The organism is Cyclobacterium plantarum (genome assembly GCF_011290685.1).
Taxonomy (GTDB): Bacteria; Bacteroidota; Bacteroidia; order Cytophagales; family Cyclobacteriaceae; genus Cyclobacterium; species Cyclobacterium plantarum.
Genome location: NZ_JAANYN010000012.1, coordinates 45,999 through 103,669 on the forward strand (window position 1 = coordinate 45,999; position 57,671 = coordinate 103,669).

General features: G+C 45.3%; 38 protein-coding genes and 1 riboswitch (1 of these 39 only partly in view). Of the genes, 15 read left to right on the forward strand and 23 right to left on the reverse strand.

What is annotated here, in order from left to right:
• Positions 1 to 821: 821 nt before the first annotated feature.
• The 11 genes from G9Q97_RS21285 to G9Q97_RS21335 all read right to left on the reverse strand — a co-directional run bounded on the left by G9Q97_RS21285 (position 822) and on the right by G9Q97_RS21335 (position 17,510).
• Positions 822 to 1,556, reverse strand: a complete 735-nt coding sequence (locus G9Q97_RS21285) for a tetratricopeptide repeat protein (protein WP_166150665.1) — start codon at positions 1,554 to 1,556, stop codon at positions 822 to 824.
• Positions 1,553 to 2,977, reverse strand: coding sequence for a CCA tRNA nucleotidyltransferase (locus G9Q97_RS21290; RefSeq protein ID WP_166150667.1), 1,425 nt, complete (start codon positions 2,975 to 2,977; stop codon positions 1,553 to 1,555). Before G9Q97_RS21290 ends, G9Q97_RS21285 begins: the two co-directional genes overlap by 4 nt.
• Positions 2,974 to 3,441, reverse strand: a complete 468-nt coding sequence (locus tag G9Q97_RS21295) for a hypothetical protein (protein WP_166150669.1) — start codon at positions 3,439 to 3,441, stop codon at positions 2,974 to 2,976. The genes G9Q97_RS21290 and G9Q97_RS21295 overlap by 4 nt, the downstream gene beginning before the upstream one ends.
• A gap of 30 nt (positions 3,442 to 3,471) precedes the next feature.
• Positions 3,472 to 4,425: a methylenetetrahydrofolate reductase [NAD(P)H] gene (gene metF / locus G9Q97_RS21300; protein WP_166150670.1), complete on the reverse strand. Its 954-nt coding sequence runs from the start codon at positions 4,423 to 4,425 to the stop codon at positions 3,472 to 3,474.
• 30 nt (positions 4,426 to 4,455) lie between these two features.
• The gene (gene metH / locus G9Q97_RS21305; RefSeq protein ID WP_166150772.1) at positions 4,456 to 7,170 is read right to left on the reverse strand and encodes a methionine synthase; all 2,715 of its coding nucleotides are present in this window, start codon (positions 7,168 to 7,170) and stop codon (positions 4,456 to 4,458) included.
• Between the two features lie 4 nt (positions 7,171 to 7,174).
• Entirely contained in the window at positions 7,175 to 8,218 is a 1,044-nt protein-coding gene (locus tag G9Q97_RS21310) for a homocysteine S-methyltransferase family protein (RefSeq protein ID WP_166150672.1), read from the reverse strand.
• Positions 8,219 to 8,295: 77 nt separating this feature from the next.
• Positions 8,296 to 8,397, reverse strand: a riboswitch (SAM riboswitch).
• A gap of 104 nt (positions 8,398 to 8,501) precedes the next feature.
• Complete coding sequence (locus G9Q97_RS21315) at positions 8,502 to 9,794, reverse strand: hypothetical protein (RefSeq protein ID WP_246255815.1); 1,293 nt, start codon at positions 9,792 to 9,794, stop codon at positions 8,502 to 8,504.
• Positions 9,795 to 11,235: 1,441 nt separating this feature from the next.
• Positions 11,236 to 15,189, reverse strand: coding sequence for a PAS domain S-box protein (locus G9Q97_RS21320; protein WP_166150676.1), 3,954 nt, complete (start codon positions 15,187 to 15,189; stop codon positions 11,236 to 11,238).
• 180 nt (positions 15,190 to 15,369) lie between these two features.
• Positions 15,370 to 15,612, reverse strand: coding sequence for a (2Fe-2S) ferredoxin domain-containing protein (locus G9Q97_RS21325; protein ID WP_166150678.1), 243 nt, complete (start codon positions 15,610 to 15,612; stop codon positions 15,370 to 15,372).
• A 12-nt stretch (positions 15,613 to 15,624) separates the two neighbouring features.
• Positions 15,625 to 16,824 carry a DUF819 family protein gene (locus G9Q97_RS21330; protein ID WP_166150774.1) on the reverse strand — a complete coding sequence of 400 codons (1,200 nt, stop codon included), beginning with the start codon at positions 16,822 to 16,824 and terminating at the stop codon, positions 15,625 to 15,627.
• Positions 16,825 to 16,874: 50 nt separating this feature from the next.
• Positions 16,875 to 17,510: an NUDIX hydrolase gene (locus G9Q97_RS21335; RefSeq protein WP_166150680.1), complete on the reverse strand. Its 636-nt coding sequence runs from the start codon at positions 17,508 to 17,510 to the stop codon at positions 16,875 to 16,877.
• 221 nt (positions 17,511 to 17,731) lie between these two features.
• On the opposite strand from G9Q97_RS21335, the gene aceK reads away from it, so the two are divergent.
• On the forward strand, positions 17,732 to 19,459 hold the full coding sequence (aceK, locus tag G9Q97_RS21340; protein ID WP_166150682.1) for a bifunctional isocitrate dehydrogenase kinase/phosphatase: 1,728 nt from the start codon (positions 17,732 to 17,734) through the stop codon (positions 19,457 to 19,459).
• Positions 19,460 to 19,833: 374 nt separating this feature from the next.
• Here the strand turns inward: aceK and G9Q97_RS21345 are convergent, their stop codons facing one another.
• Entirely contained in the window at positions 19,834 to 20,346 is a 513-nt protein-coding gene (locus G9Q97_RS21345) for a gamma carbonic anhydrase family protein (RefSeq protein WP_166150684.1), read from the reverse strand.
• 153 nt (positions 20,347 to 20,499) lie between these two features.
• Here G9Q97_RS21345 and G9Q97_RS21350 point away from each other — a divergent pair, with 153 nt between their 5' ends.
• From G9Q97_RS21350 to G9Q97_RS21370, 5 genes are all read left to right on the forward strand, one after another.
• Positions 20,500 to 21,222: a YceI family protein gene (locus G9Q97_RS21350; RefSeq protein ID WP_166150686.1), complete on the forward strand. Its 723-nt coding sequence runs from the start codon at positions 20,500 to 20,502 to the stop codon at positions 21,220 to 21,222.
• Between the two features lie 79 nt (positions 21,223 to 21,301).
• Positions 21,302 to 22,594, forward strand: a complete 1,293-nt coding sequence (locus G9Q97_RS21355) for an anthranilate synthase component I family protein (protein WP_166150688.1) — start codon at positions 21,302 to 21,304, stop codon at positions 22,592 to 22,594.
• Positions 22,582 to 23,931, forward strand: coding sequence for an NADP-specific glutamate dehydrogenase (gdhA, locus tag G9Q97_RS21360; RefSeq protein WP_166150690.1), 1,350 nt, complete (start codon positions 22,582 to 22,584; stop codon positions 23,929 to 23,931). Before G9Q97_RS21355 ends, gdhA begins: the two co-directional genes overlap by 13 nt.
• 8 nt (positions 23,932 to 23,939) lie before the next feature.
• On the forward strand, positions 23,940 to 25,007 hold the full coding sequence (gene dinB / locus G9Q97_RS21365) for a DNA polymerase IV (RefSeq protein WP_166150700.1): 1,068 nt from the start codon (positions 23,940 to 23,942) through the stop codon (positions 25,005 to 25,007).
• Positions 25,008 to 25,255: 248 nt separating this feature from the next.
• Entirely contained in the window at positions 25,256 to 25,480 is a 225-nt protein-coding gene (locus G9Q97_RS21370; RefSeq protein WP_222852054.1) for a hypothetical protein, read from the forward strand.
• A 3-nt stretch (positions 25,481 to 25,483) separates the two neighbouring features.
• Here G9Q97_RS21370 and tamL read toward each other — a convergent pair whose 3' ends face one another.
• Both tamL and G9Q97_RS25325 read right to left on the reverse strand, forming a co-directional pair.
• On the reverse strand, positions 25,484 to 27,748 hold the full coding sequence (gene tamL / locus G9Q97_RS21375; protein WP_166150713.1) for a translocation and assembly module lipoprotein TamL: 2,265 nt from the start codon (positions 27,746 to 27,748) through the stop codon (positions 25,484 to 25,486).
• 52 nt (positions 27,749 to 27,800) lie between these two features.
• Complete coding sequence (locus tag G9Q97_RS25325) at positions 27,801 to 32,885, reverse strand: translocation/assembly module TamB domain-containing protein (protein ID WP_166150715.1); 5,085 nt, start codon at positions 32,883 to 32,885, stop codon at positions 27,801 to 27,803.
• 331 nt (positions 32,886 to 33,216) lie between these two features.
• Here G9Q97_RS25325 and miaB point away from each other — a divergent pair, with 331 nt between their 5' ends.
• The 6 genes from miaB to G9Q97_RS21410 all read left to right on the forward strand — a co-directional run bounded on the left by miaB (position 33,217) and on the right by G9Q97_RS21410 (position 38,921).
• The gene (gene miaB, locus G9Q97_RS21385; protein WP_166150717.1) at positions 33,217 to 34,680 is read left to right on the forward strand and encodes a tRNA (N6-isopentenyl adenosine(37)-C2)-methylthiotransferase MiaB; all 1,464 of its coding nucleotides are present in this window, start codon (positions 33,217 to 33,219) and stop codon (positions 34,678 to 34,680) included.
• Positions 34,681 to 34,696: 16 nt separating this feature from the next.
• A complete protein-coding gene (locus tag G9Q97_RS21390) occupies positions 34,697 to 36,004 on the forward strand; it encodes a sigma-54 interaction domain-containing protein (protein WP_166150719.1) in 1,308 nt (435 codons plus the stop codon).
• Positions 35,991 to 36,527 (forward strand): LptE family protein, encoded by a 537-nt coding sequence (locus G9Q97_RS21395; RefSeq protein WP_166150721.1) that lies wholly within the window; start codon positions 35,991 to 35,993, stop codon positions 36,525 to 36,527. Before G9Q97_RS21390 ends, G9Q97_RS21395 begins: the two co-directional genes overlap by 14 nt.
• Before the next feature lie 15 nt (positions 36,528 to 36,542).
• Positions 36,543 to 37,397 carry a hypothetical protein gene (locus tag G9Q97_RS21400; protein WP_166150723.1) on the forward strand — a complete coding sequence of 285 codons (855 nt, stop codon included), beginning with the start codon at positions 36,543 to 36,545 and terminating at the stop codon, positions 37,395 to 37,397.
• Positions 37,398 to 37,409: 12 nt separating this feature from the next.
• Positions 37,410 to 37,778: a preprotein translocase subunit SecG gene (gene secG / locus G9Q97_RS21405; protein WP_166150725.1), complete on the forward strand. Its 369-nt coding sequence runs from the start codon at positions 37,410 to 37,412 to the stop codon at positions 37,776 to 37,778.
• A 159-nt stretch (positions 37,779 to 37,937) separates the two neighbouring features.
• Positions 37,938 to 38,921 carry a sterol desaturase family protein gene (locus G9Q97_RS21410; RefSeq protein WP_166150727.1) on the forward strand — a complete coding sequence of 328 codons (984 nt, stop codon included), beginning with the start codon at positions 37,938 to 37,940 and terminating at the stop codon, positions 38,919 to 38,921.
• A gap of 51 nt (positions 38,922 to 38,972) precedes the next feature.
• Here G9Q97_RS21410 and G9Q97_RS21415 read toward each other — a convergent pair whose 3' ends face one another.
• Positions 38,973 to 39,683: a hypothetical protein gene (locus tag G9Q97_RS21415; protein ID WP_166150729.1), complete on the reverse strand. Its 711-nt coding sequence runs from the start codon at positions 39,681 to 39,683 to the stop codon at positions 38,973 to 38,975.
• 229 nt (positions 39,684 to 39,912) lie between these two features.
• Here G9Q97_RS21415 and G9Q97_RS21420 point away from each other — a divergent pair, with 229 nt between their 5' ends.
• The 3 genes from G9Q97_RS21420 (at position 39,913) to G9Q97_RS21430 (ending at position 42,571) form a co-directional block, all read left to right on the forward strand.
• Positions 39,913 to 40,191 carry a co-chaperone GroES gene (locus G9Q97_RS21420; protein ID WP_166150731.1) on the forward strand — a complete coding sequence of 93 codons (279 nt, stop codon included), beginning with the start codon at positions 39,913 to 39,915 and terminating at the stop codon, positions 40,189 to 40,191.
• A 48-nt stretch (positions 40,192 to 40,239) separates the two neighbouring features.
• Complete coding sequence (groL, locus tag G9Q97_RS21425) at positions 40,240 to 41,868, forward strand: chaperonin GroEL (protein WP_166150733.1); 1,629 nt, start codon at positions 40,240 to 40,242, stop codon at positions 41,866 to 41,868.
• A gap of 328 nt (positions 41,869 to 42,196) precedes the next feature.
• Positions 42,197 to 42,571 carry a response regulator gene (locus G9Q97_RS21430; protein WP_166150735.1) on the forward strand — a complete coding sequence of 125 codons (375 nt, stop codon included), beginning with the start codon at positions 42,197 to 42,199 and terminating at the stop codon, positions 42,569 to 42,571.
• A 950-nt stretch (positions 42,572 to 43,521) separates the two neighbouring features.
• On the opposite strand, the gene G9Q97_RS21435 is transcribed toward G9Q97_RS21430, so the two are convergent.
• The 8 genes from G9Q97_RS21435 to G9Q97_RS21470 all read right to left on the reverse strand — a co-directional run.
• Positions 43,522 to 45,756 (reverse strand): beta-galactosidase trimerization domain-containing protein, encoded by a 2,235-nt coding sequence (locus G9Q97_RS21435; RefSeq protein ID WP_166150737.1) that lies wholly within the window; start codon positions 45,754 to 45,756, stop codon positions 43,522 to 43,524.
• On the reverse strand, positions 45,734 to 47,680 hold the full coding sequence (locus G9Q97_RS21440) for a hypothetical protein (protein ID WP_166150739.1): 1,947 nt from the start codon (positions 47,678 to 47,680) through the stop codon (positions 45,734 to 45,736). Before G9Q97_RS21440 ends, G9Q97_RS21435 begins: the two co-directional genes overlap by 23 nt.
• The gene (locus G9Q97_RS21445) at positions 47,670 to 49,817 is read right to left on the reverse strand and encodes a hypothetical protein (RefSeq protein WP_166150741.1); all 2,148 of its coding nucleotides are present in this window, start codon (positions 49,815 to 49,817) and stop codon (positions 47,670 to 47,672) included. Before G9Q97_RS21445 ends, G9Q97_RS21440 begins: the two co-directional genes overlap by 11 nt.
• A 4-nt stretch (positions 49,818 to 49,821) precedes the next feature.
• Positions 49,822 to 51,366 carry a RagB/SusD family nutrient uptake outer membrane protein gene (locus G9Q97_RS21450; RefSeq protein WP_166150743.1) on the reverse strand — a complete coding sequence of 515 codons (1,545 nt, stop codon included), beginning with the start codon at positions 51,364 to 51,366 and terminating at the stop codon, positions 49,822 to 49,824.
• 18 nt (positions 51,367 to 51,384) lie between these two features.
• A complete protein-coding gene (locus G9Q97_RS21455; RefSeq protein WP_166150746.1) occupies positions 51,385 to 54,852 on the reverse strand; it encodes a SusC/RagA family TonB-linked outer membrane protein in 3,468 nt (1,155 codons plus the stop codon).
• A 176-nt stretch (positions 54,853 to 55,028) separates the two neighbouring features.
• Entirely contained in the window at positions 55,029 to 56,054 is a 1,026-nt protein-coding gene (locus G9Q97_RS21460) for a FecR family protein (protein ID WP_166150748.1), read from the reverse strand.
• 130 nt (positions 56,055 to 56,184) lie between these two features.
• Positions 56,185 to 56,778 carry an RNA polymerase sigma factor gene (locus G9Q97_RS21465; RefSeq protein ID WP_166150750.1) on the reverse strand — a complete coding sequence of 198 codons (594 nt, stop codon included), beginning with the start codon at positions 56,776 to 56,778 and terminating at the stop codon, positions 56,185 to 56,187.
• A gap of 132 nt (positions 56,779 to 56,910) precedes the next feature.
• Positions 56,911 to 57,671, reverse strand: the 3' portion of a protein-coding gene (locus G9Q97_RS21470) for a diacylglycerol/lipid kinase family protein (protein ID WP_166150752.1). 124 nt of this gene lie beyond the right edge of the window; the window shows 761 of its 885 coding nt (coding positions 125-885); its start codon lies beyond the right edge, outside the window; its stop codon occupies positions 56,911 to 56,913.

Here is a 57,671-nt window from a genome sequence, read left to right on the forward strand (position 1 = left end):
TCAGGATTACAAATCCTGGTTATCTGGGTTCGACATGGCAAATATCGAACAGCGGAGCTCCGCGGAATTTGTAATCCCGTGGACAGATTAAGGGGGATTTGTAATCCCCGGACCAGTGCGGATCTGTGGTGAATTATTTTGTTTTTATCTGATACCTTCAGTTAAAAGCTCCGCTAGGAGCGGCCTATCTAGTAACCATGGGGTTCAGCCCATGGTTTTAGGCCAATCTCCGGGGCAAAGTGCCGTAGGTACGGAACATTTGTACGGCCCCGTCACTTATCGGCCGTCCCTACGGGACTTTGGGGCAATCGCCGGCTTATGGTCCGTGGGCTTAAAACCCACGGTTATTATATGGGTCGTGCCTACGGCACTGGGGTTGGCGGTGGCTTTGATGTCCACGTAATCAGGATTGCAAATCCTGTTTATCTGGGTTCGACATTACAAATGTCGAACAGCTGAGCTCCGCGGAATTTGTAATCCCCGAACGTAAACGAACATCATCCGGCATTGCAAATGCCTCGTGTACGTAATTGATTGGATATAAGGGATGTAGTTAGAAACTACACCCAGAAAGAGTTATATCCGACCAAAAAAATCTTTGCTGATCTATGGTAAATTTACCCTACAATTAACCGATTAACCAAATAAACAATTAAACCTTTTAACCCTTAACAACCACGATTCAACCCAAAATAGGGCCTGATTCCAAACAGCAACTTTGACTCCCCCAGCCCGATCAGAGCCATATTAACCCTTAACTTCTCCAAATTCCTCTGTGCTAATCTGTGTCAATCTGTGGTGAAAACTATTGTTCTACCAATTTACAAATCCGCCAGATTCTCCTTCGCCAGTTCAAATTCAGGATTGAGGGCGAGTGCTTCTTCGAAGGCAGTCCTGGCCTCAGCGGAACTTCCCTGGTCTTTGTAGATAAGACCCTTCAGGTTTTGCGCCGCGGCCACCATACTTACTTCCTGCATGGTATTGTCCTCCTTGGGGAAGTTTAGGTTTTGCTCGGCAGCCTTTTTGTCCTTGATCAACATGTTGACCGAGTTCAGGGCTTCTTCATATTTTTTTAAACTGTACTGCAGGTAGCTTGTTTTGTACAGGCTGAACAGGTCTCCGGACAATAGGTGCAGGGATTCAAAATGCGGCAATGCGCGCTCCAAAGCACCCAGTTGTTCCAGGGAAAAGGCAGCCACTTCCAGGCCTACCAGGCTTTTGTCGTTTCTTTCCAAAATGTCCAGGGCCACCAGGGCGGAAGAGCCATACTGCTCCATTTCAAAATACAGGGAAGCCAGGGTTTCGGGATAGGAAAGGTTGTTGGGATTTCTTTCCATCAGTTCATACAGCTTAATTTTGGCCACAGAGGCGTCGTTATAACGCATGGCCAGCGCATAAATCCGGTTGTCCGAATTGTTTCTGGCCTTATTGCTATCTGCAGGAACTGTAGCCGGAACTTCCCCTTGTGTATTGCTGCTATCCTGGGCCATTACAGCAGGCTGCACAATCGCGCACAGCAATAAAATCAATACAGCGTATTTCATCATCTTGTTCATTCGTTTGTTTTTTTCTCTATTCCTTTTTTTGCAGCCAATTCATACATCAACTGCAAAGCTTCATTTTTATTGTTTTGTATCTGACCATCCAGGATGGCTTCCTTGATTTCTTCTTTCAGGTCCCCCACCACACGGGAGGGTTTGAGGCCAAATATAGCCATGATTTCATCACCAGACACAGGTGGCTGAAAGTTTCTTACCTGGTCTTTGGCCTCCACTTCCTGCAATTTCTTTTCTACTTTATCGAAATTCGCCAAAAAACGTTTGACTTTATTGTTGTTTTTTGAGGTCACATCTGCCCGGCAAAGCTGCATGAGGTCTTCCACATCATCCCCTGCCTCAAAAAGCAGCCTCCTCAATGCGGCATCTGTCACCTTATCATTGACCAGGGCAATGGGCCTGAGGTGCAATTTTACTAATTTCTGCACATATTTCATCCTTTCATCCATGGGCAATTTCAATCTTCTGAAAATTCCGGGTGTCATCCTTGCCCCCTTGTCCTCATGTCCGTGAAAGGTCCAGCCCACTTTTTGGTTGAAACGCTTGGTGGCGGGCTTGGCAATGTCATGCATGATGGCCGCCCAACGCAACCAGAGGTCTTCCGTTCGGGCCGACAGGTTGTCCAGCACCTGCAAGGTATGGTAAAAATTGTCTTTGTGGGATTTGTCCCCTACCGAATCCACTCCCTGCAGGGCTACCATTTCCGGAAAAAACTCAGCCAGCAGGCCGCTGACAAAAAGCAATTTGAATCCATAAGAGGGCTTATCGGTCAGGATGATCTTATTCAACTCGTCGATGATCCTCTCCCCTGAAATAATGGAAAGGCGGGAGGCATTGTTGATGATCCCGTCAAAGGTATCCGGGGCAATATCAAATTTCAGCTGGGCCGCAAAACGAATGGCGCGCAGCATGCGCAAAGGATCGTCGGAAAAGGTAAGGTTGGGATCTGTGGGAGTGCGGATGATTTTCCTTTTCAGGTCCTTCACCCCCTCAAAGGGATCCAGCAATTCTCCGTAATTGGCTTTGTTCACGGCAATGCCCAGGGTGTTGATGGTGAAATCCCGGCGTTCCTGGTCTTCCTGCAAGCTGCCTGCCTCCACCTTGGGTTTTCTGGAATCGGTTTGGTAGGATTCCTTCCTGGCACCGACAAATTCCACCTCCCAGTCGTCCACTTTGATCATGGCGGTACCGAAATTTTTGAAAACAGCCACCTTGGGGCGCCCTTCCAGGCTTTGTGAAACTGCCTTTGCCAGCCGTATCCCATCGCCAATGCATACAAAATCAATGTCCTTGCTGGGCCGTTCCAATAAAACATCCCTTACATATCCCCCCACCAGGTAGGTTTCCATGCCCAATTGGTCTGCTACTTCCCCTACCTGCTGAAAAATAGGTACTTTATCTAAAGAACTTTTCAGATTCATGCGTTTATTATTTTCACCTTCCCATCGGCATGCAGCTCCATGGCTTTTGACCCTTTGGCTTGCAGTGGAAATGGCTGTTCCCCGGAATGGGGTGCTTCTTCGGTATTTTCTACCCATTGCAAAACTACCGTTTCCCGGAGTTCAAACAATAGCCTGTGCCAGAATGGTGATTTGATCAGTGCAAATTTAATTAATCCTGTGGAATTCATTCCATCCTTTGGGCCATTTGCCGGGGGACTGTGAAAAATCACCTTGTCGGGGGAAAATTCCACGATATCCAGTGCCACTTCAGAAAAACTACCCACCAGCGCCTGCAGTTGGTACAATTCATGGATCAGAAAAATGCCGCTAGCCCCTGTTGGGTACCTGCCCGGAGAAAGCCATTCAAAAACCTGTCCCCGGGAGTCTTCAAGGGTGATTTTCCCTGTTTGCCTGAATTGGGATTTTACTGCCCGGTAGTCCACTTAGTGCTATTTATTTCCAACATGTCAATTTCAAAAAACTTCTTTGGCTACCCGGTAGGTCGCATCTGCCCGGCTCATGGTGTAATAGTGCAGGGTAGGCACCCCATAGGCAACCAATTCCTTGCTCTGCTGTATGGCCCAGGCTATCCCTACCTCCTTCACATCGGCATTGCTTTTGCATTTTTCAAGGGCGGTAAGCAAGTCATCGGGCAGGTCCAGGAAAAAGATCCTGGGCAGGTTTACGATCTGTGAAAGCGTAGTAATGGGTTTCAATCCCGGGATGATGGGAATATCGAGGCCCATTTCCCGGACTTTTTCCACAAAGGCAAAATACTTGCGGTTGTCAAAAAACATCTGGGTGACCACATAGGTGGCACCGGCATCCACTTTGGCCTTTAATTTTTTCAGGTCATAGTTCATGCTGGGTGCTTCAAAATGCTTTTCGGGATACCCTGCCACGCCCACACAAAAATCCGTTTGAAAGCCAACCTCGGTTTCATCATGCAGGTAGCGCCCTTTGTTCATGCCTATGATTTGTTCCACCAGGCCAGAGGCATACCGGTGGCCATCATTATGAGGTACAAAATTGGCATCGGTCTTGGGTGCATCTCCGCGGAGGGCCAACACATTTTCCACTCCTATAAAATAAAGGTCTATCAGGGCATTTTCGGTCTCCTCCCTGGAAAATCCGCCGCAGAGCAAATGGGGCACTGCATCCACCTTAAAGCGGTTCATGATGGCCGCACAGATCCCCACGGTTCCGGGTCTTTTTCGGGTGCTTACCTTTTCCAGCAGGCCGTTGGCATGTTTTTTATAGACGTATTCTTCCCGGTGATAGGTCACGTCAATGAATGGAGGTTTGAATTCCATCAGGGGTGCTATTCCTTCCAGCAGGTTGCTCAGGCTCTGCCCCTTAAGTGGGGGTAGGATTTCGAAAGAAAAAAGCGTTTTATCCGCATTCTGTATGTATTCCGTAACTTTCATTTCAATGAATTAAAGGGCAGGGTAGCTGCCCTAACTGTTATAGGTCAATTGAGGTGCATAGGAAAGATTGGGCGAAAGCCAGCGTTCTGCCTGGGCTTTGGAAACACCTTTGCGGCGGGCGTAATCCTCCACCTGGTCTTCACCGATTTTTCCCAGACCAAAATACTTGCTTTCCGGATGCCCGAAATAATAGCCGCTTACCGATGAGGTGGGATACATGGCAAAGCTGTCTGTGAGGCTCATGCCCGTGTTTTTTTCCACTTCAAGCAGATCAAATAGGGTACGCTTTTCAGAATGCTCGGGGCAGGCCGGGTATCCCGGGGCAGGCCGGATTCCTTCATAGGATTCCCGGATCAGGCCGTCATTGTCCAGGGATTCATCGGCAGCATAGGCCCAAAATTCTTTTCTCACCCGTTCGTGCAGGTATTCTGCAGCGGCTTCAGCCAGGCGGTCGGCCATGGCCTTGAGCATGATATCGTTGTAGTCGTCCCCATCTTTCTGAAAAGCTTTCAGTTTTTCCTCTATCCCCAAACCTGTGGTAACGGCAAATCCACCAAAATAATCCCTGGCTTTGGGATGAATGTAATCCACCAGGCTCCTGTTGGGTACTCCTTTTCCCTTGCGCCCCTGCTGCCGCAGGAAATGAAAAACGTATTGTTTGTCTTTGGTGAATTCCGGATCAATGATCAAATCGTCTCCCGAGCGGTGGACCGGAAACAAGCCCAGTACCGCCTTGGCCTGTAGCCATTGCTCATTGATGATCCGGTCCAGCATGTTGTTGGCGTCGTTGTAAAGCTTCAGTGCTTCCTTCCCCACTACCGGGTCTTTCAGGATCTTGGGAAATTTGCCTGCCAGCATCCAGGTGGTGAAAAAGGGTGTCCAGTCGATGTACTTTCGGATCAGGCCCAGATCCAGCTTGTCCAGTACCTGAATGCCGGTCTTTTTGGGCTGTACGGGTTGGTATCCCGTCCAGTCAATATCGACAGGATTGAGCTTGGCTTCCTTGTAGGTCACCAGCTGTTTTACCTGTTGTTTGGCTTCATGTTCGTCCCTCAGCTTGCTGTACAGGGCTTTCATGTCGGTTCTGTATTTGTCCCTGGTTTCCTTATTGATGGCTTCTCCCGCTACGGGTACGGATTTGGAGGCATCCGCCACATGTACCACTGTACCGCTATACACAGGGTCGATCTTGACTGCCGTATGGATCCTTGAAGTGGTGGCCCCGCCAATCAGAAGAGGGATTTTCAAGCCCCTTCTCTCCATTTCAGACGCCACATTGACCATCTCATCCAGGGAAGGGGTGATCAGGCCGCTCAGACCGATAATGTCTACCTTGTTGGCCAGGGCTTCCTCAATGATTTTTTCGGTCTCCACCATGACCCCCAGGTCTATGATTTTGTAGCTGTTGCAGGCCAGCACCACGCCCACGATATTTTTACCGATATCATGCACATCCCCCTTGACGGTAGCGAGCAGGATCCGGTTGATGTTGTCTTCTCCCGCACCCTCAGCGTCGGCGTTCTCCTCCGGCAAAGGCATAAAAGGTTCCAGGTAGGCCACGGCTTTTTTCATCACCCGGGCACTTTTGACCACCTGGGGCAAAAACATTTTGCCTTCCCCAAAGAGGTCACCTACTACATTCATTCCGTCCATCAGGGGTCCTTCGATGACCTTCAGGGGATCTTCCAGGTGCAACCTGGCCTCCTCTGTGTCATCCACAATATGGTCCAGGATACCTTTGACCAGGGCATGCTGGATACGCTTTTCTACGGGCTGGCTGCGCCATGCTTCGTCCGTTTTGCTTTTCTTGCCGGCAGATTTTACCGTTTCGGCAAAGTCCAGCAGGCGCTCGGTAGCATCCTCACGGCGGTTCCAGATTACATCCTCCACATGCTGCAGCAGGTCTTTGGGAATATCGTCATAGACTTCCAGCATGGAGGGGTTGACAATCCCCATGTCCATGCCGTTTTTGATAGCATGGTATAAAAAAACGGCATGCATGGCCTCCCGGACGGGGTTGTTGCCTCTGAAAGAAAAGGAAACATTACTTACTCCTCCGCTGACTTTGGCACCGGGAAGGTTGTTTTTGATCCATTTGGTGGCCCTGAAATAATCTATGGCATTGGCCCTGTGCTCGTCCATGCCCGTGGCCACGGGAAATATATTGGGATCAAAGATGATGTCCTGGGGATTGAATTTTACCTTTTGGGTAAGTACATCATAGCTTCTTTTGCAGATCTGTATGCGCCTTTCATAGGTATCTGCCTGACCTTTTTCGTCAAAGGCCATGACTACCACGGCAGCGCCAAATTTTTTGATGGTTTTGGCCTGGGCAATAAACTCTTCCTCCCCGTTTTTCAGGCTGATGGAATTCACGATCCCCTTGCCCTGAATACATTTCAGGCCTGCCAGGATGATCTTCCATTTGGAACTGTCGATCATCACGGGAATTCGGCTGATTTCAGGTTCGGAAGCGATAAGGTTCAGGAACCTGACCATGGCGGCCTCCCCGTCGAGCATGGCTTCATCCATGCATACATCGAGGATCTGGGCACCCCCACGAACCTGATCCAGGGCTACCTCTATGGCTTCATCATAGTTTCCGTTCAATATCAACCGGGCAAACTTTTTGGATCCGGTGACATTGGTCCTTTCTCCAATGTTGACAAAATTGATGGCCGCATTGAAAACCAAAGGCTCCAGGCCTGAGAGTTGCAATGTAGGCACCTTGTTGGTATAAGTCATGGATTTATTTTTCAAGGGTTTTGACATTCAGTTGTCTGGGACTGTATTTGGAGGCCGTATTGGAAATGGCGGCAATGTGCTCCGGAGTGGTACCACAGCAGCCTCCCAGGATGTTTACCCAGCCTTCTTTCAGAAATTCTTCCAGCTGTTCATTCATTTCTCCGGGTCCCTGATCGTATTTTCCAAATTCATTTGGCAGGCCGGCGTTGGGGTAAACGCTAACATAGAAGGGGGCATTTTCGGCCAGTACTTTCAGGTAAGGTCTGAGTTCCCTGGCACCAAGGGCGCAATTCAAGCCCACACTCAACAGGGGCACATGGGCGATGGAAATCAAAAAGGCTTCGGTGGTCTGTCCCGACAAGGTCCTTCCGGAGGCATCGGTAATGGTACCGGAAATCATGATGGGAATTCCTCCCTCATGGGGGTCCAGCGGCAATCCCCGCTTTTCAAAGACATCCTGAATGGCATAAAGGGCCGCTTTGGCATTCAGGGTATCAAAGACGGTCTCCACCAGGAGAATGTCCACGCCCCCATCCAAAAGTCCCTCCACCTGTTCGGAATAAGCCTCCACCAGCTGGTCAAAGGTCACGGCCCGGAATCCGGGGTCGTTTACATCTGGTGATATGGAAGCGGTCCGGTTGGTAGGCCCGATGGCCCCGGCCACAAACCGGGGTTTCTGTGGGTTTTTGGCAGAGCACTCGTCGGCTACTTCCCTGGCCAGTCTGGCCGATTCCACATTAAGCTGGTAGGCCAGATCAGACAAGCCATAATCCTCCTGTGCAATGGAGGTGCTGCTGAAAGTATTGGTTTCGACGATATCGGCACCGGCATCAAAATAGGCTTTGTGGATTTCCCTGATGATTTCCGGACGGGTAAGGGAAAGGAGATCATTGTTGCCCTTAAGGGATTTTTTAACCCCGTAAAGTGCTTCATTTCTGAAGTCATCCTCCTTCAAGGCGTACCTTTGGATCATGGTACCCATGGCACCATCCAAAATTAAAATCCTTTTTTGAAGTTGCTGAAGCAATAAATCGGTTCTGTTTGGCATCTGTTTTTTGCAATTTTTCAAAAAGCTTATCCGAGCATGAACCGTTATAAAACTAGAAAAGTTTGTCTAACTTATTCGGCTCATCTTTATCCGGCATTTCCGGAACGGGAATTAGCACCTTGTCACATCAGGTTGCTAAGACATCATAGGGCCCTACCCTCCGTCTTTCTCGATAAGCAATCACAAAAGTAACAGGATTTCAGGAGAAAAAATCCCTTTTGACCAAAAAAATTACCTTTTAAGCAGTAAGGGATTTGTAGGGACAGCCAGGCTTAGCTCCCAGCTAGGGTCTTAGCCCCAGACCAAATTGAACATAAGGTCCTGACATGTAGTTGGCCATGGTGATCTCCCCCAGACGGTACCTGCTCAGGGGCACCTCGTATCCTGCATGTGCAGCATAAACAATTCTGAAAAGGTTTTTAAATACCGGCATGGCGTAGGACATGACCATTTCACCTTTGCTCATCAGGCCCCGTTTGCGGAGGTATCCGTCATGATCGGGTTCCTCAAACAACAGGGGGAAATTTGGTTTTCCAGTCTTTTCCAGACTGTAGCGAAGACTTCCGATTCCCATCCCCGCTAAAATGCCCAATTCCAGATTCCTTCGTTTATACAGTTGAATCCCGTAATTTCCATAAACACGCAAACTGTTGAGGCTCTGCTGGTAGTTTTCGTTTGCCCTTCCGGAATTGGAAATATTGAAAACATCTACCCCATACAATCGACCCCGGTTTTCTCCAAGGATCTTCATTCCCAGATTCCCGGGGGTATCTTTGAAAGGTTGCATGCCGTTTTCTGTCAGGGCAGCATTCAGACGTTTCGGATTTTTGAATGTTTTACCATAGAAAAAATGAACCCCAATACCGGCATCGGGAAAAAAGAGTTTTTGATCGGAAAGGGAAACCCCTGCTCCGAGTCGAAAAAAAGCCCCGCTCTGCAGGTTGTCAAAGGTGATGCCGTTCATGTTCCATGCCCCTTCAAAAGGGCTGAAGGAATAGCCGAATTTACCCAGAAGGCTAAGGTTCTCTTCCAAACCGGGAAGTGGCAGGTCGTAGCCGAATTGAAATCCGATTTCTGTCAGAAAACCGCCGAAATGATGGGTTCCTTTTTGTATATCATGTTTGCGGATGAGGAATCCCTGCTCCGGTTGGTCCAGAAAGGCGCCCATGTCAGAGACACTACGTTGGTCCCTGAGCATTTGAAAATTAAGGTACCCCGCCCCCAGTGACATGTAGTGCACCAGGTGAAATTTACCTTCTTCGGTCAGTGAATAGCCAATATTCATGTAAAACCTGCTGGTGCGGTGGTCCAGGGTATAATCCCTGAAATAGGAGTTGGATCCGTTGTTTTGCAGGAGCTCGAATCCCAGGATAAAGTCGCTCAGGCGGTACTGGTAGCCCAACCCCATGGTATTGTAACCACCACGAAGGTTGGAAATACCCTTCTGGGCAAGCATCTCATTCAATTCCCGGATATTGGATCCGGAAGTACCCATTATAAAATACAAGGTAGATCGCTCGGAAGGCCGGGTCTGTTGGGCCTGAAGGTCAGCAAGACCTAAAATGCAAATAATCAAACATGTCGTCCATTTCACCATAGTGCATCGCAAAGTTGCAAAGGTAGAATTTTAAGTGGAAAATTGCATTAATTTTTAGGTAGCTACTGCTTTTTTAAAACAGATAAACAGGATCGGCCCTGCCTATGGGGTTTTGTTGATGTGCTGATGTGTGAATTTGGTGATGTGGTGATTGTACGATGGCACGATTATTTGATGGTAGGATGGTTTGATGGTAGGGTTTAATTGGTTAACTGGTTCTTGAACTGGTTAATTGTTTAACTGCTTAACTGTTTAATTGAGGGTCTGAAAGGTAGTGGGAGTGGTTGTTAAGGGTTAAGAACCTTGTTTTATGTGGTTGCCTCTTTCTTTTGTTTTGACCCCTTTGGTGGTTGTTGGGCTGAATCGAAGATTGGTTAAGGGTTAATTGGTTAACTGATTATTTGAGGGGAAATCGTTAGAAATTTCATTTTCGTACATGATTTTGGAAGACTAAATCAAACCAAAAAATCTGTGCGAATCTGCGGAAATCTATGGTGAATCATTTTGTTTTTATCTGGCTCCATCGGTTAAAAGCTCCGTTAGGAGCGGGCGATCTAATAACCATGGGGTTCAGCCCATGGTTACAGACCTATCCCCGGAGCTAAAGTGCCGTAGGTACGGGCCATTTGTACGTCCCTGCCAAGTATCGGCCGTCCCTACGGGACTTTGGGGCGATCGTCGGCTTTTGGTCCGTGTGTTGAAACCCACGGTTACCATATCGGCCGTGCCTATGGCACTGGGGTTTGCGATGGCTTGGTGTACGGGTAATCAGGATTACAAATCCTGGGTATCTGGGTTCGAAATTACAAATGTCGAACAGCACGGCTCTGCGAAATTTGTAATTCCCTGGTACAGATAAAAGGGGATTTGTAATCCCCGGACGGGTACGAAAAAATCCCTCCCGACTCTGGTCGGGACAGGCTCTGCCCTCCGTCGCGGCGGAGGGATTTGGACCCGATGGATTTTTTATTTACTTTTTTGATGTACTTTTCCATAAGCCGGATGAAATTTATGCCACCAACTGCAGGCTTCCCATTCCAGCTTCAAAAAAAAATCTGTGGGAATCTGCGGAAATCTGTGGTGAATTTACCATAAAATTAACCGATTGACCAAATAACCAATTAACCATTTTAACCCTTAACAACAACGCAACTACTTAAAACAAGTACCGATGCCAAACAGCAACTTTGACTCCTACAACCTCTTCCGAGCCTTCTTAACCCTTAACAACCAGTATTCGACTAAAAATCAAGCCAATAGGGCAAAGACCATGTTTAATTCTCCCGAAACCTTTCGGACCAATTAACCCTTAACTACCCCGGCTCAACTACCAACAAGCTAAATTTCAGCGAAAAAATAATGACCAGCTCACCACAGGCTATCCGTGGAAATCCGTGGTGAATCATTTATCAGCGGAAAATCAAAGGTACTTGATGATTTTACCGTACAGGTTTTCCGGGGTAAAGGGCTTGGAAATATAATCATCCATTCCGGAAGCTTCGAGCTGTTCCTTCACTTCCAGAAGAGAGGAGGCCGTCAAGGCGATGATCGGCACGTTTCGTTTGGAAAGCAAGTCAAGTTTACGGATGATTCTGGCCACTTCAAAGCCATCCATTTCCGGCATTTGAAGGTCCAGGAGCACCAAATCAAAATCATTTTTAAAAAAATGATCCAGGGCAATTTTCCCATTGGCGGCAAAAACAATTTCTCCTACCCCCCATTTGGATAGGAATTTTTTGAGCAGTACCTGGTTGACCTGATTGTCTTCTGCTACCAGGATTTTCTTATCTCCCAGCTTGCCGTTCCATTCGATCACATCCTTTGCACTCAATTCGGGAAGTTCATCCTGCTTTTCAAAATCGACTTCAAACCAAAAAGTAGAGCCCACACCCAGCTTGGATTCCAGGTGTATGTCTGTACCAAATAGTTTTGTCAGTTTTTTGACGATGGCCAGGCCCAGACCAGTACCTCCGTATTTTCTGGTGGTATCCGAACTGGCCTGGGTAAAGGCATCGAAGATGGATTTGACCTTGCTGGTGGCAATACCGATGCCGGTATCCTTAACCGTAAACCTGACCATAACCCGGTTTTCGTTCTTACTGATCAAATCAAGGGAAATTTTAATGTAGCCCTGGTCGGTAAATTTGATGGCATTGCTGATCAGGTTATTGAGGATCTGAGCGATACGGACAGGGTCTCCTATCAATAATTTGGGCACCTCAAAGTCGGGCTCATAAATAATTTCCAGGGATTTGTCCCTGAGCTGATAGGCATAAGAATGAATGATCCTGTTGATCAGGTTTTTAGGTTCAAATGGTACTTTTTCCAGAATCAGCTTTCCGGAATCTATCTTGTTGAAATCCAATATATCATTGATGAGCCCTAGCAGATTTTCTGCAGAAAACTGCAGGGTACGCAGGTTTTCCAATTGGTCTTCTCTTGGATTATCTTCCAGCAACAAGTGGGAGAGCCCGATCACGGCATTCATGGGCGTGCGGATCTCATGGCTCATCACAGACAAAAACTGACTCTTGGCATTCAGGGCAGATTCCGCTTTTTCTTTGGCTTTGAACAGCTCCTTTTGGGTTTCTTTCAGCTTGGTGATGTCTCTGGCAATACCGGTATAATACCGCACCTCCCCTTTTTCATCCTTGATTACCTTGCCACTTGAGCTGAACACCCTGTAATGCCCTTTTTTATGGCGCAAACGAAATTCAAACTCCGGGTTGTCCTGGAAATACCTGATAGGGCTGATTTCCCCATCCAGGAATACCTGGGCATCTTCTGGATGCAGAAAATCGGTAAAATCCCCGCTGGTAAACTCAAAGGTTTCATAACCCAGGAATTGCTTGACATTGGGGGAAACATAGCTCAATTCCATCTGGGCAGTGATGGAGAAAATGATTTCCGTTGATTCCTCTACCAGGTTGCGGTATTTGATTTCACTTCTTTTTAGTTCTTTTTTGGCTTTGTATTCTTCGGATATGTCCCGGACAATTCCCAAATAATATTCCAATTGATCTCCGTTGAAAATTGGTTTGGCGGTCAAATCGTAGATCCTGTTCATATAAGGCAGGATTTTGGTGACCGTATTTTTTTTATCCAGGGCCTCATGCATCAGGGGAGCCACCTCTTCCAGGGTGGTCGTATGCACTTCATCAATGGTCTTGCCTTCAAAATATTCCTTGTCCAATCCCCAATACCTGAAATTGGACCCTTCGGCTACCAGGTATTTCAGGTTTTTGTCTATCAGAAAAACATTGGTAAGGGGAATATTGGAAGCCAGCACCCGGTAGCGATTTTTAATTTTTTCTATTTCCAGCCTGTCATTTTTCCTTTCCGTCACATCCTGCAATAGTCCCTCGTACAGGACCACATGGCCATCCTGGTCAAAAACGGGACGGATCTTATCTTCCACCCACCTATAGGTTCCCTCTGCTGAAATCAGTCTATACTCCCTGCTGTACTGTGCTTTTTCCGGCCGGACCAATTCTTTTTCGAAAATACACAGGTCTTCGGGGTGGATGATATCCATCAGGCTGGCCGCCTGCCGGATCAGTTTGTCCGCCTTGTATCCAAACTGGTTGATGTTTTCGGTGATATAACACAATTTAAAGCCCTGATTGGGTTCTACTTCAAAGAGTACTGCGGGGCTATTCTCAATGATCATTTTGGCTTTTTTTGCCATTTCCTCCCGCTGTATCTTGGAGGTCAGGTTTCTGACCAGAAATGAATACCCGATTTTTTCTATTTCCCTGTTTTGTATGGGCTTTACAGAAATTTCATAGGGGTGTACCTGTCCGGAGTTATCCAAAAGCTGCACCTCCTCCACCCAAATATTTGCCTCAATGGCCTGCTGTACCAGCTCCTCAAATGTGTTGGACGCAGCACTGATGATTTGAAAAAAGTCACTGATCTTTCCCTGACCATTTTGTTTGGGATTACCCTCAAAAATAGCCTCTTGATTCATGTAGACTACATTCAGATTCAAATCAGTGACATAAATAGGTTCATTTACCTGTGCCAGTATCTGGGATTCGAATAACAGCTTGCGCTCTACTGTTTTCTTTTCTGTAATGTCATTGCAAAAACCAAAAACCTCCAGGTTTCCCTGAGGGGTCAATTGATTGACCTGTACACCGTAGGCAATGTATTTTTCCTTTCCGTTGGGGTTGGAGAAAATGAATTCTCCGGAAACCGACTTCCTTTTTCTTATGGCCAGCTGAATCTGTGATTTAACCTTATCCCTGTCTTCGAAGCGGATCAGGTTGAGGAAATTGCGAATACTCATTGCATCTATGCCGGTATCCAGCTGAAAAATCCGGGTAATCCCTTTAGAGAAATAAATCCTTCGGTCCGAATGATTGAAACGCCAGGACCCGGATTTGGCCAGAATCTCTGTCGAACTCAGTAATTTTTCGTTTCTGAAAAGTTCTGCTTTGGTGGAGCGATTGATATAGGCAGCTCCCAACACATCTCCCAGTTGCTTGAGAACATATTCATCACGGTGTGCCTGTTTCCACTCTTGCTGGGGCAAGGTGCTGCTCAGGGTATATATTCCCAATAATTTGTTTTGGGCAAAAATGGGCACCAAAATGAATGACCTTACACCATGTTTTTCAGCGATCAAGGCTTCAAATGGATGCAATTCCGGGATTTGCTGCAGGTCTCCTACCGCTCTGAAGCCGGTATGGGCCAATCCATCCAGGAAATTTTCCTGCCCTTCGAATGAAATGGAATGTTCTACTTTCTCCGTTCCCGGACTGGGATCTTTTTCCCATTGAAATACGCATTCCAATAATTTAATTTCCCTTTGGACGAGAAAGAAATTTGCCCTTTCGGCATGTTGTGCGTGGGCAATCATGGACAGGGCCTTGAGAAATACCTGGTCCCATTCCTCATCCGAGGCATTTAAAAAATGGGTAGAAACCCAATTGATCATCCGTTCAAATTCCACCTTGCGGTTTAGCAAACTGGCAGCGTCTTCTCCAAAAGCCAGATCCTGATCTGCTTTATTTCCTTCCTCAGATTTTTTTCGCCCGCCATTTGCTGTTGTAAAACGACCGGTAAGCAGGCAAATCTTGGCCCCATCGTCAAGGATGCTTCCTTCTATTTTTAACAATAATTGTACTTTCCCCTCGTGCTGGTACTCAACATGAAAATTTTCCTGAAGATCGTTTTCAAAATAACGCAGAATATCCTGAACCAGCTTGTCAAAATCTTTCAGGTAATTCTCCCAAACACCATCTTTTTTTTTATGAAAAAGATGCCAATCTCCCTCCGAAAAAATGACCTGATCCTTATTAAAAATCAAAAGCAATTCATGTCCCTTTTTGGGTCCTTGAAATAGAATTTGTTCGAACTCTTTGTTCATTTTAAAAATAAATAATCAATTATTGTTCCTGCCAAAGTCTAGACTGTATGGCAGTGGCATTTGCCTGATGTAATTAAGGCCTTAAGTTAATAACAAAAATCAATTCTATCATTAATTTGTCCTAATAATATCAAATCTCCCTGAATAGCAGGAATTAATAGCCTCAAAAATCAGGAACAGTCAATCCTCTTTAAGCTCGGAAATCAACTGGTCCAGATCCGCTTTTTTGATGAGCTGGTTGTTTACTACCGCCACCGGCCCTGATTTGCAGCAATCCATGCATTTGGTCTTCACCATTTTGAACTTTCCCCTGAATTCCCCTTCATTCAGGATTTGCTTGATTTTCCCGGCAAAATTCCTGGCCCCATTGCTTTTACAATCGGACCCCGAACAGACAAAAATAAACTTTCTCCGTTTTTTCATTACCTAAAACCTTTAATTACCAAAAGCCAACTGCAGCAAAATACCGCAAATGTATGCTCCATAGGTCCCGAGACCGTAACCCAGGACCGCCAGCAACACCCCTACCGGTGCGAGGGCAGGGTGAAAAGCGGAAGCCACAATGGGTGCCGAGGCCGCTCCTCCTACATTGGCCTGGGAGCCAATGGCCACATAAAAAAAAGGAGCCCGGATCACAAAAGCAACCAGCAGCATAAATGAAATATGGAAAATCATCCAAACAAAACCAACTAAAAAGAAAACCGGGTTGTCCAACACGGCTCTCAGGTCCATCTGCATGCCAATGGTAGCTACCAGCACATACAATAAAACACTGCCCATCCGGGATGCACCCACGCCTTCAAGTTTTCTGGCCCGGGTGAAAGAAAGCAGTAAGCCTCCCGTGGTGGCCAGAATGACCAGCCAGAAAAAGGAGGAGTCCAGCGAGTAAGTTTTCAGGGCGGGATAATGCGCTCCAATATATACAGCCAGGATCTCACCCAAAAAATGAGCGATCCCGGTAACTAAAAAACCCAGGCCTAAAATGGTCATGGTGTCCGCAAGGCTGGGAATTTTCATGATACTCAACTGGTATTTTTCAACCTTCTCTTTCAAGGCCGTAATGGCCGAGGTATCCGCTTTCAACCACTTGTCCAGCAGGGCAGGTTTGGCGGCCCAGTAGAGTAAAAAAGCCATCCATAAATTGGCTACGATCACATCCACGGCAATCATCTGGCTGAAAAGGACAGGGCTGGCGCCAAAAACTTCCAGCATGGCTGTCTGATTGGCGCTCCCGCCGATCCAACTGCCCGCAATGGTGGCCAGTCCGCGCCAGGTTTCATCTGCACCTATTCCCCCCAATACTTCGGGATAAAGAAGTGATACCAGGTAAAGGGCCACCGGACCGCCGAAAATGATTCCGAAAGTCCCCGTCAAAAACATGATCAGGGCTTTGGGGCCCAGTTTTAAGACACTTTTCAGGTCAATGCTCAAGGTAAGTAGAACCAAAGAAGTGGGCAGCAAATACCTGGAAGCAATAAAATACAGTTGAGAATCCGCACCGGATATCAGACCGAAGGTATTGAACAAGGCGGGTAAGAAATAACAAAGCAATACTACCGGAATAAAACGGTAAATGGCCCTGAAAAAGGGATGATCACTGGCGGAGGTATAAAAAACCAATGCCAAAAGGCCCATAATAAGGCCAAAAACCACCGCATCATTACTTATCCATACATTTTCCAAAACTAGCTGATCTTTTTCCAAAGCGTCAAAAATTCACTCAATATCATTGCTGTGGCTCCCCAGACAACTTCCTTGTTGATTTCATAATAAGGGGCTTTGATGGTAGTGCCTTTGCTGGTAAATACAAGTTTTTCTTTTTGCATTTCCCTGTTGAGCAGGGTTTCAAAATTACAGGTGACCAAGTGGTCTACTTCCCGGGGGTCGATTTTGAATGAGGGCGTTTGGCTGGCATACCCCACGAAGGGCCGGACAGAAAAATTACTGGGTGGAATATACAAATCTGAAAGGTTGCCCAATAAGGTGATCGATTTCCGGTCTACCCCTATTTCCTCTTCTGTCTCCCTGAGGGCCGTATAGCTCAGGTCATGGTCACCGGCATCCATTTTCCCGCCGGGCAGGGCAATCTGACCGCTATGCACCCCTTCGTAAACAGCCCTTTTGATAAAAGGTATGCTTATTCCTTCCGGACCGGGACAAAACAACAACAAAACAGCTCCCTTTCTGGCTGTTGCCAGGCGCTTTTGGTCAAAACGCGCTTCTTCCAAAGGCACCGGTGCCATATGAGCCTGCCCCAGCCTTCCCGGTAAAGGCTGCCTTAAACCAGTCTCAAGCACTTTTATCAACTCAATAAATTCCATGGGCAACTTTTAATAGTGCGAAAAAAAGGCCTGAATAATATTCAGGCCTTTTTTATTTATCAAACCTATTAAACCTATTGGGTTGTATTCAAATAAATGAATAAACTCGCTCGAAATTTAAACAATAATTCTACAAATCCAAAGGTTAATAATTTTGCCGGAAAAAAATAAAACAGTAATATCCCTGTCGAATGACCATTTAACAAATAAGTTCCCCTTTTATGCCCGATAGCATTTCCTCTCTCACCGTCAACAGCATTCTCAAAGGATATGAAACCTACATTTCAGAATTTAACCGGATTACCCAGCAAATCCCGGCAAATTTTGTCAATCGCGATTGGAAAACCCTGCAGGACAACCACCGCAAAAGACTCCGGCTTTACAAAGACCTGTTAAAAGACACTATCCATTTGTGCAAGGAACAGCTTGGGGAGCGGGTTTCGCAAAAAGAAACATGGTTTGTTATAAAATCAAGCTATTTGGAACTGATCAGGAACAAAGCAGACAAAGAGCTGGCTGCTACCTTTTTCAATTCGGTTTTTAGAAAAACCTACCCAGGGAATATCATTGACGATGCGCTGATGTTTGTGGAAGCTCCATTTGAAGAAATTCCCCGTGAGATGGATTCCAGCCTGTTTTACAATTATCCCGGAACCGGTAAACTGGAAGATATATTCAGGAAAATACTGGCTGATTTTGATTTCGGCACTGCTTATTACCAAAAAGAAACAGACATCCACAACCTGGTCAGAGGGGTACAAAAGGTGATTCTGAGCCGCTATAAAGCCACTTCTGAAACCACCACCCAGGTATTGCGGGATATTTTTTACCGCAATAAAGCCGCCTACCTGATAGGCAGAACTTTTATAGGCCAAAAGTGGATGCCCTTTATCATTCCCTTTGTACACAATGCCAGGGGCGTATTTGCCGATACCCTGATTTTTGACCCCAATATCATGAGTGGTATATTCAGTTATACCCGCTCCTATTTTATGGCGCGCATACAGACCCCGGCACAAACCGTACTTTTCCTGAATTCGGTCATACAACACAAGCGGCCTTATGAAATTTATAATGCCATAGGATTCAACAAGCATGGGAAAACTGCCTTTTACAGGGATTTCACCAAACACCTGAGGGAAAGCCAGGATGATTTTGTGGAGGCCAGTGGCATCAAGGGCATGGTCATGACAGTCTTCACCCTGCCCTCTTATAATATTGTCTTTAAATTGATCAAAGACCATTTTGAACCGCCCAAAAATATGACCCGGCAGCAGGTCAAGGAAAAATACAAACTGGTGGGGCTGCATGACAGGGTGGGGAGAATGGCCGATACCCATGAGTTTGAAAACTTTAGATTGCCACTAAACCGGATTGCCCCGGAATTGATGAAGGAATTGAAAAATACCGTCAACTCCCTACTGGAAATTGATGGGGATACCCTGGTCATCCGCCACCTGTATATTGAAAGACGGTTGAAACCCATGAATCTTTATCTGGAGGACTGCAGCCTGGAAGCGGCCAGGCATGTGGTAGACGATTATGCCAATGCCATCCTCCAAATGGCCAAGGCCAATATTTTCCCGGGTGACATGATGATCAAAAATTTTGGGGTCACCCGGCAGAACAGGGTCATCTTTTATGACTACGATGAAATCGAATTTTTGGAAAACATGAACTTCAGGGCAAAACCAAAACCAAAAACATACGAGCAGATATATGCTTCCGAACCCTGGTATGAAATAAAGGCAAACGACGTTTTCCCCGAGGACTTCAAGCGTTTTATGATAGGCAGGGCCGATGTCAGGGATTATTTTATCCAATCCAACCCACAGCTTTTTGATCCCGGATACTGGAAAGAGATACAGGGCGCAATCAAAAAAGGGGAACTGATCCATGCTTTTCCCTACCCGGAAAGCATGCGGTTCCGGCCGGAAGAAAAAATCTGATTCCCGGTGTCTGGCCTAAGCCTCTTTGCGTATTTAATTTAAAGGTGTTCTTTTTCTCGTCGTTCTACGTAAGTTATGCCTTTAAGATTGCAGCTTTGAATACGTCATCGGTATGGTCCATATTGGAATGAAAAGGAATCGAGAATAAACACGCTCCCGCAGAAGTCTGAGGTTGTACGGAGGCGAATTCCCGATCTTAATCGCTTTTCTCAATGGATTTAAGTCTCCGCTCCGGTTCAGATTGCTTCGCAGGAATCGCAATGACGGCGTTTTCGTCACTGCGAGACCTAACATTTTAAAAAACGCAGAAATCGGGATGACGAAGGGATTTTTGGAATGGGGTAGACAGGCTATGTTCAAGCGTTTATAGGTTCTTAGTCCTTATACCAACTCGCGTATTTGGGATAATTGGCCGCAATCCGCGAGATGGTTGCTTCCATCTCGGGCCCGGTGGCCTTAACCCTTTTGGCAGGAATTCCGGCATAAATGCTGTTTTTTTCCACCACAGTACCCGCCAACACCACTGCTCCGGCTGCTATGACGGCCCCTTCCTGAACGACAGCATCATCCATGACGATGGCGCCCATACCTATCAACACCCGGTCTTCTATGGTACAGCCATGTACAATGGCCTTGTGGGCGATGGAAACATCTGAACCAATATTTACCGGTGCCTTTTGATAAGTACAATGGATGACCGCCCCATCCTGTATGTTGGTACGGTCCCCTATCCGTATATAGTGCACATCACCCCTTACAACGGCATTGAACCATACGGTGCAATCTTTGCCCATTGCCACATCACCTACTACCGTGGCATTTTCTGCCAACCAACAACCCGCTCCAAATTGAGGGGCCTTATTACCTACTTTCTTAACTAGAGCCATATTTATGATAATCAGAATTATATTATTTTAAACCAGCGAAATTTTAAATTTTTAAAAATTTATTTGTTGAAATACTGAACTTTTTCATATAAAAACAGTTTGAGTGTTTATACATATAAATTGAAACCAATCTTAATTAAACCATTATTATTTATGAAAGCAATTAAATTATCGGGATTCATGTTATCGGCCGCTATGCTGGCCTTTTCATGTGGACAAAGTTCGGAAACCGTAGAAACTTCAGAAGCAGAAGAAGTAGCTGTGGCTACCGGATCCACATTGGCACTTGACGTCAATTCAAGTAAAGTAAACTGGAGAGGCTATAAGCCTACAGGCCAACACAATGGCATTATCCCAGTTACCGGAGGTGAAATCTCAGTTGAAGGAGATGCCATTACCGCAGGAGAATTTACTTTTGACATTACCGGTCTTGAAATCCATGATCTGGAAGAAGGAAGTGAAAACCACGGTAAATTGTGGAACCACCTGCAGTCAGATGACTTTTTTGATGCAGCCAACCATCCTCAGGCAAGTTTCGAGATCACAGAAATCACTCCGTACGCTGCTGGTGATGCCGTGCAGGATAAAGAGCAATTTGAGTCTGAAAACACGCCTAAAAGTTCTTCTGAACTCGCACCCGCTACACCTACCCATTGGATCAGTGGTAACCTGACCATTAGGGGCAACACCAAAAACATCAAATTCCCGGCCAGCGTGTCTATGAATAACGGAACCATTACCGCACAGGCAGGTTTCAACATAGACCGTACAGAATGGGGTTTGTCTTACGGTGATGAAGCTACTGCTGTTGACAAGGCAAAAGACCAGTTTATCTACAATACGGTAAGTGTCAATTTCGATATCAAGGCCAATTGATAGTGAAGTAAGCAATTATGTAATAGAGAAGGGGACATTTTGTCCCCTTTTTTATTGCCTTTTTCCTATTTTTGCCCCTATGTCCCAACAAGAAAGCAGCATTTCCCTTTCCATCAACCCACAATGGGTCCGCCAATTGCTTGATTGGGCAGATCAGCATTTTAACTATTACAGCTATTTCAACCCCAATGGCATTGCCTATCCCGGGGATGCTTTCACCCATGTTTTTTATGCCGGTACTCAGGCAGTGGATCTGGATCATTTAGACCTTTTGCCTGCAGGAAAACCAAAAATAGGTATCATTTCCTATGACAGAAAAAACAGTTATGAAAAATTGTATAGTGAGAATGATTGCCGGGTGAGATGTCCCGAAACCTTGTTTTTCAGCCCTGAAATAACGGTAAGTTTTTCAGCCGATGTGGCAATGATCACAACCTCCGACCCGGAAGCCTGTGCCAAAGCCATAGCATCCACGCAGGCAGTAAGACCTGAGGCCAGAGGTGATTTTACGCTCTTTGCTTCTCATGGGAAGGAGGAATACACCGGGGTTTTTGACAAAATTCAGCAACATATACTGGATGGGGATATTTATGAAATGAATTATTGCATGGATTTTCACGGCAGCTTGCCCTACTCCGATCCTGTGGGTTTCTATTTGCAACTATGCGCCCATTCCCCCATGCCCTTCAGTGCCTTATTCAAAGCAAACGACCTTTTTCTGACTTGTGCTTCTCCGGAAAGGTTTTTGAAAAAACAGGGGTCAACCCTGCTCAGCCAGCCCATTAAGGGAAGCGTGAGGAGGGGCAGCAACCCGCAGGAAGACGCCATGCTGAGAAAAACCTTGCTTGAAAGTGAAAAGGAAATGGCCGAAAACCTGATGATCGTTGATCTGATGCGCAATGACCTGTCAAGGCTGGCTCAAACGGGTACGGTCGGTGTGGATGAATTGTTCGGCATCTATACCTTCCGGCAAATTACCCAAATGATCTCCACAGTAAGTTGCCAACTGCTTCCCGGTACAGGCTTCAGGGAAATCATTTCGAAAACCTTTCCTATGGGCAGCATGACCGGTGCGCCAAAAATCAAGTGTATGGAATTGATTGAAAGGTACGAATCCTTTAAAAGGGGTTGGTTTTCGGGGTGCCTGGGATATATTGATGCAGCCGGGGACTTTGATACCTGTGTGATCATCAGAAGCCTGGTCATGGACCGGGCCAAAAACAAATTTTATTTTGGTGTTGGCAGTGCCATCACCGCAGATGCCAATGCATCAGACGAATACCAGGAATGCCAGCTAAAGGCATCCACAATTATACAGACATTAAATTATTTTTATCAACTTAAAACCGATCCAGTTAAATGGCCGCATTAAACAATATCCTGAAATCCATCACCCAAAAAAATCCCCATGAAGCAGAATACCACCAGGCGGTGGAGGAAGTATTTGAAAGTATCCTTCCCGTGCTGAAGAAAAACAAAACCTTTGTAGATGAAAAACTTTTTGAAAGGATATGCGAACCGGAAAGGGTGATTTCTTTTCGGGTTTGCTGGACAGATGACCAGGGAAAGGTGCAGGTAAATAAAGGGTTCAGGGTTCAGATGAACAGTGCCCTTGGGCCCTACAAGGGGGGGCTGCGTTTTCACCCCAGTGTGAACCAAAGCATATTAAAATTTCTGGCCTTCGAACAAATTTTCAAGAATGCACTTACCGGATTGCCCCTGGGGGCGGGAAAAGGAGGGGCAGATTTTGACCCAAAGGGAAAATCAGACGGGGAAGTCATGCGGTTTTGCCAGGCCTGGATGATGGAAGCCTACCGCCATATCGGCCATTATACGGATATACCGGCGGGAGACATAGGGGTAGGAGAAAGAGAAATAGGCTACCTTTTCGGTACCTATAAAAAAATCCAGAATGAATTTCAGGGAGTATTGACCGGAAAAGGTACGGATTGGGGGGGGTCCTATCTGAGGCCCGAAGCTACAGGTTATGGGCTGATTCACTTTGCCCATTTTATGCTTACTGAGGTCGATGACAACCTGGGCAACAAAACCTGTTTGGTATCGGGAGCAGGAAATGTATCCCAGTTTGCCATGGAAAAGCTACTGCAGGAAGGGGCAAAAGTAGTGGCCTTTTCGGATTCCACTGGCTTTGTTCATGATCCTGAGGGCATGACTGAGGAAAAACTGAGTCACCTGAAAACCGTCAAAAACGGAGAAAGAAAAAGCATTTCGGCTTTTGCCGATAAATATGCATCGGCCACCTTCACGACCAAAGGAAGTAAAAATATCTGGTCCATCCCCGCCGACTGTGCCTTCCCCTGCGCCACCCAGAATGAACTGGAGCTTGCTGATGCCAAAATCCTCCGGAAAAACGGGCTGATGCTACTGGCAGAAGGGGCCAATATGCCTTGCACCCCCGAGGCCATCAATTATTTCCAGGAATCCAAGGTCCTGTATGGTCCGGGAAAAGCATCCAATGCCGGCGGAGTAGCTGTATCGGGACTGGAAATGACCCAAAACAGAATGGGCCGCTATTGGGCTAAAATTGATTTGGAGAAAGAACTTCGCGCCATTATGAAAAACATCCATGAAAAATGTTTGGAAACCATAGACAAACATCACCTGGAGGAGCAGGATTACCTGAATGCAGCAAATATCGGGGCTTTTGAAAAAGTAGCCAAAGCCATGCTGGCCCAGGGCACTGTCTGATAATAGTCATGACCCTGATCCGGAAAATCATACATGTGGACATGGATGCATTTTTTGCATCGGTGGAACAGCTGGATCATCCGGAGTACAGGGGCAAACCATTGGCTGTAGGCGGAAACAAAGAAAGGGGGGTGGTGGCAGCTGCCAGTTATGAAGCAAGAAAATTTGGGGTAAGGTCCGCCATGGCTTCCAGGCTGGCAGCAAAAAAATGCCCCTCCCTGATATTTGTCAAACCCCGGTTTGAGCGATACAAGGAAATTTCCCTTGAGATAAGGAAGATTTTTCTGGATTATACGGATCTGGTAGAACCCTTGTCCCTGGATGAGGCATTTCTGGATGTGACGGTAAATCACTTCGGTCTTCCATCCGCCACCCTGATAGCCAAAGAAATCCGGCAAAGAATCAAAACGGAAACAGGACTGAATGCTTCTGCAGGCATTTCTTACAATAAATTTCTGGCCAAGGTGGCCTCTGACCTCAATAAACCCAATGGTCAGGCGGTGATCACCCCGGAAAAAGCGGAGGCTTTTTTGGAGAAGTTACCGATAGAGAAATTTTTCGGCATCGGCAGGGTCACAGCCGAAAAAATGAAATCCCTGGGCATACACAATGGTCATGACCTGAAACAATACTCGCTGGCATTTCTCACCGGCAGGTTTGGGAAATCAGGGCTGCATTATTACGAAATTGTGAGAGGTATACACAATAGTGAAGTAAAGCCCGACCGGATCAGGAAATCACTGGGGGTAGAAAGCACCTTTGAAAATGACCTGATGGATATATCGGCCATCCTGGATAGCCTGAAGGAAAAAATTTTACCCGAATTTTTCAGGAGGCTGGAGCGAAATCAGGCCAGGGGAAGGACCTTGACCCTCAAGATCAAATACAACGACTTCACCGTACATACCCGATCCAGAACCTTTGCTGAGCCCATACCCCTGGATAGCATGGAAAACCTGAGCCTGGACCTGGCCCAACAGGAGGCAATAACCAATCCTGTGCGGCTGCTTGGTGTCAGCTTATCCAATCTGAGCAGATCCGATGAACCCGGGGAGCAGCTTAAGATCAGGTATTGAGGTCAAAAAATTCCCATGGTTCGGTATCTTTGCCCCGGAAGGGAAAAAATATATTCCTCTCATTCTTGCTAACAGGTAATATATCGCGCCATTACAGGGCTCAGGTATTTTTGAATAGAAAATTGACCTTTGGGGTTTTCCGAACCCCGAAGGTCTCCCTTACCGAAATCGTGGACACTTTCGGGGTCTCAATGACCCCAAAGGTTTGAAATCACACAATCCGGCATTAATCTTGTGTAGTGAAATGCATGAACAATTTTAAATCCATGACTACTTATCAAAAATACCTGGACTTTGGTGTCAAATATAGCATTCCATTGACCATAATTATGGCGACTCTTGCCATGAAAAAAGCGAAGGGTTTTGGCAATCTGGCTGTTTTTGCTTTGGTGACCCCTACCATGTTGGGCTACCTGTACAGCCTGAAGAAAGCCAAAGAAACTTTGAAAAACCACCCTGAAGCTGCCAAATAACCATTAAAATGGATAACCGATGGCGAAATTGAAAATTAAATTTTCCCTTCTCCATTCGCTTTCTCCAAGGTTAAAATCTTTTTCCCAGCGTTCCCCTTCAGGCAGGTAGGGTCTTCTCAGTGGGGTAGCCAGATCAAAGCGCAGCACGAAAAATTCAATATCCACCCGCAACCCTATACCTGTACCTATACCCAATTCCTTGTACCAGTCTTTCCCTATTTTCCCCCCGGGCAGGGCCTCATTTTCATTGACCAGCCAAACATTTCCCGCATCAAGAAAAACTGCCCCTCTAAGATAGGGGACGATAGGGAACCTGAATTCCAGGTTGCCTTCTAACCTGATGTCTCCGGCCTGATCAAAAAAGTTGGCCGTGCTCTCACTATCGGGCCGGAAGGAACCCGGACCCAGGGATCGGATCCGGAAGGCCCGTATACTGTTGGGGCCTCCCGAAAAAAACTGTTTGACAAACGGAAGGGAAACGGAATTGCCATAAGGCAAACCTACACCGCCAAAAAGCCTGGCCGCCAGCAAGCGCTCTTCTGTAAAGCGCCAATAGTACCTGAAATCAATATCGCCCTTGTTGTATTGTGCATAGTTGAAGCCAAGGAAAGTATTGGGGTTTTCCCCGTTCAGCACTTCATTGGCAAAACGCAGGCCCGCCCCTGCCAGGTCCAGGTTGGCACCAAAGAAAATGCTGTGTGTCCGGTATTTATCCATCAGTTTATTGTAGGAAAAATTATAGGTGATACCTGCTATGAATTGTTGCTCAAAACTTTGCCTCAGAAATGGGTTGGCATTCAATATCTCATCAAATTCCGGGGAGGTGCGGGACAAGTTTACAAAGTTGATGCTAATCGGGGTTATTTCATGGTAGACAAAACGATTGGCATTCCAGAAGTAACCATAGGTAGAGGATATAGAGTTGAGCCGGTATAGCCCTCTGCGGTCCTGGTATTCAGTTCCCAGACTGATTTTGGTTTTGGGCACAGAATAGGCAAAACGCTCCTTGATGGTAATGGGGAACACTACCCTAGGAAAAATCAAATCTCCTTTCAAGCCCAATTCAAATGCATTTAACCCTTCACGGTCTCCTGAGGCAATCTGACTTTCGTAAGCCAATTTGCCCGTCAGGCTTAGTGTTTCACCACCAAAAAACAGGTTTCGGTTCCTGTAATTCAAAAGCAGTGCCGGCCCCGCAAAATTATTGGATTTGGATACGCCCTGCAATTCCGCCCTAATCGACCGCTTGTCCAGCGGGGACAAATATATTTTGGCATCCAAAAACCCCTTCCCGGATTCAATTTTATCTTTCACAGGATTAAACCTGACATTGACAAATCGGTAGTTGCCGATTCCGGACAACCTGTTACTGGTCAACCTGGATTGACTGGCATCAAACAAGCTGTCCTTTTCAATCAATATATACTGCCGCAGTAATTCAGGTTTGAAGGACAGGTTTTCCTGTATAAATTCTACTCCATTCACTACGGTGGTATCTGTATTTTCTCCGTATTCATCCAGGGAATAATTGGGCAACACCTGTATGGACCTGACCTGATAGGGTATTATTCCATCTTGGGGCACATTTTCCTTTAGCCTTAAAAACAAATCAAATTCGCGTCCCTCATATTGATTGGTATCTGCATCGAAAATCAGAAAATCAGGGTTAAAATTATAATAGCCCCTTTTTTTAAGCGCTGTATTCAGGCGCTCCCGCTCTTGCTTGAAGCGTGCCAGCTCAAAACGGTCTCCCTGCTTGATTTCACTGGAAGCCATTAAATCCCTGATATCATGATCAATAGGAAGACTGTCCCTTTCGTATTGGTAGGTTTTCAGGGTATAGGGTACATGGAGGTTTACCTGATAGCTGACGTCTCCCTTTTTTTGTTTCCTTCTAAAAGTGGAGCTGATTTCAGGGTAAAAGTAGCCTTTGTTTTCCAACCTGTTATACATCAATTCCTCTGTTTTCTCTGTATCCACCTGACTGAGGTAAACAGGTTCCTCCCCTATTTTTTTATAAATAAACCGATTGATAAAACCCGGATTTTCCTGTTGCATTTTGTAATGTGCCCACAAACCCAGGTACTGACCCAATATCTTATTGTTGGGCCTGGGCCTGATCAATCCCTGCAATTCATCCCTCACCTCATCGATGCGTTTGATAGGCGTTTCCTGTGTGATTTCCAGCTTGGCTCCAGTGTAGAGCAATTCATCTTCAGGTACATACCGGGTTATATTGCAAGCCGTAGCTACCCAGAAGCAAAGCATCAACCAAATAAAATTTAGCTTACTGGGTCGCCTAAAATTACCGGTGTACATGTTATTCCTTTTGCTTATCATCCGCTGCTTCAGTTGAATCTTCTATTGGATTTCTGCCATTTCGTTGGGTTTCTATTCCCCTCCATAGCTCATGGAAGTAGTTGAATTCACGATTAAAAATTGCCGAAAACCCGGTAACCACCAACTGTCCGTCTATAAAGCTTTCGAATTGATTTTTGCGAAAACCCCGGATTCTGTATCTACCGTTTTCTGTAAGCAGGTATTCAATGCTGACATTTCCCAAAAGGGCATTCTCTGCGCCTCGTTCTCTGGAGCTGCCTTCAATATCAATCTGACTTCCTACTTGTACAATCAATCTATCATCCAGAAAGCGTTTGCGGGCATTGAGGTTGAGTTGGGTCCTGGATTGCGGGGCCTCACCCTGATAATCCTGAAAGCTATCCAAATCCACATCCAGTTCAAAGCCCGTACCTCCCAGCGCATTATCTGTCAGGGAATTCAGCTCGCTGGAAAGCAATTGGCTTACACTTGATTTTGCCATGGCGGTGGTACCTCCACCACCTGTATTGGATCCGCTGGGGAAAAACCTGTTGAGCACCAACAGGGAAAAAACCTGCCTGTTCAATTCTCCTTCCTGGTTGTTCAGTTGCTGCACCTGGGAATAGACACTTCCCCCAATAGCCCCCTTTTCATCTTCAGGCATATCCAAAGTAAAGGAAATCAAAGGCCTGAGCATTTCCCCTTCTATATTCAGATAAACCAAAAAGGGCAGTTGCTGCCGGTACTGCATCATGTTTTCCCTGCTTCCACCGGCAGCGGTAGCTGTCATCAAATCGACAGCAGAAGTTTTGACCCTGTAAATGGCAGTAATGTCCATGGAAGCATCCAAGGGATCTCCGGCCCAGGTAATGGAACTGCCTTTCCTGATCTCAAACCTGCGGTTGACCATATTGTACAAGCTCAGTTCGTAATGCCCCCTGGACAATTCATAAATACCCGTAAGATTAATCCTGCCATTTGGATCCAGGTCAAGCTGAAGGTCTGCCGCCCCTTCTACCAGGAGATTGTCCCCCGAGCGGGCATCAATGACCACATTGAATATGGCCTCCGGAGATACTTTCAACGAGGCAGACACCTGATAACCGGAAAAACCCGTATTGCTGGTCTCCTCCAGTCTTTTGGTAAGTATATCTTCAGGGTCCTCCCTGTTGACATAAGTGACTACTCCCTCTCTTTCCACCACATCCAACTGGCTTTCCGGTACCACAAAACTCAGGTTGGTGCCTTCCTTTACGGTCAGGTTGGCAGAAACTTCCGGTAAGTTCAAATCTCCACCTATGGATACATCCGCATCAATAATGGCATCTCCATAAAAAAGATCATTGTCTTCTGCTGTGGAATTCAAAAACCTGAAATTGTTGGCGGTCAGTTTGAGGTCAAAGGCCGGGTTGGTAAAACTTTCTGTCAGGACCTGCCCATCCAGGGTAAACCCATTTCCCTCATTATCCTCAATGGTCAGTTGGTCCAGATAGAGCCCCTCATTATCCAGGGTGATCTCCTCATCCTTCAAGGCAAAACCTGCATTCAATGTGGCCACCTTAAAGGCGGTATTGTTAAACCTCAGTTTCCCCTGGTACACCGGGGCATTGGTTTTTCCATTTACGCTAAAAGCACCTGAAAGGTATCCTTCAGCACCACTGATGGCTCCCTGACTTAACCCTTCCAGCACTGCCATTTCCAATTTTCCCAGGTCAAGATTCAGGTTCAGCTGCGCCCCGGAGGTATCGGCCAGGTAATCCCCTCCCAATTCCAATTCAATACCCTCGTCCCTGAGAGCCAGATTGAAATCATAGTTTTTTTGATCCGTCTTGCTGGCTGCATTCAGAGCGAGGTTGCCTAAAGGCACCTGAAGCACGTTGAGATCTGAAATGGAAATATCTGCCAGCAAACCTGTGGCTCCAAAAGGATTTTCCACCACAAAATCCCCGTCAACTCTTCCTATAGCTACCATCTCGTCAGGGTTCAACAAACTGGTGAAGGTGGCCAGGCGAAAATTTTCAAACTTTAAACCAATGGTATTTCCTTCAGGCTTGTTGTAAAACGATAAATTCTGATTTTCCCTGGAAAAAGTAAAATCATTGAAAACCAAATTAGAATCCGCAAACCACACCTCATTGACATCGGGTACAGACCATCTTTTTTTGTTCAAAATCAAGCTGTCGGGATGGACATGGAGCTTCAGGGAATCCTGCGCCAAACCTACATCAAAGGCGATATGAGCCAAAACCTCCTCACCATCTAAAGCATTAAAATCCATATAAAGCTGCCTTTCGAGGATTTCACCTGTGAAATAGGTAGGTCCCAATGCCAATGGACCGCTTTCCAGGCCCAACAAACCAAAAGCAAAACCAAAATCTTCCGCATCGCTGTTTACCCTAACCCCCAGACTGTCCACCACGATCCCTGCATAGGACAAATAAGGAAAATCAACACTTCCTGCTAAATGTGCCTTGCTCTCATCAAAATCAAAGGCTATAGAACCCTTGTCCATACCTTCCAGATCAGGCAATACCACCTGATCCAAAAGCAAACCGGGAATTATTTCCATCTTTAAATTCACCGCTACCCTTTGCAGACTGTCAATTCCTCCTGCGAGGTCATTTGAGGAATCTTCCAAATACCGGTTGAAATGCCTGAAGAGGCCGTCCATTGCCGCCGCCGGATCAGCATTGGCCTGCAGCTCTCCTTTTAAAATATTGCTGTCAATCGTAAAATTAGTGGTGTCCCGCATGACTTTTAGGTTCATGTCCCAGCTTCCCAGCGGATAGGCCTGCTCCTCCAATACCACCGTTCCATCGCTGATTTTGGTTTGAAGGTCAAAGGATGATGCGTTGCCGCTCCAGCTTGCTTTAAGTTGCATGCTCCCCCTCAGGTTGTTGGGACTGATGTTTAACCGGTAAAAATCCGCCCCTATCAAATCCAGGTCCAGGTCTACCTTCAGGTCCTCAGGGTTCAATACAGCATCTGCCAACAATTCCACTTCTAAAAACTCATCCTTATGCCTCATTTCCACTTCTCCTTTCCCCTCCGAAATATTGGCCAGAAGCTTCATGCCATTATAGTCATGGCCCTTCCATTCCAGGTGGGTCAGCCGCGTGTCCACATTCAGGTCCAACCGCTCCAGGGGACCAGTATTTCCACTAGCCTTTATTTCAAATCCCAGCTTTCCAAAATCCGCCAGGTCCAAAATTTCTCCAAGGGGGGCTTCGTCGAGAGAAGCCTGTAAATCATAGGTGAAAGCTTCTCCCTGAGAGGCTATCCTACCAGCCATTACAAATTCAGCTCCATAAGCATTAAGGCCAGTATTCAGGCTAAATGAATCCATGCTTCCCGAGCTATTTATTCCCAACTCAAGGGTTTCTGGAAATGTAAGCCCAAGACTATCCTCCGGAATAAATTTGTTAATATCGGTATTGACCGTGACAAAATTCAGGGTATCCACTTTCCAGGCTAGCCGCTCAGGCTCCAGGGGATTGTCTATCAATCCCAGCATTTTGAATGTGGTCTTCTTCCCCCAGGCCCCCGATAATTCATTTATTTTGATCTGGTCCCTGCCTCCACTGGCGGAAAGTTTGGTGTTCAACTTTTGGCCTGCCAGAGTTTTGAGGTAGGGATCATTTCTGAGCTCAGGAGAGAAATAATAAGCATCCTGAAGACCTATGCTCAGCTGTTGCACATTGATGTCAAAACGTGATTGATCCGGATTATTCAGAAAATCAGCCAATCCTGTATACTTCAATACCGTTTTACCTAAAAGCTTGCTATTTCCGGTGGCCAACTCCAAATCCTCGATGCTGGTCATTTGCTCTTCCACCGACAGGTCCATTTGAAAATTTTCCAGGGAGAACCCTGACCTCTCCCGGAAAGACAAAGCTTTCAGTGATGCGCCTGCGCGCCCCTCCTCAAGAAATACCTGATTGAGTTTGAGGTTAAGCGCACTGAGGCCAAGGTCATTGGGATCAAATTGACCGCTGGGGGCTTCCTGCTGATCTACCCCGTATTTGATTTCGTTATTTACCAGGTCCACTGCCCCAATGTTGACCTTCCATTCCGGCCAAACCAATGCGCTGGAATCAGCATTTACAGATTTCTGCGAGGATGGTTCTTCCAGGGTTTTGGACTGATAGTCAAGGAAGGAATCCTCCAGCAGCAGGGATTTAACTTGCAGGCTTTGCTTTTCCATATCTGCTTCCGGGAGTTCCAGGTTAAAAGCACCCAGCCTGGCCAGCACATCCATTCCATCGGGATTTGACTGGTAATGCAAATTGATATTGGCCAGGGATAATTGATCCAACACCAGTAAAGGAAGCGGGCTTTCCCCGGACTCCTCTTCGGCTGCTTCGGGAAAAGCTTTGTTTTGTATGTATTTCACGTCCGTATTTTCCCATTGAATTTTTCCAATATGAAAATCCATCCGGTTTAAATCGAGTTTTTCTGTGAGGATTTGCAGGGTTCCCAAGTCCAGATCTACGGACATACCCAACAGCTCATCCGCAAATTGAATTTCCCAGTTCTTTAGGTTTACCGGTCCCAGTGAAAGCTCCGGGAAAGCAGATTTCTTTGCTGATGATTCAGTGTCTCCGGGATCCCCCTCAGCTGCAGGAGATGTAAAAGCCTCCATGAGAAAGTCAAAATTAAATTTACCCGTACTGTCTCTTTTTACATTGGCCTGTAGCCCTTCCCAGTCCAGACCGGTCACTTTTATCTCCCCTGTTCTCAGAAAGGGAATCAAAGCCATTCCTGTTTCAAGGTTTTCTGAATACAGCAAGGTGTCTCCCTGCATGTCTTCCAGGTAAAGCCCCTCCAGATAAACCTCCCCTCCAAAGGTGATAAAGAGCCTGTCTATGCCAACATGGGTATGGGTTTTTCCGGAAACGTAGGAGCTGAGGCGATTGACGATAATATTCTGGCCAAAGGGGCTACGGATAAAAAGTAAAACCAAAAACAATAACAAGGTGAGGCTCAGGAATACCCAGCCTAAAACCTTTATTATTTTCCATCCTATGTTTTTCCGCTCAGCCAATATACAAATATGGGTAAAAAAAAGAGCGGATGAAGCAACCACTCTCAGAGATTAAATATATAACCCGTTATACAGGACAATTTTTATACCAAAGGTCCATTAAGATTTGATCTTGAGGGGGAAATCCGTTTTTTTTACTGCTGTCTATCCAAAAAGAGGTCAACCGAAAGCTGACAGGTTTGCGGATTTATGGAAATATATTTCATTTTGCAGATGGCCTGACAGGAACAATTTGATACTTTTCCTGAAACAGGATAAAAAAACACATTTTAAAGCGTTGAATAAGGGATAGCAGATTAATTTATATTATTAAGCCCTTACCCTGTCAATCTGTCTGTATTTTATTAAATTTGCACTCTGAAATGATCAGCCAATGGAAAATATTATTAAAGATATCAATATCATCAGTAAGGAAGAGGCAGACAGCAGCTGTGATTTCAAAATCACAGCTGATGAAAATACGGGAAAAATTAAAAAGTTATACATAGAAAGCTACGGCTGTCAGATGAATTTTTCTGACAGCGAGATCGTGGCTTCCATCATGAAAGACAATGGCTTTGATACCACTTCGGATTTCAACCATGCAGACGTCATTTTTCTAAATACCTGTTCTATCAGGGACAAGGCTGAGCAAACCGTAAGAAAAAGGCTAAGCCAATTCAATCAGATCAAATCTGAGAAACCGGATCTGACCATAGGCGTTTTGGGCTGTATGGCGGAACGGCTCAAGGACAAATTGCTGGAAGAAGAAAAACTGGTGGACCTGGTGGTAGGTCCTGATGCTTACCGGGACCTGCCCAATCTGGTCTTGCAAGCTGATGACGGGCTCAAAGGGGTCAACACCTTTTTGTCCCGGGAGGAAACTTATGCGGATATTTCACCGGTCCGCTTAAACTCCAATGGCGTATCAGCATTCATCTCCATCATGAGGGGTTGTGATAACATGTGTTCCTTTTGCGTGGTACCCTTTACCAGAGGAAGAGAAAGGAGCCGTGATCCCCATTCTATTGTAAATGAAGCCAGGGATTTGTTTCAAAAAGGCTACAAGGAAGTCACCCTGCTGGGACAAAATGTAGACAGCTACAAATGGTCTCCTGAAGAAAACAACAAAGCCCGGCTCAATAAAAAATCTGAAGGAGTATCCGAAGTGATTTATTTTTCAGATTTATTGGAAATGGTAGCAGCTATCGACCCCAGGTTAAGGGTAAGGTTTTCCACTTCCCATCCAAAAGACATTACAGATGAGGTATTGCATACCATGAAAGCCCATGACAATATTTGTAAATACATCCACCTGCCGGTACAAAGTGGCAACTCCAGGGTATTGTCCCTGATGAACCGTACCTATGATCGGGAATGGTATTTGGAAAGGGTACAAAAAATCCGGGAAATATTGGGGGAAGACTGTGGCATATCCTCAGACATGATAGCAGGCTTTTGCACAGAAACCGAAGCAGAACACCAGGACACCCTCAGCATGATGGACCTGGTACAATATGATTTTTCTTACATGTTTTATTATTCAGAACGTCCTGGCACCCTGGCGGCAAAAAAATATGCGGATGATATACCCCTTCCAGTCAAAAAGCGCAGGCTTCAGGAAATCATAGAAAAACAAAACCAGCTTTCCCTTGTGCGTAACCAAAGGGATATTGGAAAAGAACAGGAAATCCTGATAGAGGGCCAGTCCAAACGTTCTGCAGATCAACTGAAGGGAAGGAATTCTGCCAATAAAGTAGTAATCGTATCTGCCGGGAAACTAAAGGTTGGGGATTATGTAAAAGTGCGTATTACGGATTGTTCCTCTGCCACATTATTCGGAGAAGTTGTCATTTGATATTTAGGTTATTGTTATGGTCCCTATAAGTGAATCAGAAATATTGAGTGTCAAGCAAAGGTTTGGTATCATCGGCAACAGTCCCTTGCTCAACCATGCCATACAAGTAGCCATGCAGGCCTCCCCTACTGAAATGACGGTTTTGATTACCGGAGAAAGCGGTAGTGGCAAGGAATCTTTTTCAAAAATCATTCATGCGCTCAGTAAACGCAGGCATGGCAAATTCATCGCCATCAACTGTGGGGCGATTCCCGAAGGCACCATCGATTCGGAACTTTTTGGTCATGAAAAAGGGTCATTTACAGGGGCTCATGAAGCCAGAAAAGGCTATTTTGAAGTAACTGACGGGGGTTCCATTTTTCTGGATGAAATCGGGGAAATGCCACTGGGAACCCAGGCCCGGCTCTTAAGGGTGCTGGAGAATGGCGAATTCATCAAAGTGGGCTCTTCCAAAGTGCTGAAGACCGATGTACGGGTAATTGCCGCAACCAACGTGAATTTGCTGAAAGCTGTGGAAAAAGGAAAGTTCAGGGAGGACCTGTACTACAGATTGAACACGGTGCCCATTTTTGTGCCTCCACTAAGACAACGGGGAGAAGATATGGTACTGCTGTTCCGGAAATTCACCACCGATTTTTCGGATAAGTATAAGGTTAAACCCATTGTGTTGACCGAGGAAGCAAAAAACCTGCTTATAAAATTTCCCTTTCCAGGAAATATCCGCCAGCTTAAAAATTTAGCGGAACAAATTTCGTTATTGGAACAGGAGAGGGAAGTAAATGCCGTCACCCTGGACCAGTACCTGCCAAAAGAAGCCAGCAGCTTGCCGGCCTCTATTCCCGGGAAAAAAGGGCAACAGGAAAATTATACAGATTTTTCTGAAAGGGAAATCCTGTATAAGGTTCTTTTTGACATGAAACAGGACATGACGGAATTGAAGAAGTTGGTTTTGGAATCCTATCATTCCGGGGGGCTGGATCAGCATATCATGAAGAAACATCAAAACCTTTTTGAGGATATTGAGGAAAACAGTACCTATGAAGAAAGTTCCAAGCCTTCAAAAAACCTTCCCATGGTATTGGAGTCATTGTCCGAGAAAAAGGATGTATCTGTAGAAAAGGAAGGGAAGAAATACGAAGAGGATATCATCGAGGACATCATTCATGAAGAAGATGACAGCTCTTTGTCTCTGGAAAAGAAAGAAAAGGAACTGATAGCCAGGGCGCTAAAGAAACACCATAACAAACGAAAATATGCTGCCATGGATTTGGGCATTTCTGAGCGAACCCTTTACCGGAAAATCAAGCAATATGATATCGAATAAATATCCGGCATCCCTGCTGTGCCTGGTGTTGTTATTTCTTGGCAGCTGTAAAATTGAATACAGTTTTACAGGGACGACCATTGATTATAATGTTACCCAGTCATTTTCTGTTGACAATTTCTTTAACGACTCGGGGGGCGGACCTGCCAACATGGGACAATTGTTTACAGAAGACCTAAAAGACTATTTTCAGCGAAACACCCAACTGGAGCTGATACAAAATGGAGGCGATTTGCAACTTTCCGGGGCCATTACCAAATATACCATCACCCCACAGGCCACCGTATCCAACCCAAACAGCAACCAGCCGGACAGGGCGGGCCAGATGCGTATCACCATTAGTGTGGAGGTGGACTTCGTGAACCTGAACAATGAAGAGGAAAATTCCAAGCGGCCGTACTCCTTTTTCCAGGATTATGACCCCAGGAACACCACACTATTGCAGGTCGAAACCGAATTGGTAGAAGTGATTTTTGAAAATATCATCCAGGATGTTTTTACCTCAACTGTAGCAAATTGGTGAAAAATATTTAACTTAATGGATGTAAAAAAAAAGAAGGCCGTGAACTCCAAAGAATTTTTATCCCTGCTCCATAATTCCGACCAATTGAATAAGGATGATTTCAAGGATTCCTTAAAGCTTCAGGAGGAATTTCCTTATTTTCTGATACCCAAAGTACTTGGGGCCAAGTACGAGTGGAATAATTCAGCTACCACATCCACCACCTTGCTTCACTGGGCAGCAGTGCTTAGTCCTGACAGGAAAAGGCTAAAAGAATTGGTAACAGAAAAAATAGACCTGACTCACATTACCGGGGAGGGACAAAAGCCCCTGTTACCTGATGAAAAGGAGGAAAAAGAGGAGGTTGAAAATCAAAATATTCAACCCATAACCAGCGAGGATATTGATTCAGAGGCAGCAAATATAGAAACCCCTTCCAGACCCAATAGGGATGAGATTTTGAGGAGACTGGAGGAAAACCTTAAAAAAATCAAAAAAAAGGATGCTGAAGGAGGTCATTCCGGGGAACATGAAAAAAAAAAGGAGGTAGCGGATTCTTCTTCCGAAAATGAAAAAGAAGATTTGATAGCGAGCATTGCCAAAAAGGAGGAGCTTTACCAGAGAAAAAAAGAGCAGCTGGACCTGATCAACAATTTTGATGAGAAGCCTATCAGGCTATCCAGGGAAAGAATGGATCAGGAAGAAAATCTTCCTGATTTATCCGAAAAAAGCACCCTGTTGAATGACAACATGCTCTCTGAATCTTTTGCCAAATTGCTGGTAAAACAAAATAAGAAACAAGAGGCCATAGAAATATATAGGAAATTAATATTGAAGTTTCCAAAGAAAAAGACTTACTTTGCAGATCAAATTGAGCAATTAAAAGCATAAATTCATATCTTAATGTTTACAGTACTTATCAGTATCATCATCATTCTGGCCATTTTATTGATTTTGGTCATTTTGGGACAAAATTCAAAAGGCGGAGTCGGAGCGGCTTTCGGCGGTAGTGCCTCGCAAATCATGGGTGTTACCAAGACCGGTAATATCCTTGAAAAAGCCACCTGGGTTTTGGCCATTGCCATTTTAGTCCTTTCTCTGGGTTCTTCTGCCTTTCACCAAAGCAGCAGCCCTTCAGGCTTTACTTCTCCAAATGTGGAGAATGCCCAAAGACAAATACTGACTCCATCTTTTGATGATGAATCATTGTTGCCTGCAGAAGGAGAAGAAGTAACACCAGACCTGGAAAACCTTCCTGATACCGTTGAGTAAAAGTAGTTTACGATAATTTTAGGGCCTGATTTATTTTAATCAGGCTTTTTTTATTTTAGGGTATTTCAATTTTAAGCCTTTAAAACGTTGAAGAAAAGCCATAATATGATTAATTTAACGTTTTAACAACCAACTAATAATCCATCAAATTCAATATTTATGTTTGAAAATCATTTATCAATGGAGGATATTGGAGCTGATAAATGGCCCAATATCATCCTGTGGGCTGCTCCCATAATGTTTTTGCTTGTATTTATCGAGTGGGGCATCAGTTTATATCAGAAAAAAGACACGTATGACAAAAGGGATTTTCTGGCGGCTGCTACCATCGGCTTCGTAAATGTGGGTATCAGTGCTTTGCTAAAGGTGTTTGTCTTTGGAGTGGCCTTGTTCTGCTGGAACCTGGTCCCCTGGAAAATACCAGCTTCAGCATGGTCTTTTGTCGCCTGTTTTTTCGCCATTGATTTCGTCCGTTACTGGGCACACCGCGTGGCACATGAGCAGCGGTTTTGGTGGGCCACCCATATCACACATCACAATTCATCCAAGTACAATTTCTCGGTATCTTTCAGGTTGGGATGGACGCAACATATAAAAATCATCTTTTTTGTACCTGTGATGTTGATGGGCTTTGATCCGTTCGTGTTCTTCATTTGCCATCAAATTGCCGTGCTTTATCAGTTTTGGATCCATACCGAATACATAAAAAAACTCCCCCGCCCTATTGAGTTTTTCTTCACCACTCCCTCACACCATAGGGTACACCATGCCAGTGATGCCCACTACCTGGATAAAAATTATGGCTCAACCTTTATCATTTGGGATAGGATTTTCGGCACATTTATGCCCGAAGCAGAAAGGCCTACCTATGGTATCACCAAGCCTGTGACTTCCTATAATCCCATATACTTAAATTTTCACGAATGGTCCGATATAGTGTCCGACCTGAGAAAAGCCAAAAACAGGAAAGAAGCGTTTCAAATATTATTTGGAAAGCCGGGAGATGAAGTGATCAAAAACAGGGAGCTCCGTGAAAAAGCTGAAAAAGAGGCAACAGAAACAAAAGCAGTTACCTCTTCCCCATCAGCGCCTACTCCCGTTTTGGTGAGCAATGAAAATTCGCTATTGAAAAAAGAAGATTAAATAACAACATAAATATCCGATCATAAAAAAAGGAAGGTTGCCCTTCCTTTTTTATGGTTCCACATGGCGAAGCAATAGGCGTTTACTTACCGGAAGCAGGCTTTCTTCCAAAGGCACCCTCTGCTTTGTCTCTATTTTCCAGGTTGAGGGATTGGGCAGGTCCTGGAATTTTTTGACAAGGTCCATTTTGATCTTGTCGTAGGTGTGCACCAGGCTTCTTTTAACAGCCGCGATAAACTTCAGTGCGATCCCCCTAAACCGATCAACGCTGTTTTGAAACAAATTGATCTGGTAACGGTAAATAAACACATCTTTGGTATGGGCATAGGAAAGCAGGGCGTACCCTTCCCTTTGATAGATGGGGCTGAGCCCAACCGGTTCAATTTCCAGGTGACTTTCTATGAAATCGTAAATGGTCTTTCCCTCTTCTATTTGCTGTCTGATCTTGGGCAAAGAATAGCTGATGATATCTCCCAACTCCTTCATCACATCATCTTCCTGCATGTTATTTTTATAGGAGATTTTCATTTTTTTCAAATCAATTCCTTCCATCTCCTTTGGAAAGGAAAGTTTTAACTGATGCCGGTTTTTGTCCAGTTGATTGAGTTTTTCATGATGGCCGATCAATTCTGAAAGTTGCGGGTACAATTTAACTGCTTTAAATTTTTCTTCTACCCCTTTCAGGTAGGCCAGCAACAGGTACTTTTTGTACTCAAAATCTATCAGGCCTTCAGAAATCCAGTTGTCCGATAATTTATCCATAGGTTAAAGTATTTAAATCATGAGAAAAAGTACGAAAATGTGGCATAGTATGCAATACCTTTCAGCAAAAATGACAGGCTTAAAATACATGCCCCTTTGAAGCCTGACAGGTAATCCGGGGAAGTAAGACTTTATGTCAGGAAAGCACTTTTCCCCGGGATTGGCACAGAAAGTGTAAATAAGAATTTTGAATTATTAGAAATCAAACTTTAAAAATAACTCAATCAAAATGTCTAAAGTTAACATCCAACCCTTAGCAGACAGGGTTTTGGTAGAACCCGCTGCTGCAGAAGAAAAAACAGCTTCAGGACTTTATATCCCTGACACTGCCAAAGAAAAGCCACAAAAAGGAACCGTTGTTGCCGTAGGAAGTGGCAAAAAAGACGAACCATTGACTGTCAAAGTTGGTGATACTGTTTTATATGGCAAGTATGCGGGCACCGAACTTTCTGTGGAGGGTGCTGATTATCTGATCATGAGAGAAGCGGATATTTTCGCTATCCTGTAAGTATCCTTTAATCAAGTATAATTAATTAAAACGAAAAAAGACTAAAAAATGGCTAAGGAATTATTTTTCAATACCGACGCGAGAGATCGTCTGAAAAAAGGAGTAGATGCGCTTGCAGACGCAGTCAAAGTAACATTAGGCCCAAAAGGCCGAAATGTAATTTTGGATAAAAAATTCGGAGCCCCAACAATTACCAAAGATGGGGTTACAGTTGCTAAAGAAATTGAACTGGAAGATGCGATTGAGAACATGGGTGCTCAATTGGTAAAAGAAGTTGCTTCCAAAACTGCTGATGATGCAGGAGACGGAACCACCACCGCTACCGTGTTGGCGCAATCGATTTTTTCTGTAGGTATCAAAAACGTGGCCGCCGGAGCCAATCCTATGGACCTCAAAAGAGGGATAGACAAAGCCGTAAGTTCTGTTGTTGAAGAATTGAGGAAAGCGTCTAAAGAAATTTCCACTTCTAAAGAAATTGCTCAGGTAGGAACTATTTCTGCCAATAATGACGATGAAATCGGTAAGATGATCGCTGATGCGATGCAGAAAGTAGGCAAAGACGGAGTAATAACCGTCGAAGAAGCCAAAGGAACCGAAACTGAAGTCAAAACTGTAGAAGGAATGCAGTTTGACAGGGGTTACCTTTCTCCTTATTTCACTACGAATACGGAGAAAATGGAGGCAGAATTGGAAAATCCATACATTCTTATTTACGATAAGAAAATTTCTGCCATGAAAGAATTGCTTCCTGTATTGGAGCCAGTTGCTCAGTCTGGAAGACCTTTGTTGATCATTGCTGAAGATGTGGACGGAGAAGCTCTTGCCACCTTAGTAGTAAACAAAATCAGGGGAGCCCTCAAAGTAGCTGCGGTTAAAGCACCTGGATTTGGCGATAGAAGAAAGGCCATGTTGGAAGACATCGCTACTCTTACCGGAGGTACAGTAATTTCTGAAGAAAGAGGTTACAAACTTGAAAATGTAACTATCGATTACCTGGGTACTGCCGAGAAAATCAATATCGATAAGGACAATACCACCATCGTAAACGGTGCTGGCGAAAAAGCAGCTATCGAAGGCCGAATCAACGAAATCAAAAGTCAGATTGAGAAAACAACTTCTGACTACGACAGAGAAAAGCTTCAGGAAAGATTGGCCAAACTATCAGGTGGTGTAGCCATCCTGTACATTGGCGCAGCCACTGAAGTAGAAATGAAAGAGAAGAAAGATCGTGTTGATGATGCATTGCATGCCACTCGCGCTGCCGTTCAGGAAGGCGTTGTAGTTGGAGGTGGTGTTGCCCTGATCCGTGCTTCTGCTGCATTGGAAAAACTAAAAGGAGCAAATGAAGACGAGGATACTGGAATAAACATTATCAAACAAGCCGTTGAATCTCCTTTGAGAACCATTGTATCTAATTCCGGCGGAGAAGCTTCCGTTGTAATCAATAAAATCAGAGATTCAAAAGGTGATTACGGATACAATGCCAGAACAGATAAATTTGAAGATCTGTTTAAAGCAGGTGTAATTGATCCTACTAAAGTAACACGTCTGGCGCTGGAAAACGCCGCATCAATTGCTGCCTTGTTGCTGACTACAGAATGCGTGGTCGCCGACATCAAGGAAGAAGCTCCTGCAGGCCCACCAATGGGCGGCGGAGGAATGGGTGGCATGATGTAATCCATTTCAGTAAATATACCAAAGGGAGAGGCTTTAAAGCCCCTCCCTTTTTTATTTTTAACCCCTATTGTCAATGGCCCTTTTATGACAATGCTCCACGGGTCGCCCAGAATCAGGATATTTCCAAACTGCCTGATTTTCTTTCCATTTCAGGCTTTTCTTCTATTTGAAATAAGGAATAATGATTCCATATACATCATAGGGGTATAATTTCCATCTGGGAGAAAACTGCAAAAAACAGGGAGAATTTTTTAATACTGAAATTATAGTGTTAAATTTCTGGAAATAGTGTGTGTGAAAGCGAGATTAGATATTATTTAAATAATCAATGTACCCATTCGATTTAATTGTTTTAATTGATGATGACCCTATTAATAATTTAATCAATAAACGGTTGATCAACAAGTTAAATCTAACCCCCAAAACCATTGAATTTTTAGAGGCTGAACAGGCCCTGGAATATTTGAAAAACCCTGACCTGGAGAAAAAAGTATTGATACTTGTAGATATCAATATGCCAGTCATGAACGGCTGGGATTTTTTGAGTCAATATGTGGAATTTCAAAAAGAAAGAAACGACAGGATAATCATGTTATCCAGTTCCATAGACTTTCAGGACCGTCAAAAATCCAAGGAGTTTCCATTTGTAAGCGGGTTTATAGAAAAACCGCTCACACATGAAAAACTGGAGACGTTTATCTGATCCATTTTTTTTTAGCTAAAGACGCAGTAATTAACCTGTTATGACAATATTGAATAATCGCAGATGTATGATGTGAATACTGCCCGGTTTCGGTTTCATTGTAATCTGCTTACTCAAGGCAATTCTAAAACCATAAAAAATCTGTGCGAATCCCTGGTGAATCATTTTGTTTTTATCCGGTGCCATTAGTGAAAAGCTCCGTTAGGAGCGGGCAATCTAGTAAACATGGGGTTTAGCCCATGGTTACAGGCCGGTCCCTGAAGCTAAAGTGCCGTAGGTACGCTCCATTTGTACGTCCACGGCAAGTATCGGCCGTCCCTACGGGACTTTCGGGCAATCACCCGCTTATGGTCCGCGGGTTGAAACCCACGGTTATTATATGAGTCGTGCCTACGGCACTAGGGCTGGCCGAGGCTTTGATGTGCGCGTAATCAGAATGGGGAATCCTGGTTATCTATATGGCAAATGGCAAACAGCGAAGCTCCTCGGGATTTGTAATCCACGGACGGGCACCTAAGCAGGATTACAAATCCTGCGTATCTGGGTTCGACATTGCAAATGTCGGAAACCAGGGGTGGCTATGTTTTGTGTAGTTACTCTTTTCTTTTGTTTTGATTCGGTTTGGGGGTCGTTTGGCTGAACCGGAGATTTGTTAATGGTCAATGGACAGCCAAAAATCTAATAGATTTTTGGAGATACGACTATTTCTTTAACCCTTAACAACCACGTTTCCACTCAATTCAACCTTAATTACCAGATAGCTATACTGCGCAACTCACCACTTCACCTACCATTAACCCTTAACAAACAGGGTTCAACTTAAAACAAGCTCAACTGCCAATCATCCACTCTCAACTCCTCAGCCCTATCCGAGCCATATTAACCCTTAACAACTGGATTCCCACAGCCCCTTTCCAGCCTCTTTAACCCTTAACAACCACGGCCCAGGGCTACCTGATCAAACGCAGCCACCTGGCGCCATGTGCCTCAAGCATTACCGGCTGCCCGGGATCCAGTTCATCGCCGGTAATGGCATCCTCCATACGGCTATAGTTTAACCCATTGATTTCCAATAGAGCATGAATATCCCTATCCTGCTCATTCATTAAAAAATAATGGTCTACCTCAGGACCGGCCAGGCGATAAACGATAGCCTGATCACTGGAGAGCGGAGACCTGGCCCCTAATTCTACCAGTAGTTCTGTCAGATGTTCTTCTGCCTCTCTATTTCCTCTCCTGAAACAGGCCCTGCTGGCTTCAAACCCAATGATCACAGCTTTACCCTGACCCTTTTTCATCAATGTCACTGCAGGTTTACCATTGTCAAAGGCCTCCATAACCCTTGCTTTTTCTACCCGGAGATCGGCTATAGAACCGGTTAATTCCCGGCCTCGAAGTTTCCAGTCCCGGTTAATGCCGGAATACTGGTACTCCCGCAATACGGTTCCAAACAACTGTGCAAAAGGGGAACCCGGTCCCCTGGGAAACAAGGCAGCATAGGTATCCATCCAGGCTCCCAGCATATCCAGGACCAGCTGCCCTCCCTCATTGACATACCTGTCCAGCAAGGGCAATAAATCCTGGTTTAGTGCCAAAATTGCCGGCATATAGATAATGGGATACCTGCCTGCCAAACCTGCCCTGATATCCTCCGGTGTGACAAACTCAAAAGGTATATCCTTATTGATCAATGCCCGGCTCAAACCAACCCTGGCCTCCATGGGCCTGTACCTCAAACTATCTTGTCCCTTCATGGAAAGGGCCGTCCATATGGCATCATTGTCCCAGTCAAAGAACACCCCCACCTGGGGCTCCTTGCGCAAGGACCAGATTTCTTCCCGGTATTTTTGCATGGCCCGGGCTATCTTGCCCACAGCAATGGCCCGGTCCGTAACTTCATTGTGGTGATCCAGAAGGGCATATTCCCCGACCTCTGCTCCGGCAGTCCTTACCGACCAACTCCACAGGCCCCAGCCTTTAAAGCCGGCGGCCAGCATGCTTAAGGTAAACTGTTCCATCTCCGGGGCATCTACCGTAAACCCTTTATTGTTCTGTCCGAACTTTTCACCCCCAAATTGTTGTGGCCCACCGGTGGTCTCCCAACCCCCGGCCCATCCACCTTTAAACATATCGTTGATGTAGCTGGCCTGAAGGTATACCATGGGGCCCAGCTCATCACGAACCTGATCAAAATGCCAGGTGAAATGTATGGAGGGATAAAAGGAACCGGAATTTCTCATGGCAGCGGCAATACCTGGAAAATTAACCCCAAAATAGGCATGCGGCCTGAAAAGGCCCAGCTCCCCCCCTGCCCGATAGGGAGCATCCGGATCTAAGGCCCGAAATTCCCTGACCCTCTCCTCCAGGGTTTGAATCCCATAATCTGCCTTAAACCGGAGCATGTCCCTGATGATTCGCAATTCCCTGTGGTTATAGCTTTCCCATCTCTTTTCAAAATCATCCCATGATTCAAAAGCTTTGCCTCCGGCAGCCAGTCCATGATGGTGTTGGTTATAGGCATGGTTTAACCGCTCTATGGTTTTATAATTTTCTTTGGCCCAGCCTACAAATAGATTTTTGCCGGCTTCGCTTAAATCCAAACCCCGCTCCCCCACTATGGGATCATAGGCGGAACTGGAACCGCGAAAAGCCTCCCTGCTCCCTGTTTTCCTGTAATGTGCCCCATAGGTTTTTACCCTCTCCTTCATTACTTCCATTTGATAGGCAATCATCTCCGGGTGCAACCGGACCTTGTCCATGGGCAAGTCTTCGTCAATACCCAATTTCTTCAACAGTTTATCGGTAATGGGTTCCCAGCCACCTTCACCATACCACCAGGGTATCAAGCCCTCCTCGATGGCAATCAGCTGGATGGCTTCGTGGTCCCAGTCAGGCAGGGTCATGATCTGTTTCAGGTTGGTAAATCCCAGTGCCTTCATTTTTTTGAAATGCTCCCGTATTTCTTTCTCCCCTTCTCCCGGCCGCTGAATGTAGACCACCCCCGCGGGAACAGGAGCAATTTTCCTGAATTTTTGCTGCAAGGGTGAATCATTTTGCCGGTCATAGAGCTCATGCATAAAATCATGCTCCTCCTGACCCATCGCTGGTAAAATTACAGGTAGCTGAATCAGTGTCAGCAGCCATACTATGGCCGATGGAAAACTAAGGTTGAACGGTGTTCTCATTGGATTTCGAATTAAATAAAGGAATTTCAAGGGATCCTACCTGAACATTCGTTTCAGTGCTTAATACCCTGGGCTGTTGTTTACCAGGAGCCTGCAATACCAGAAGGACTTTGCTGTTGCCTTTGATGGCTATGTCTATGGATGTGCTGTGGGAATAGGCTTGTCCCTGCCAAAGAATGCCCGGATTCAAACGGCTTGTATTGCCTCCATAACGAATGCTGCTTTTTGAAACCGATAGGGGTTTGGTTGCATTCAGGACTTTTGCCTGAAGAGTAAATCCTGAGGGCGTTTGAATTAAAAACCCTTCTTCCAACAAAGTGACCTGGTTGAATTCAGGGGTATTCAATCGCCAGATCCTTCCATTGACCGAAAAATCCTCTACTAAAAATACAGCCTCTGCCCCAGTCTCCGCATCATATGCCACGGTAAATTTTCTGAGTTGCTCATCTACGCCCATGCTGCTTCCGCTACCCAACGCATGGCCCGATCCCTGCCCGTCAAAGGCAAAGTCCAGCAGTTTTCCTGCACTGTTGTCCCCCTTTTCATTTTCATCAGGCTTTTTTGTAAAAAGATTTGTTTGACCTGCCACCAATCCTGTCCTACCTGCCCCGATTGCTAACGGTACTCCCCCGCCAATTATTCTAAAGGTGTTCACATCAGGCCCCTTATGGCCGGCTATTCTTTTTTGAGAAACATTAAACAGGGCTACAATATCCTCCGCACCCTCAAAGGATTTCCTAAAAACAACCAGCCCCTGTGTGGTATCGGCATGGTTTAACCAATTCCTATTTTCCGGATTTTCGGCCTTCAGATTTCCCTGATCATACAATACACTAAACAGTGATTTTTCTCCCAGGTAGTCATGCATCCATTTGATTGCCGGCAATTGTGAATCCGGATAAAGCCTCAGGCCCATTGCCAGTAATCCTTCACCAATATTCAGGTTGTCATCTGATAAATCAGGTTTCACTCCGGTGATACCGGGTTTTACAGGGATATTGACCATGGTGGAAGCCATGGCCTTCAATGCATGTTTTGCCTGTGGGGCAAAGGTATCCAAGACCGGATAATCCTTCCCCTGCCGGTTTTGGAAAGCAATCAAAGCAGGACCAATAAACGACCAGTTGTAGATATGGTATCCCATGCTTTCCGCATTCCAACCTTGCGGGTAAATATTTTCTTTTAAATGATCCGTCAGCCGCTTGGATGCATCCCAAATCAGTGGATCAGCAATAGACCTGGATCCCGGATCCGGATTGTCCCAAACCAAACCCGCAAAAAGTACAGCTCCCCACCTTACTCCCATCCAGTTGCTAACCAGGCTGTAGTTGGCGTCAAAACCCATGCTGGCCTGGGTGGCATACAAGGTCTTGTATAGCTGTCGGTTTACCAGATTTCTCTGGGGCTGATCCCAGGCCTGATAACAAAAATCATACGTGATGGCCATGGATTGTAGCAGGGCTGCCCGGGTAAGGCCTCGGGCTACAGGATTGTCAAAAACGACTTTATCCTCAAATACAGCTTCCAGATTTTGAAAGGCCTTAACTGCCCAGCTGGACTCTCCTGTAAACAAATAAAGAACGGATTGGTGTTCAGCAAGTTCAGCTGTTTTTCTGGCATCAAAAGATGCCATTGCCTTGATTTCTTCTTTCAAATTTGCTTCCTGAAGCATCCAATTTTCCAGCTGTTCCCTGTAGGCTCCGGACTGGATGCTCTCCCTGATGCCAGGCGCTTCTTCCGGTAGTATAAGGCCTCTGGGATGCTTGCCCAATGCGTCCTTTCCCTCCATAGCAGCCGTGTTGATCAACCAGTCCAGGCTTCCGTCCTGCGCAAAAAGGATGTTAGCATTAAAAAAAAAGCTAAAAACCAGCCCATAATGAATCAGGCAAAATCCTATTTTACCTCCTGAAAGGTTATTTTTCATAGCTTATCTTTATTCCTTTTAAACTTACCTTAAATATTTCTCCATTGATATTACCTTCAAAATATCCTTTTCCCGTATTCAACACGGAAGAGGTATAGCAAGCACCTGAACTCCAATTTTCAAAATCCAATGCTGTACCGTTTATCTTTCCCCTTGCCCTGAGGCCGAGATTATTGTAGGTCATTTCTATGTTATCCCCTTTCATGTTATGGTAAGTCAATACATGCTTTTCTTCATTTTTCCTGAAATAAGACTGATTTACAAATTCAGCCCTAAACCGGGCAAATGAGGCAAAATCATTTCTTTCATACACCTCCAAAGCATAGCCGGATAATCCACCCTCCACCACCAACACATGGTAATCTTCCAAAATCTTTTGCTTTCCCTTCAACTCCCTGTCTCCGGATGACTTCAGCCAGTAAAATTTATCTGAAAAAGGCGTGATTCCTATGTAAACCTGATCGGTTTGGAGCATGATTTTTTGCCCTTTTTGACTGATATCCCCACAATCTTTGGGAAGAAACAGCCAGGCAGCTTCCTGAAACCTTGCCTTTTCAAACCATTCATCAAACGTACCGGCAGCAACATCCGGGACAGGAAGTTTTACCAGAGATTTACTCCCAATTGAAGCCCTGGAGGAATATTCGGCAGAAGGTACTTCTGGTTTACGAGAAGTACCGGCTACCGCCAGCAGCAAGGTGTTTTCCTGCTGCATGGTCTGGGTATAAGGGCTATGTCCTCCGGGTCCAAGGTGAAATGGCTGTCCACCCCCGATGGTTTTCGGCCCATCTTTGGTTTTTACCACCAGGGACCACAAAACCTGTTGGTTGGGATTGTCCAGTTTGTTTACATAAATACTTCCCAAACCAAAGTTTTGGCTTCCGTAGAAATACTCCTGACCCTGGTTGGGCTGGTCCATGTGATAACTGGGTCTGGAAACCTTCATGCTAAAGGGCAGCGGGAAATTTTTGTGGTAAAGGTCCCAAGTAAATTTGTTGGGCCGATATCCACTGCTAAGCTGGTGTACGGAAGGCAGGTGGTCGGAAGAAATTTTGTTACTTCCAAACCACAGGTGAAGCATCCCGCTCAATTCACCTCCAGCGTTGATTTGCTGAGGTGCTCTTTTCTGGGCTCCTGCAATGGCTCCGTCATAGGTTTTAATGGCCAGGGTAGCCAGGAAATAATCCATGATGGCTTTGGCCAGTTCTTTGGAGCTTTCCTTTTTAGCGAAATCATAAACATTCATGAGACCTTCAAGGCTGTGGGGGTAATAAATCTCAGCATCATACTCTCCATTGCCCGTTTCCAGTAGTTTTTGATAAAAAACCCTGAAATAATTTTCTACTAATGAATCCACTTCATGTACGGGCCAACCGGAAATCAGGGCCGTATCCGGAAAATACTGTGCATATACCCAGGCTGAGGTCCTCCACATGATTTTATGGTTTTCGGTACCCCCATCCTTTGGGTTGCCTCCCAATAATTTACCCGGCTCACCTACCAAATCGTGAGGCGTGGAAAGGGGGGCATACTTTCTGTATCCATCAGATGGCCTGTCGTTGGCAGCGTAAGAAGCTACCGCCTGCTGGAATTCCTTCTTCCAGCCTGGATCCATTTCATCTGCCAGGAGTGGATAAAACCTGGCCCAGTTTTTGGCAGCAAAATGGTATTGCTGTTGAAGGTTCCCGGGTATAGACAACCAGGCTTTGGTCAGGCTATCCGAAGGCTGCAACATCAACCTGGCAATAGCAGGTATCAGGTCTTTTTTTAAGGCATCCCCACCAAACCTGACGATTTGGCCATCCTTAGCCCTTTCCCTGGCACCAAAATATCCGGTTGGCCCCTGTGTAAAGGCCCTGCCGGTAAAGGGTGAATAGACGGTTTCTCCTTCCACTGCCCAGGTTTTAAAAGTAAGTCCCGTATCGGGACAAGTAGCAGTACCCTGAGATTTCTTCCCAAAGGGTTCCTCAGATAACCGCTGCAGCAAATGTTTTTTCCTTTCCTGAAAACCGGCCTCATCCGGATAGCTGCCCGTTTCCCAGATTTGCTGACCTTGGACGACTTCCGTCATGAGGAAAACACAAATCAGGAAAAAGAAAAGGCTGAAAACAGCCTTTTCTTTACTTCTCCCAATCATTGGTTTAGTTATCAACATTCGGGTTGAGATCAATTTCATTCTGTGGAATGGATTGCCAGGTGCGGGAAGTCCAGGGAATTCCTCCTGGTCCCCTGTCTCCATTAGGAATTTCCTTTTCCAATGCCTGCAGGTAATACAAACGATCATCCTCAAAAACCAATTCTTTCATTCTTTCCACTTCAATGACCTCCGCAGTCATGGGACCTGTAAAGTCTTCCAGGCCGGCACGGTTTCGAACGACATTCAAATCTTCTCTGGCACCCGCTTCCTCCCCTCTGGAAAACCGCAAAAAGGAACGGGTAAGATAGGCCTCAGCGGAGCGCATCAGTGGCAAGCTGGAAACCCTGTTGGATGCCTCCGGCTCTCCTGCCCGGTACCACTTATGTCCCCAGACTTCTCTCCGGTTCAAGCCCTGATAGGTAGGTCTTGGATCCTCATTGGGACCAAAGGAAATGAACAATTGTTGATAGCGCTTGTCGTTCATGGCTTCCTCATGGTTGTCCCATCCTGTCATGGATTTGAAATGTTCGCTCAGGGACATGATTTGGTTGTTGTTAAAGCGGTCTGTCAGGTTCCACCTTCCATTGGGATCTGAATAACCCAGCCACCTGGATATTACCGGAGGCTTCCAGTTGGTTTGTGAGCCAGAGGTGACATACTGAAAGACCACTTCGCTTCCTTTAACCCCAAACTGATCCTTATTCCAGGCTTCAATAGGATCTTCATTCAAAGGATATCTCCCGGAATTGAGGATCACATCGGCATGCTCTTCTGCTTGTTCCCAGTTTCTCATTTGAAAATTCACACGCATCGCCAGGAAATGAGCCGCCATTTTGTTTTGGCGATCCACAAAAGCAGGCGGATCCCTGTCCGGGTCGTATTCCTCGGGCAGCAAGGCTATGGCCTGGTCCAGATCTGCCAAAATCTGATCATATACCTCCTGAACGGTAGACGGCGCAGGGTTGTCAAAGGCAGAATTGGGCAAACGGTTTTTAATGATAATGGCAGGCGCATCATTGTCTGCGCCGTAGGGAGGGGCAAAAATCTTCACCAGATTGAAATTCACCCATGCCCTGAGCCAATGAGCTTCGCCCAGTATCCTGGGTGTCCAATGACTCTGCTGGTCATTAAAAGGTCCGTTTCGGTCTACCCAATCAATGACGGCATTGGCTGCGAGCAAGACAGCATACCCTGCTTCCCAGTTACGGGTGGGCTGGGAATGGGTATTGTTGGAAAAATCCCTGCCATACCAGTCTATGGCATCTTGACCTACAACACCCAGCTCATCCATTAGTTTTCCTACGTCCGAAATGGTAGCGGAATAAATGGCCTGGTTACCATGAATACCACGGAAACCACCTGATCCTCCGGCTACCCATAAGGCTCCATTGACCAACTGCTCCAAATCCTGGGTATTTCTGGGATCAGAAAATCCATTGGACACGGTTCCTACCTCTTCCAGCCATTGATCGTCGCAAGACCAAAATAAGGTCATGAACAATAATAAGACTGTCTTAAATGTATAACTGTTGAATTTTATCGATTTCATGTTCTTCTTATTTTAGGTTTAAAAAGTAAATGAAACTCCACCTGTGATGGTCCTTAATTGAGGAAAAGGGTTGCCACCGATAAATCCCTGCCGCAGGTTTCTGTTCTGCCTGTCAGCATCAAAGTTGGCCACTTCCGGGTCAAATCCATCATAGTCGGTGAAGGTCAATAAATTGGTGGCATTGACATACACCCTGCCCCCTTTGATCCTGGCCCTGGAAAGCAGGGATGCAGGCAAGGTATAACTCAGCTGCACATTCCTGAGCCGGATAAATGAACCATCCTGCAGATAAAGGGAGGTGGATCCGGGTCTGGCTATAGGTTCATTTTCCCTGGTTCGCTTCAGGTAACTTTGCCGGGGCAATGTCCCATCCGGATTATCCGGGGTCCATATCCTGTCTTTCAGGTCAGCCCTGAAATTTGAACCGCCAGCCACTTCCACCCGGTTGTCATCATACAGATAGTTTCCTCCCTGAAAGGAAAAGAATACGGTCAGATCCAATCCTTTGTAGGAAAATGTATTCTGCAAGCCTCCAAAATAGGTAGGCAGGCCACTTTTTCCTTCCAATTCCACCCGGTTTTGCTGGGCTGCAGCAGGAGTGGCCAGAATGGTTTCTCCTGTTTTTTCTATGATTCCGGTTTCATTGAACAGGTCCTGATCGATTTCGTAAATGTATTCATAGCCTGTATCGGGGTCAATAAATGCATGTTCTGCCATAAAATAGGTACCCAGCCGGTTGCCGGTACGGGTAATGGTGGCTCCCTGCACTATTCCCAGATTGTTTTGGTCCAGCCTGGGCACCAGGCTCATCACCTTGTCCTTCACCAGGGTAAGGTTGAATGCGGTACGCCAACTAAACCCTCCCGGGGAATCAATATTGACCGTATTCAGCGAAAATTCGGCCCCTCTGTTTCTCAGGTCACCAATATTGGTCCAGATGGCGGAATTACCCAAAAGAATTCCTTGCGAAGCGGGTATGGGGTTTAGCAACAACATGTTCTTTACATCCTGCTGATAAAATCCAAAGGAACCACTTAAACGGGCATCATAGGCCTCAAAATCCAGAGAAAAATCATAGGTATTGATTTCCTCCCATTGGATATCCGGCACCCCAATAACACTCTGAATAATCCCTGAACCAAAGGAATAAGCCGGCCAGGTAACATACCTGTTTTCCAATACATTGGGTATGTCCGCATTTCCTGTCCTGCCAAAACTTGCCCTTAATTTCAGGAAACCCACAGGCCCCAGATTGCTGGCGAAATCCTCTTCTGAAATGATCCAGCCTGCAGATAATGCCGGGAATTGCCCGTAACGGTTGTCCCTGCCAAAAACCGAGGCGCCATCCCGGCGGAAACTGGCCATGGCATAGTATTTCTCGTTGAAGTTATAATTTAGCCGGGCAAAATAGCTCTGGATCCGGAATTCAGGAAAAGTCCCTGTTACCAGAGATATCACGTTATTTCCACCTGTTTCACCTATATTGAAATCCGAAGAAACCAGGTTTTCAGCTCTGGCATCTGTCCTGAAGAAATTTCTCCTTTGTCGTTCAGCTCCAAGCACTAAATTGAAGGCATGTGCATCCACCTTTTTATTGTAGGTGGCATAAGCATTGATATTGATATTGTTTCGAAGGGTGTTGCCTACCTCTCCATATCTGGATATCCTGATGGCATCGCTTACATGATAAGTAGACTTGGTATACCAGGTATCTATGCCTCCTTCTGCCCGGATGCTCAACCCTTCCAAAGGCCGGTAATCCACAAATAGATTGGTGATATTCCTGTAGTTTTCGGCCTTATCCAAAAAGTTTGAAGGCAAATTAGCCACAATGGGATTTCTTCCGCCAAAAGGGTCAAAATAGGATCCGTCATCCATAAACACCGGCAAAACGGGCACTGCGCCACTGATGGCGGCTCCATATCCCCCTCTATTCCCCCTGTCCGGTCTTCCCCCATTGGGGTTTGCTTCGCTGGAACCTCCCAATTGTCCCTGTTCATTTTCAAAATAATTGAAATTGTTTTTAATGCCTGTTTTCAAGTTGTCCAGTATGTTGAAATCAAGGTTTGCCCGGACACCATAAGTTCTCAGGCGCTGTGCATTCATCAACCCCTTGTGATCCTGATACCTGAACGATAGAAAATAGGAAGATTTCTCCGTTCCCCGGGTAGCAGAAACATTCACATCCTCTATTGACCCTTGCCTCCACAGTGGAGATAACCAATCGGTTCCTCCATTAGCAGCTACATTTTCGACCATTTCCCTGGTCAGGTATTGATTTGGACTATCCACAAAGGAACTTACCAGGCCACCATCTACCACAGGATCCCAGACTCGGTCAAAACCATCATTGGCAAATGCCTGGTCCACCATGCGCAGCCACTGTGATCCACTGGCCAACTCAACCATATTGGCAGGTTCCTGCACACCATAGCTGTAATTGAAATTCACACTGCTCTGCCCCTCTTTTCCGGATTTGGTGGTCACCAGGATCACGCCATTGGCGCCTCGGGAACCATAGATGGCTGTAGCTGCCGCATCTTTAAGAATCTGGATATCCTGAATATCCGCAGGGTTAATGGACATAAAAGAATTGATGCCACCCTGCCCGGTCAGCTCCTGCGTCAGGGGAAAACCATCTACCACAATCAATGGCTCTGAACCAGCAGAAATAGAAGAGGTACCTCTGATAAGAATACGGGATGGGGCACCTGGCACACCAGATCCCTGGTTTACCTGAACCCCAGCTGCACGGCCCTGCAGGGCCGCATCAAATGAAGGCACCTGAACTTTGGCCAAATCCTCTCCTTTGACAGAGGCGATATTACCAGTTACCTCTCTTTTTATCTGGCTACCATAGCCGGTCACCACCACTTCCTGCAGGTAATCATCATCTGGTTTTAGGGTGATGTCAAAATCATTTCCACCTTCCAGATTCACCCGCTCTCTTTGAAATCCAATAAAAGAAAATATCAAATAACCGGTATCTGGCGTTTCTAATGAAAATCGTCCATCCAAATCGGTGACGGTGCCCGAGCTGGCACCCTCTACAAAAACAGTTACACCGGGAAGAGGATCTCCACTGTCGTCTCTAACAATACCTGAAACAGTTTTGAAATCGTCAAATTCAGAAGAATTGGTATTTTTCGTTTTGGGCCTTCGGTTTACTGCTATGGTATTGTTGATTTGTTTGAAATGGAGATTGGTTTTCCCCGCTACCTCCTGGAGGATATCGGAGACAATTGCAGAACCTGAGGTCAATTCTACCCTTTGTTTTATATCTACCTTGCGGTCGTAGTAAAAAAACCGGAGTTCACTTTTGTCCTCAATGGTTTTGAAAATTTCCTGAATGCTAAGCTCTCCTTCCTGGATAGGTATACTGATTTCGTCAATACTTTTGACTTGTCCACTGGCAGTGCCCGCCAATACGGATACCATGGTAAAAAGGAGAAAAGCATAACCATACAGAACAAATTTGACGGACATAATTATTATGCGTAGTAAATTTTTCATAATTTAGAACGTTAGATTGAACATTAATTCATAAATGGCCAGGAGCAACTGAGGTGAGATTCATGCTTGCTGCTGGTTTGAAGTTTAATCTTTGGCCCGGGGAAGTATGGCAAGTACCTTTCCCGGCCTTTTTTTCATAGGCAATTTGGTTAAAATTGAATCAACACTTTTTTATCCCCTGATTGAAAGGAAAATTCCTCCGAAAACTGTATGGTTTGCAATACATTTATGAGGTTCTCATTTTTCTTAAATGTACCCGAAAACCCACCGTTTTTAGGATAATCGCCCGAAACGGTGATTTCAACACCGTACCATCTTTCCAATTGGGTAATCAGATCCATAAAAGAAACCTGCTCAAAATGAAGGATACCCTCTTTCCAGAAAAGAGTCTGCTCCAGGTTTGCTTCAAAGGTTTCCAGTAATTGCCCAGAACCCTTGCTCAAGGAAATGCCCTGTCCGGGTTTCAAAAAGGCTGGTGCTTCGGTATTTGAAACCTCCGCTTTTACTTTGCCCGTTACCAGTACCAGGGATACCTGGCTTTCTTCAGGGAATGACTTGATATTGAAAGAAGTTCCTAAGGCTGTCGTTGTCAAATCCCCTGCTACCACAGCAAAGGGATGTAAGCTATCTTCCGCTACTTCAAAAAATGCTTCCCCATCCAGGAATATCCTTCTGTCTGATTTAAAATTTTCAGGATAACGGATTTTGCTTTCTGCGTTCAGGTAAACTTTTGAACCATCACTGAGGTGGATTATTGTCTTTTTTCCTGCAGGATTGGCCTTTTCCAGCCATGAAATGATTTGCTTGTCGCTGATGGATGCTGTAGGCTCATTTTGGTAAAGAGAATAAATAAAAATACCCAGCAGTAAACTGACTGAGGCGGCCACTGCATACCTGAAAAAAGAAGAACCTGAAATTCCGGTCTTCCCTGAATTGTCTCTTGCTGAACTTTTCTCAGATTCAAATGCCCTGATTTCACCTAATATTTTTGTTTTGAGATTTTCAGCCTGCCATTCAGGATACTTATCAATGGAAAAATCCTTTTCAACCATTTCGTCAAATTCTTCCGAAAAGAAACGATCCGACTCAGGTCCTTTCAGCCAGTTTGATAGCAGCTTGCCTTCAGTCTTACTTAACTTTGATAACAGTAATTTTTTTAGTAATCCTTTGATCATATAATAAAAGATGGTCTTTCATTATATAATAGCCTTCAGCCTGATGAAATGCTTGTAAGTAAAGTGAAAAATATGATTTTTTTAAAAAAATGACTCAAATGTTATAAATTTGAGAATAAAAGCTAGCCTTTTATAACAAGTCAAAAAGACCTGTTCCCAGCCACAACAGTACTTTTTCTGTATTGATTTTTGATTTAATGGTTTTGTTGGCCAGGTATATTTGGTTCTCCACCCTTCTTTTAGGTACTTTTAATTTAAGTGCTATTTCATCAATGGTCAGGTGCTTCTTGTTTTTAAGCTCGAAAACCTCCCGTTGATTTTTTGGCAGCATGCTGGCAAATTTATACACCCATTTCATCAGATCCCCGATTATGAACCTGTATTCTCCTTCGGTATCTATTGCTTCGAAATCGTTATGCTTTTCCAATTGAAAGTAAACCTTTTCCAGCAGCAATTTTTTCTTCCTTTTGATGATGAAAGATTTGGCTATTTTGTAGATATAAGCATTCGTGGACAAGTCTTCATTTAGATCCTTCCTCCTTTGCCAAACCTTTAAAAAAACTTCCTGGACTATTCCCTCTGCATCCTCATGGGGAAGACCAAACTTACGGGAATAGTGATACAACTTTTTTCCATATTGATCGAAAAGGATGGAAAAAGCCTTTTCATTTCCACTTTTTAAATCTGAAACACATACTTCCTGCCTAGGTCTTAACTTTTTCATTTCAGGTCATTTTTGGGAATATACCTTCCAAAACTACTATTTAAATCAAGATTTGCAAAAGTTACTATGACCTATAAATCACTTTTACACCCAGAATTGTTTCAGAAACCGATTACCATTTAACCTCTCCTATTATAACCCATGATTCTCGGGATGCCAATACATCTTAATTTTGTGGTCTCTGAGTTGAAATGAAACCTTATTCTTAACTTCAACAATTTCTCCATCTACATGAAAAGGTGCCTCAGCGCTATTTTCAATGCTAACCCGATCAGCAGACCATCTGCGAACGAAATCCAATCCGGATAAATCTTCCCTCATGACCCCGTAAGTCAATTCAAGCCATTCCTGGAGACCATTTGGATTCAAAGCAATAATTTCGAATATCCCATCATCCATCTTTGATCCTGGATTGATGGTAGCTCCCGTCCCGTATTTTGAACCATTGGCCACAATCAGCATTTTGGCCTCTACATTTTCTTCCTTTCCTCGGAGGATAATTTTAAAGGGGTAAGGCTTGATATCTCTTAAACTTGAAAGAGAATTTTTAAAATAGGCCACCATGCCTCTCTCATCCCCATCCTCAAATTTTTTGATCATTCCGGCATTTAAGCCAAAATCAGATAAATGAAGACTTACCTGACCATTCACGTCCATCAAATCCATATCTATAGTACTGCCTTTATCTAGGCTTTCTAAACTATCCTCCCAGGTTTTCAAACCCAGGCAAGTGGCCAGGCCATTGGCCGATCCAAATGGAATAGGTAGCAACTTGATTTTTTTTCCCTCCAGGGCCTCCGCTACCATTTTGATTGTGCCATCGCCTCCGCCTACCAAAATCAGATCGTAATCCCCATCCTTTACCAATTTCTTGATTTTTTCACCATCCTTTT

What these genes read in the sequence shown, in the direction of transcription:
- G9Q97_RS21325 (WP_166150678.1), bottom strand. Translation starts at nt 15,612, where the DNA reads ATGAAAAAACGGAGAAAGTTTATTTTTGTCTGTTCGGGGTCCGATTGT.
- G9Q97_RS21350 (WP_166150686.1), top strand. Translation starts at nt 20,500, where the DNA reads ATGAAAGCAATTAAATTATCGGGATTCATGTTATCGGCCGCTATGCTG.
- G9Q97_RS21310 (WP_166150672.1), bottom strand. Translation starts at nt 8,218, where the DNA reads ATGCCAAACAGAACCGATTTATTGCTTCAGCAACTTCAAAAAAGGATT.
- G9Q97_RS21465 (WP_166150750.1), bottom strand. Translation starts at nt 56,778, where the DNA reads ATGAAAAAGTTAAGACCTAGGCAGGAAGTATGTGTTTCAGATTTAAAA.
- G9Q97_RS21430 (WP_166150735.1), top strand. Translation starts at nt 42,197, where the DNA reads ATGTACCCATTCGATTTAATTGTTTTAATTGATGATGACCCTATTAAT.
- G9Q97_RS21345 (WP_166150684.1), bottom strand. Translation starts at nt 20,346, where the DNA reads ATGGCTCTAGTTAAGAAAGTAGGTAATAAGGCCCCTCAATTTGGAGCG.
- metH (WP_166150772.1), bottom strand. Translation starts at nt 7,170, where the DNA reads ATGACTTATACCAACAAGGTGCCTACATTGCAACTCTCAGGCCTGGAG.
- G9Q97_RS21445 (WP_166150741.1), bottom strand. Translation starts at nt 49,817, where the DNA reads ATGATTGGGAGAAGTAAAGAAAAGGCTGTTTTCAGCCTTTTCTTTTTC.
- G9Q97_RS21415 (WP_166150729.1), bottom strand. Translation starts at nt 39,683, where the DNA reads ATGGATAAATTATCGGACAACTGGATTTCTGAAGGCCTGATAGATTTT.
- G9Q97_RS21355 (WP_166150688.1), top strand. Translation starts at nt 21,302, where the DNA reads ATGTCCCAACAAGAAAGCAGCATTTCCCTTTCCATCAACCCACAATGG.
- G9Q97_RS21395 (WP_166150721.1), top strand. Translation starts at nt 35,991, where the DNA reads ATGATATCGAATAAATATCCGGCATCCCTGCTGTGCCTGGTGTTGTTA.
- miaB (WP_166150717.1), top strand. Translation starts at nt 33,217, where the DNA reads ATGGAAAATATTATTAAAGATATCAATATCATCAGTAAGGAAGAGGCA.
- G9Q97_RS21320 (WP_166150676.1), bottom strand. Translation starts at nt 15,189, where the DNA reads ATGAACAAAGAGTTCGAACAAATTCTATTTCAAGGACCCAAAAAGGGA.
- G9Q97_RS21440 (WP_166150739.1), bottom strand. Translation starts at nt 47,680, where the DNA reads ATGAAAAATAACCTTTCAGGAGGTAAAATAGGATTTTGCCTGATTCAT.
- dinB (WP_166150700.1), top strand. Translation starts at nt 23,940, where the DNA reads ATGACCCTGATCCGGAAAATCATACATGTGGACATGGATGCATTTTTT.
- secG (WP_166150725.1), top strand. Translation starts at nt 37,410, where the DNA reads ATGTTTACAGTACTTATCAGTATCATCATCATTCTGGCCATTTTATTG.
- G9Q97_RS21450 (WP_166150743.1), bottom strand. Translation starts at nt 51,366, where the DNA reads ATGAAATCGATAAAATTCAACAGTTATACATTTAAGACAGTCTTATTA.
- G9Q97_RS21390 (WP_166150719.1), top strand. Translation starts at nt 34,697, where the DNA reads ATGGTCCCTATAAGTGAATCAGAAATATTGAGTGTCAAGCAAAGGTTT.
- gdhA (WP_166150690.1), top strand. Translation starts at nt 22,582, where the DNA reads ATGGCCGCATTAAACAATATCCTGAAATCCATCACCCAAAAAAATCCC.
- G9Q97_RS21285 (WP_166150665.1), bottom strand. Translation starts at nt 1,556, where the DNA reads ATGAACAAGATGATGAAATACGCTGTATTGATTTTATTGCTGTGCGCG.
- G9Q97_RS21400 (WP_166150723.1), top strand. Translation starts at nt 36,543, where the DNA reads ATGGATGTAAAAAAAAAGAAGGCCGTGAACTCCAAAGAATTTTTATCC.
- G9Q97_RS21460 (WP_166150748.1), bottom strand. Translation starts at nt 56,054, where the DNA reads ATGATCAAAGGATTACTAAAAAAATTACTGTTATCAAAGTTAAGTAAG.
- G9Q97_RS21335 (WP_166150680.1), bottom strand. Translation starts at nt 17,510, where the DNA reads ATGGAATTTATTGAGTTGATAAAAGTGCTTGAGACTGGTTTAAGGCAG.
- groL (WP_166150733.1), top strand. Translation starts at nt 40,240, where the DNA reads ATGGCTAAGGAATTATTTTTCAATACCGACGCGAGAGATCGTCTGAAA.
- G9Q97_RS21330 (WP_166150774.1), bottom strand. Translation starts at nt 16,824, where the DNA reads ATGGGCCTTTTGGCATTGGTTTTTTATACCTCCGCCAGTGATCATCCC.
- G9Q97_RS21370 (WP_222852054.1), top strand. Translation starts at nt 25,256, where the DNA reads ATGAACAATTTTAAATCCATGACTACTTATCAAAAATACCTGGACTTT.
- G9Q97_RS21290 (WP_166150667.1), bottom strand. Translation starts at nt 2,977, where the DNA reads ATGAATCTGAAAAGTTCTTTAGATAAAGTACCTATTTTTCAGCAGGTA.
- G9Q97_RS21410 (WP_166150727.1), top strand. Translation starts at nt 37,938, where the DNA reads ATGTTTGAAAATCATTTATCAATGGAGGATATTGGAGCTGATAAATGG.
- G9Q97_RS21455 (WP_166150746.1), bottom strand. Translation starts at nt 54,852, where the DNA reads ATGTCCGTCAAATTTGTTCTGTATGGTTATGCTTTTCTCCTTTTTACC.
- tamL (WP_166150713.1), bottom strand. Translation starts at nt 27,748, where the DNA reads ATGCTTTGCTTCTGGGTAGCTACGGCTTGCAATATAACCCGGTATGTA.
- G9Q97_RS21435 (WP_166150737.1), bottom strand. Translation starts at nt 45,756, where the DNA reads ATGAGAACACCGTTCAACCTTAGTTTTCCATCGGCCATAGTATGGCTG.
- metF (WP_166150670.1), bottom strand. Translation starts at nt 4,425, where the DNA reads ATGAAAGTTACGGAATACATACAGAATGCGGATAAAACGCTTTTTTCT.
- aceK (WP_166150682.1), top strand. Translation starts at nt 17,732, where the DNA reads ATGCCCGATAGCATTTCCTCTCTCACCGTCAACAGCATTCTCAAAGGA.
- G9Q97_RS21420 (WP_166150731.1), top strand. Translation starts at nt 39,913, where the DNA reads ATGTCTAAAGTTAACATCCAACCCTTAGCAGACAGGGTTTTGGTAGAA.